The organism is Segatella baroniae DSM 16972 = JCM 13447, from assembly GCF_000426585.1.
Classification (GTDB): domain Bacteria; phylum Bacteroidota; class Bacteroidia; order Bacteroidales; family Bacteroidaceae; genus Prevotella; species Prevotella baroniae.
Genome location: NZ_AUFQ01000012.1, coordinates 1 through 57,671, shown reverse-complemented (window position 1 = coordinate 57,671; position 57,671 = coordinate 1). Strand labels below are relative to the sequence as shown.

The 57,671-nt window shown below is 53.9% G+C and carries 52 protein-coding genes, 1 tRNA gene, 1 rRNA gene and 2 pseudogenes (1 of these 56 running past the window's edge); 25 read left to right on the top strand and 31 right to left on the bottom strand.

What is annotated here, in order from left to right; all coding sequences use genetic code 11:
- A protein-coding gene (locus K334_RS0108590; RefSeq protein WP_025880634.1) for an OmpA/MotB family protein crosses the window boundary here: on the top strand, window positions 1-491 show its 3' portion. The gene continues 361 nt to the left of window position 1, outside the view; 491 of the gene's 852 nt are visible here — the last part of the coding sequence; its start codon lies beyond the left edge, outside the window; the stop codon is at window positions 489-491.
- Window positions 492-585: 94 nt separating this feature from the next.
- Here K334_RS0108590 and K334_RS0108585 read toward each other — a convergent pair whose 3' ends face one another.
- From K334_RS0108585 to K334_RS0108570, 4 genes are all read right to left on the bottom strand, one after another.
- Window positions 586-1,560 carry an SPFH domain-containing protein gene (locus tag K334_RS0108585; protein ID WP_025880633.1) on the bottom strand — a complete coding sequence of 325 codons (975 nt, stop codon included), beginning with the start codon at window positions 1,558-1,560 and terminating at the stop codon, window positions 586-588.
- Between the two features lie 87 nt (window positions 1,561-1,647).
- Entirely contained in the window at window positions 1,648-2,094 is a 447-nt protein-coding gene (locus K334_RS0108580) for an NfeD family protein (RefSeq protein ID WP_027444831.1), read from the bottom strand.
- A 22-nt stretch (window positions 2,095-2,116) separates the two neighbouring features.
- The gene (locus tag K334_RS13790; protein WP_036890200.1) at window positions 2,117-3,019 is read right to left on the bottom strand and encodes a M48 family metallopeptidase; all 903 of its coding nucleotides are present in this window, start codon (window positions 3,017-3,019) and stop codon (window positions 2,117-2,119) included.
- 530 nt (window positions 3,020-3,549) lie between these two features.
- Window positions 3,550-3,927, bottom strand: coding sequence for a hypothetical protein (locus K334_RS0108570; protein ID WP_027444830.1), 378 nt, complete (start codon window positions 3,925-3,927; stop codon window positions 3,550-3,552).
- Window positions 3,928-4,296: 369 nt separating this feature from the next.
- Between K334_RS0108570 and K334_RS0108560 the strand changes: the two genes are divergently transcribed.
- Window positions 4,297-4,887, top strand: a complete 591-nt coding sequence (locus tag K334_RS0108560) for an FKBP-type peptidyl-prolyl cis-trans isomerase (RefSeq protein WP_025880628.1) — start codon at window positions 4,297-4,299, stop codon at window positions 4,885-4,887.
- A 17-nt stretch (window positions 4,888-4,904) separates the two neighbouring features.
- A complete protein-coding gene (gene aroC / locus K334_RS0108555) occupies window positions 4,905-5,996 on the top strand; it encodes a chorismate synthase (RefSeq protein ID WP_027444829.1) in 1,092 nt (363 codons plus the stop codon).
- Between the two features lie 257 nt (window positions 5,997-6,253).
- Here aroC and K334_RS0108550 read toward each other — a convergent pair whose 3' ends face one another.
- From K334_RS0108550 to holA, 4 genes are all read right to left on the bottom strand, one after another.
- Complete coding sequence (locus tag K334_RS0108550; protein WP_025880627.1) at window positions 6,254-7,162, bottom strand: dihydroorotate dehydrogenase; 909 nt, start codon at window positions 7,160-7,162, stop codon at window positions 6,254-6,256.
- A complete protein-coding gene (locus K334_RS0108545; RefSeq protein WP_025880625.1) occupies window positions 7,150-7,926 on the bottom strand; it encodes a dihydroorotate dehydrogenase electron transfer subunit in 777 nt (258 codons plus the stop codon). Before K334_RS0108545 ends, K334_RS0108550 begins: the two co-directional genes overlap by 13 nt.
- Window positions 7,927-8,020: 94 nt before the next feature.
- On the bottom strand, window positions 8,021-8,494 hold the full coding sequence (locus K334_RS0108540) for a helix-turn-helix domain-containing protein (RefSeq protein WP_025880622.1): 474 nt from the start codon (window positions 8,492-8,494) through the stop codon (window positions 8,021-8,023).
- A 772-nt stretch (window positions 8,495-9,266) separates the two neighbouring features.
- Window positions 9,267-10,298: a DNA polymerase III subunit delta gene (holA, locus tag K334_RS0108535; RefSeq protein WP_025880621.1), complete on the bottom strand. Its 1,032-nt coding sequence runs from the start codon at window positions 10,296-10,298 to the stop codon at window positions 9,267-9,269.
- 121 nt (window positions 10,299-10,419) lie between these two features.
- Between holA and K334_RS0108530 the strand changes: the two genes are divergently transcribed.
- On the top strand, window positions 10,420-10,881 hold the full coding sequence (locus tag K334_RS0108530) for a type I restriction enzyme HsdR N-terminal domain-containing protein (protein WP_025880618.1): 462 nt from the start codon (window positions 10,420-10,422) through the stop codon (window positions 10,879-10,881).
- A gap of 179 nt (window positions 10,882-11,060) precedes the next feature.
- Here the strand turns inward: K334_RS0108530 and K334_RS13785 are convergent, their stop codons facing one another.
- The 8 genes from K334_RS13785 to nusB all read right to left on the bottom strand — a co-directional run bounded on the left by K334_RS13785 (window position 11,061) and on the right by nusB (window position 16,584).
- Window positions 11,061-11,618 carry a class I SAM-dependent methyltransferase gene (locus K334_RS13785; RefSeq protein ID WP_238318953.1) on the bottom strand — a complete coding sequence of 186 codons (558 nt, stop codon included), beginning with the start codon at window positions 11,616-11,618 and terminating at the stop codon, window positions 11,061-11,063.
- On the bottom strand, window positions 11,504-11,827 hold the full coding sequence (locus tag K334_RS15270) for a class I SAM-dependent methyltransferase (RefSeq protein WP_238318951.1): 324 nt from the start codon (window positions 11,825-11,827) through the stop codon (window positions 11,504-11,506). The genes K334_RS13785 and K334_RS15270 overlap by 115 nt, the downstream gene beginning before the upstream one ends.
- A gap of 217 nt (window positions 11,828-12,044) precedes the next feature.
- Window positions 12,045-12,947, bottom strand: coding sequence for a DUF6562 domain-containing protein (locus tag K334_RS13780; RefSeq protein WP_025880617.1), 903 nt, complete (start codon window positions 12,945-12,947; stop codon window positions 12,045-12,047).
- Between the two features lie 220 nt (window positions 12,948-13,167).
- Window positions 13,168-13,617 carry a DUF5606 family protein gene (locus K334_RS0108515; RefSeq protein ID WP_021590181.1) on the bottom strand — a complete coding sequence of 150 codons (450 nt, stop codon included), beginning with the start codon at window positions 13,615-13,617 and terminating at the stop codon, window positions 13,168-13,170.
- Between the two features lie 27 nt (window positions 13,618-13,644).
- The gene (gene coaE, locus K334_RS13775; RefSeq protein ID WP_025880616.1) at window positions 13,645-14,256 is read right to left on the bottom strand and encodes a dephospho-CoA kinase; all 612 of its coding nucleotides are present in this window, start codon (window positions 14,254-14,256) and stop codon (window positions 13,645-13,647) included.
- Window positions 14,253-15,236 (bottom strand): CdaR family protein, encoded by a 984-nt coding sequence (locus K334_RS0108505; protein WP_025880615.1) that lies wholly within the window; start codon window positions 15,234-15,236, stop codon window positions 14,253-14,255. The genes coaE and K334_RS0108505 overlap by 4 nt, the downstream gene beginning before the upstream one ends.
- Before the next feature lie 2 nt (window positions 15,237-15,238).
- Complete coding sequence (gene yajC / locus K334_RS0108500; protein WP_027444828.1) at window positions 15,239-15,559, bottom strand: preprotein translocase subunit YajC; 321 nt, start codon at window positions 15,557-15,559, stop codon at window positions 15,239-15,241.
- A 23-nt stretch (window positions 15,560-15,582) separates the two neighbouring features.
- On the bottom strand, window positions 15,583-16,584 hold the full coding sequence (gene nusB, locus K334_RS13770) for a transcription antitermination factor NusB (RefSeq protein ID WP_051218710.1): 1,002 nt from the start codon (window positions 16,582-16,584) through the stop codon (window positions 15,583-15,585).
- Between the two features lie 263 nt (window positions 16,585-16,847).
- On the opposite strand from nusB, the gene K334_RS0108490 reads away from it, so the two are divergent.
- The 6 genes and pseudogenes from K334_RS0108490 (at window position 16,848) to K334_RS0108460 (ending at window position 21,172) form a co-directional block, all read left to right on the top strand.
- The gene (locus tag K334_RS0108490) at window positions 16,848-17,456 is read left to right on the top strand and encodes a 50S ribosomal protein L25/general stress protein Ctc (RefSeq protein WP_021590231.1); all 609 of its coding nucleotides are present in this window, start codon (window positions 16,848-16,850) and stop codon (window positions 17,454-17,456) included.
- A 6-nt stretch (window positions 17,457-17,462) separates the two neighbouring features.
- Complete coding sequence (pth, locus tag K334_RS0108485; RefSeq protein WP_021590237.1) at window positions 17,463-18,038, top strand: aminoacyl-tRNA hydrolase; 576 nt, start codon at window positions 17,463-17,465, stop codon at window positions 18,036-18,038.
- A gap of 10 nt (window positions 18,039-18,048) precedes the next feature.
- Window positions 18,049-18,477, top strand: a complete 429-nt coding sequence (locus K334_RS0108480; RefSeq protein ID WP_025880610.1) for an RNA-binding S4 domain-containing protein — start codon at window positions 18,049-18,051, stop codon at window positions 18,475-18,477.
- A gap of 129 nt (window positions 18,478-18,606) precedes the next feature.
- The gene (locus tag K334_RS0108475) at window positions 18,607-19,728 is read left to right on the top strand and encodes a UDP-N-acetyl glucosamine 2-epimerase (RefSeq protein WP_025880608.1); all 1,122 of its coding nucleotides are present in this window, start codon (window positions 18,607-18,609) and stop codon (window positions 19,726-19,728) included.
- A 664-nt stretch (window positions 19,729-20,392) separates the two neighbouring features.
- Window positions 20,393-20,602, top strand: a pseudogene (locus tag K334_RS0108465) (MATE family efflux transporter); the annotation flags it as partial.
- 6 nt (window positions 20,603-20,608) lie between these two features.
- A complete protein-coding gene (locus tag K334_RS0108460) occupies window positions 20,609-21,172 on the top strand; it encodes a helix-turn-helix domain-containing protein (RefSeq protein ID WP_025880606.1) in 564 nt (187 codons plus the stop codon).
- A 72-nt stretch (window positions 21,173-21,244) separates the two neighbouring features.
- Here K334_RS0108460 and K334_RS0108455 read toward each other — a convergent pair whose 3' ends face one another.
- From K334_RS0108455 to K334_RS0108435, 4 genes and pseudogenes are all read right to left on the bottom strand, one after another.
- Window positions 21,245-21,865, bottom strand: a complete 621-nt coding sequence (locus K334_RS0108455) for a deoxynucleoside kinase (protein WP_021590250.1) — start codon at window positions 21,863-21,865, stop codon at window positions 21,245-21,247.
- 40 nt (window positions 21,866-21,905) lie between these two features.
- On the bottom strand, window positions 21,906-22,523 hold the full coding sequence (locus K334_RS0108450) for a deoxynucleoside kinase (RefSeq protein ID WP_021590253.1): 618 nt from the start codon (window positions 22,521-22,523) through the stop codon (window positions 21,906-21,908).
- Window positions 22,524-23,011: 488 nt separating this feature from the next.
- Window positions 23,012-23,413: pseudogene (locus tag K334_RS0108440) on the bottom strand (RagB/SusD family nutrient uptake outer membrane protein); the annotation flags it as partial.
- A gap of 15 nt (window positions 23,414-23,428) precedes the next feature.
- Window positions 23,429-23,866 carry a Spi family protease inhibitor gene (locus K334_RS0108435; protein ID WP_154655581.1) on the bottom strand — a complete coding sequence of 146 codons (438 nt, stop codon included), beginning with the start codon at window positions 23,864-23,866 and terminating at the stop codon, window positions 23,429-23,431.
- Window positions 23,867-24,200: 334 nt separating this feature from the next.
- Between K334_RS0108435 and K334_RS15265 the strand changes: the two genes are divergently transcribed.
- Together K334_RS15265 and K334_RS13765 are read left to right on the top strand one after the other, a co-directional pair.
- Window positions 24,201-24,572 carry a hypothetical protein gene (locus tag K334_RS15265; protein ID WP_025880596.1) on the top strand — a complete coding sequence of 124 codons (372 nt, stop codon included), beginning with the start codon at window positions 24,201-24,203 and terminating at the stop codon, window positions 24,570-24,572.
- Between the two features lie 70 nt (window positions 24,573-24,642).
- Window positions 24,643-25,071 (top strand): DUF2335 domain-containing protein, encoded by a 429-nt coding sequence (locus K334_RS13765; protein ID WP_248623512.1) that lies wholly within the window; start codon window positions 24,643-24,645, stop codon window positions 25,069-25,071.
- Window positions 25,072-25,268: 197 nt separating this feature from the next.
- On the opposite strand, the gene K334_RS0108420 is transcribed toward K334_RS13765, so the two are convergent.
- A tRNA-Met gene (locus K334_RS0108420) sits at window positions 25,269-25,341 on the bottom strand.
- A gap of 229 nt (window positions 25,342-25,570) precedes the next feature.
- Between K334_RS0108420 and K334_RS0108415 the strand changes: the two genes are divergently transcribed.
- The 7 genes from K334_RS0108415 to aroB all read left to right on the top strand — a co-directional run bounded on the left by K334_RS0108415 (window position 25,571) and on the right by aroB (window position 36,249).
- Window positions 25,571-26,164 (top strand): TetR/AcrR family transcriptional regulator, encoded by a 594-nt coding sequence (locus tag K334_RS0108415; protein ID WP_021590273.1) that lies wholly within the window; start codon window positions 25,571-25,573, stop codon window positions 26,162-26,164.
- Window positions 26,165-26,212: 48 nt separating this feature from the next.
- Entirely contained in the window at window positions 26,213-26,959 is a 747-nt protein-coding gene (fabG, locus tag K334_RS0108410; protein ID WP_025880593.1) for a 3-oxoacyl-[acyl-carrier-protein] reductase, read from the top strand.
- Window positions 26,960-26,974: 15 nt separating this feature from the next.
- Entirely contained in the window at window positions 26,975-27,643 is a 669-nt protein-coding gene (locus tag K334_RS0108405; RefSeq protein WP_027444824.1) for an RluA family pseudouridine synthase, read from the top strand.
- An 82-nt stretch (window positions 27,644-27,725) separates the two neighbouring features.
- The gene (locus K334_RS0108400; RefSeq protein WP_025880592.1) at window positions 27,726-32,348 is read left to right on the top strand and encodes a translocation/assembly module TamB domain-containing protein; all 4,623 of its coding nucleotides are present in this window, start codon (window positions 27,726-27,728) and stop codon (window positions 32,346-32,348) included.
- Between the two features lie 6 nt (window positions 32,349-32,354).
- A complete protein-coding gene (gene tamL / locus K334_RS0108395; RefSeq protein ID WP_051218708.1) occupies window positions 32,355-34,646 on the top strand; it encodes a translocation and assembly module lipoprotein TamL in 2,292 nt (763 codons plus the stop codon).
- Between the two features lie 17 nt (window positions 34,647-34,663).
- Window positions 34,664-35,164, top strand: a complete 501-nt coding sequence (locus tag K334_RS0108390) for a pyridoxamine 5'-phosphate oxidase family protein (RefSeq protein ID WP_025880588.1) — start codon at window positions 34,664-34,666, stop codon at window positions 35,162-35,164.
- Window positions 35,165-35,184: 20 nt separating this feature from the next.
- Window positions 35,185-36,249, top strand: a complete 1,065-nt coding sequence (gene aroB / locus K334_RS0108385; protein WP_027444822.1) for a 3-dehydroquinate synthase — start codon at window positions 35,185-35,187, stop codon at window positions 36,247-36,249.
- 71 nt (window positions 36,250-36,320) lie between these two features.
- Here aroB and K334_RS0108380 read toward each other — a convergent pair whose 3' ends face one another.
- The 6 genes from K334_RS0108380 to K334_RS0108355 form a co-directional block, all read right to left on the bottom strand.
- Window positions 36,321-37,010, bottom strand: a complete 690-nt coding sequence (locus tag K334_RS0108380; protein WP_027444821.1) for a GDSL-type esterase/lipase family protein — start codon at window positions 37,008-37,010, stop codon at window positions 36,321-36,323.
- A gap of 1 nt (window position 37,011) precedes the next feature.
- Entirely contained in the window at window positions 37,012-38,013 is a 1,002-nt protein-coding gene (locus K334_RS0108375) for a M48 family metallopeptidase (protein ID WP_027444820.1), read from the bottom strand.
- Between the two features lie 5 nt (window positions 38,014-38,018).
- A complete protein-coding gene (locus tag K334_RS0108370) occupies window positions 38,019-38,579 on the bottom strand; it encodes a LemA family protein (protein ID WP_025880582.1) in 561 nt (186 codons plus the stop codon).
- A gap of 278 nt (window positions 38,580-38,857) precedes the next feature.
- Window positions 38,858-39,298 carry a lytic transglycosylase domain-containing protein gene (locus tag K334_RS0108365; protein WP_025880581.1) on the bottom strand — a complete coding sequence of 147 codons (441 nt, stop codon included), beginning with the start codon at window positions 39,296-39,298 and terminating at the stop codon, window positions 38,858-38,860.
- A 328-nt stretch (window positions 39,299-39,626) separates the two neighbouring features.
- On the bottom strand, window positions 39,627-40,817 hold the full coding sequence (locus K334_RS0108360; protein WP_154655580.1) for a hypothetical protein: 1,191 nt from the start codon (window positions 40,815-40,817) through the stop codon (window positions 39,627-39,629).
- A 187-nt stretch (window positions 40,818-41,004) separates the two neighbouring features.
- Window positions 41,005-41,904 carry a helix-turn-helix domain-containing protein gene (locus tag K334_RS0108355; protein WP_025880579.1) on the bottom strand — a complete coding sequence of 300 codons (900 nt, stop codon included), beginning with the start codon at window positions 41,902-41,904 and terminating at the stop codon, window positions 41,005-41,007.
- Between the two features lie 162 nt (window positions 41,905-42,066).
- On the opposite strand from K334_RS0108355, the gene K334_RS0108350 reads away from it, so the two are divergent.
- From K334_RS0108350 to K334_RS14820, 6 genes are all read left to right on the top strand, one after another.
- Window positions 42,067-43,305, top strand: coding sequence for a TolC family protein (locus tag K334_RS0108350; RefSeq protein ID WP_025880578.1), 1,239 nt, complete (start codon window positions 42,067-42,069; stop codon window positions 43,303-43,305).
- Window positions 43,302-44,189: an HlyD family secretion protein gene (locus K334_RS0108345; RefSeq protein WP_025880576.1), complete on the top strand. Its 888-nt coding sequence runs from the start codon at window positions 43,302-43,304 to the stop codon at window positions 44,187-44,189. The genes K334_RS0108350 and K334_RS0108345 overlap by 4 nt, the downstream gene beginning before the upstream one ends.
- A gap of 1 nt (window position 44,190) precedes the next feature.
- Entirely contained in the window at window positions 44,191-45,660 is a 1,470-nt protein-coding gene (locus tag K334_RS0108340) for an ATP-binding cassette domain-containing protein (RefSeq protein ID WP_027444818.1), read from the top strand.
- On the top strand, window positions 45,657-46,754 hold the full coding sequence (locus tag K334_RS0108335; protein ID WP_025880574.1) for an ABC transporter permease: 1,098 nt from the start codon (window positions 45,657-45,659) through the stop codon (window positions 46,752-46,754). Before K334_RS0108340 ends, K334_RS0108335 begins: the two co-directional genes overlap by 4 nt.
- Before the next feature lies 1 nt (window position 46,755).
- Complete coding sequence (locus tag K334_RS0108330) at window positions 46,756-47,853, top strand: ABC transporter permease (RefSeq protein WP_027444817.1); 1,098 nt, start codon at window positions 46,756-46,758, stop codon at window positions 47,851-47,853.
- A 258-nt stretch (window positions 47,854-48,111) separates the two neighbouring features.
- On the top strand, window positions 48,112-48,354 hold the full coding sequence (locus K334_RS14820) for a hypothetical protein (RefSeq protein WP_154655579.1): 243 nt from the start codon (window positions 48,112-48,114) through the stop codon (window positions 48,352-48,354).
- 138 nt (window positions 48,355-48,492) lie between these two features.
- Here K334_RS14820 and K334_RS0108325 read toward each other — a convergent pair whose 3' ends face one another.
- From K334_RS0108325 to rrf, 4 genes are all read right to left on the bottom strand, one after another.
- Window positions 48,493-51,435 carry a TonB-dependent receptor gene (locus K334_RS0108325; protein WP_025880573.1) on the bottom strand — a complete coding sequence of 981 codons (2,943 nt, stop codon included), beginning with the start codon at window positions 51,433-51,435 and terminating at the stop codon, window positions 48,493-48,495.
- A 303-nt stretch (window positions 51,436-51,738) separates the two neighbouring features.
- On the bottom strand, window positions 51,739-56,400 hold the full coding sequence (locus tag K334_RS0108320; protein ID WP_027444816.1) for a C10 family peptidase: 4,662 nt from the start codon (window positions 56,398-56,400) through the stop codon (window positions 51,739-51,741).
- On the bottom strand, window positions 56,397-56,900 hold the full coding sequence (locus tag K334_RS0108315) for a hypothetical protein (protein ID WP_154655578.1): 504 nt from the start codon (window positions 56,898-56,900) through the stop codon (window positions 56,397-56,399). The genes K334_RS0108320 and K334_RS0108315 overlap by 4 nt, the downstream gene beginning before the upstream one ends.
- A gap of 532 nt (window positions 56,901-57,432) precedes the next feature.
- Window positions 57,433-57,545 (bottom strand): 5S ribosomal RNA (rrf, locus tag K334_RS0108305).
- Window positions 57,546-57,671 lie beyond the last annotated feature (126 nt).

The window sequence follows — 57,671 nt, the reverse complement described above, 5'->3', positions numbered from 1 at the left end:
CGAACAACCTGACCCGCTCGTTGAGCAAGGAAGAGTTGAAGGAAGTGGACGTACAAGTGCTGAAAGGAGTGGTCTACATCTCACTGGCAGACAACATGCTCTACAAGAGTGGCAGCTACGAAATCAACGACCGCGCCGAGGAAACACTGAGCAAGATTGCCAAAATCATCATGGACTACAAGGATTACGACGTTCTGATCGAGGGCAATACGGACAACGTGCCGGTGAACAGCACCGCCGCCAGCATGAAGAACATCCGCAACAACTGGGACTTGTCGGCCCTGCGCGCCTCAAGCGTGGTGCAGTATCTGCAAAACCGCTATGGCGTGAACCCGAAACGACTGACCGCCGGCGGCCGTGGAGAATACAACCCGGTGGCCAGCAACGACACGGAAGTGGGCAAACAGCGCAACCGCCGCACGCAAATCATCATCACGCCGAAGCTCGACCAGTTCATGGACTTGATCGACAAAGCACCCGAAGACAAATGAAACGAGGCTTTGTAAAAGTCTTGAATATACGGAAGAAGGTTCAGTCCGATGGCGAACTGAACCTTCTTTGTTTTGTTTAAAAACGCCCAACGGCCTACTTTACCTTCGGTTTGGCTTCGGAATCATGAAAGAGTTCCTTGATTCCGCCAATACTTCCGAGCAGGTTGGTGGCTTCATAAGGCAGGTAGACGACCTTCGTGCGGTCGCCTTCGGCCACCTCCTGCATCATCTGTATGTATTTCTGCGCCAAGAGATAGTTGGCCGGATTGGTGCTTGCGCCCACCGCATCGGTAATCTTTTGGATGGCAATCGCTTCAGCCTCGGCCTTGCGAATGCGTGCCGTGGCCTCGCCCTCGGCATAGAGAATGGCCTGCTGTTTGGTAGCTTCGGCACGGTTGATGGTGGATGTCTTCTCGCCTTCGGACTGAAGAATGACACTCTGCTTCTGGCCTTCGCTCGTCAGGATGGTGGCCCGCTTGTTGCGCTCGGCCTGCATTTGCTTCTCCATGGCGCTGAGCACACTCTCCGGAGGAGTGATGTCCTGCAGTTCAACACGGTTCACCTTGATTCCCCATTTGTTGGTGGCGTCATCGAGAACGGCCCGCAGTTTCGTGTTGATCACGTCGCGGCTGGTCAGCGTCTGGTCGAGTTCCATCTCGCCGATGATGTTTCGCAATGTCGTCTGCGTCAGTTTCTCGATGGCATTGGGCAAGTTGTTGATTTCATAGACGGCCTTGAATGGGTCTACAATCTGGAAGTAGAGCAGCGCGTTTATCTGCATTTGGATGTTATCCTTGGTGATGACATTCTGCCGATCGAAGTCGTACACTTGCTCACGCAGGTCGATGTTGCTCGTATAAACATAGCGGCCGCCGCGCATCGACACGATTTCCTTGGCACGGTCGATGAACGGAATGATCAGGTTGATACCCGGTGAGAGCGTGGCGTAATACTTTCCAAGACGTTCGATAATCTTCGTCTCACTCTGCGGGATGATAACGACGGTCTTCTTGACAAAGATGAGGGCCAAGAGAACCAGGGCGATAAGTACATAAGTTACGATATCCATAAGGGTTGGTTGGTGGATTAGAAGCCAAGTCTTCAACCGGAACGGCCACACGGGGCAGCCGCTGCGGGGCCGAAGACCCGACATGGGTTAAACATGGACGACAGTCATGACGATACTGTCGCGGGAAACAATTCTTACTTTTTCACCTTTGCCGATGGTGGGGCCGGCGGTGACGGCTTTCCAGACGTCGCCGTCCACCTGCACATAGCCGAATCCGCCGGCTTCGACAGGCTCGACGACGGTTCCTTCACGGCCTATCAGGGCGTCGGCGTTGCTGAGCCGCTCGTGACCGCCGGCATGCAGCCGCCCAAGAAGCCTGGGACGAATCAGCCAAATGCTCAAGACGGAGCACAAGGCCCATGCCAGCACCTGGACCCAGAACGGCAAACCGAAGGCAGCGGAGACAGCCGCGCCCACGGCACCGATGGCAAAACAGGTCACATAGAAGTCGCCCGAACTAAGTTCGAGAATCAGGCAGACAAACACGACGGCTGTCCACAAGAGCCAAAGATGGGAAATCAAATACGCTATCATAGTTTATGCTTGCTGTAAAAGGTTATCTCTTGGAAGTTCTTCCGCCGCTTTTTCCGACGGCTTTCCTTGTCGGTTTGGGCGCTGCCTTGATGGTTATGGACTGCGAAGCGTAGCCCGAAGCCCGGTAATACCGCTCCGCCGTGGGCATGAGCGCTTGAATGGCGGCGATGCGTTTGGCGTCCGACGGGTGGTCGCTGAACAAGTCGTTCTGGTTGCCTCCGCTCATGGCGGCCATGCGTTTCCAGAACGGAACGGCCACGGCGGGGTCGTAGCCGGCCATGGCGGCGAAGACAAGTCCCATGTGGTCGGCTTCGGTCTCGTCGTCACGGCTATACTTCAAGTTGGCAAAACTGAAGCCCTGCTGCGCGATGGCTGTGGCAATGGCGGCAGTGTTCCGCCCGGCCATCTGCCCCAAGACGGCTCCGCCGAGCTGCGTGGCATACTGTTGACGCATCTTCTTCGACATTTGCTCGGCACTGTGCTTGGCCACAGCATGCGCAATCTCATGCCCCAGGACGACAGCCAGCGAGCCTTCGTTCTGCGTGACGGGCAGCAATCCTTCGTAAACGACAATCTTGCCACCGGGCATACAGAAGGCGTTGACGTTGTTGTCGGCCACAAGATTGAACTCCCACTGGAAGTTCTGCACCTCCGAAGCCATGCCGTTGCTCTTCAAGTAGGCCTCGACGGCATTGGCCAGACGCCGCCCCACCCGCTGCACCATGGCCGTGTTGGCCGCATTGGCGGAGAGTCGGGCGCTCTTCATGTACTTGGCATACTCCTGTTTGCTCAGGCTCAGCACCTCGACGTCGGACACCAGCAGGGTGTGTTTGCGCCCCGTGATGGGAACGGTCGAAGTGGTGCCGCATGCCGACAGCATGATGGCGGCGGCAAACATCAACGAAATGAACTTGACTTTCTTCATCTTATATTTAAATAGGAATACTTATATTATATATTATCATAAGTTGAACGTGAGACAAAGTTAATAAATAATATGAACAACTTGTCCTTTTGACTGTTTTTTATGAGCAAATTAGGGCATAAAGGCCTGTTTTGCGCCTGCGGAACCGCACGGCGACGCTCCCATCCCCGGCATTTCAATCCTGCACGGGCACCGATATACGCCCGACACGCGAAGCCCTGACAACCGATTCCCGGCACGCTGCTTCGACCTCGCGCAGCGATGACCACCCCAAAGCACCGCTTTCAGAAGCCCAAAGCGCAGCGATGACAAGCCAAAAGCACTGCTTTCAGAAGCCAAAAGCACAGCGACGACAAGCCCAAAGCACTGCTTCTACACGCAGAAAAGGCTGTTGTTGAAATCAGATGTCTTCACCGCGGCGGTCGCCCGATGGCCGAAGCGGCCGCAGAGAGGGGGCAACGAAAAAGGCCGTGAGCCAAAATCAATGACTCACAGCCTTCAAAACATTCTCTCTCTTATCTAAATCTTCATTATTTCAAGCCGCGGTTGTTCATCGTCGCGTTGAGCAACATGACATACTTGCGGTACTGGTCGCTGTCCAAGACATAGTGCATGTACTTCAAATCCTTGATGACAGCCTTGTCGACCAGCTGTGCCTTCTCTTCCTTTGGAGCGTTGGCGGCGTTCATCATCTCCACGCAGAATGTCTTGTGGATGTCCTTCACGCTTTCCAACTGGTCTGCCGACAGGCTCAACGCGTATGCAAGGCTGTTGTAGTTGATGGTCATATCATAAGCCGCAGTTGCGCTGGCGTTGTTTGCATTCTCGTCGGCAGCGAAACTCATAGTCATCGACATCAACGCCACCAGTGTCATCATCATTTTCTTCTTCATCTTTTTACCTTTCATTTAAGGGACGGATTCTCGGCGAACACCTCCCGGTTGTCTATTGTCATTATCCTATAGCCTTCCTTTGAAGACATTGCAAAATTACAATCATCCCACGCTTGTTCCAAACATTTCGGCAGTTTGTTTACCGAAATACCCACAATTATTGACATAAATCAAAGCAAACGTAACGATTCGTAAGTTTTTCAGAGCACAATCGCATCATTATCCTTCCCATGCCGCCTGTTGCTTTCAGATTTGAATCCATCCTTTTGTTTTTGTAACGATTCGCTCCTACGCCGCAAAAAACGACAGGCAGACTTTTATATTCCACCCAATTGCACTACCTTTGCAGCAAACATGAAACCCAAAGAATCATAAATCATCGATATGGATAAGAAAAAAAACATGTATGTCGCAGCCTCATACCAGTTGTATGACGTGACCGACGGCAAGAACGAACTGTTGGAAGAAACATCCGAAGGCCAGCCCTTCGACTTCATCAGCGGCATGGGCATCGCCCTGGAGACATTCGAGAACGCGCTCGTCGACCTGCATGAAGGCGACAAGTTCGACTTCACGCTCGCGCCGGCGGAGGCTTACGGCGACTACAACCCCGAACACGTGACCGAGCTGGACAAAGCCGTCTTCACGCGCAACGGCAGGTTTGACGACGAATACATCTATGTGGGAGCCATCGTCCCCTTGCAGAACGAAGAGGGACAACGCTTCAACGGCCACGTATTGGCTATCACCGACAACGCCGTGAAGATGGACTTCAACCATCCGTTGGCTGGCAAGACGCTCAATTTCAAGGGCGAAATCAAGAACATCCATGAGGCTTCGGCCGAAGAGATGGCCGACTATGTGAACGCGTTCTCCAAGGGATGCGGCGGCGGTTGCGACGGCTGTGGAGGCGGTTGCCAGGACGGCGACGGCTGCGGAAGCGGTGGCTGCGGCGGCAATTGCGGCAACCATTAAGACCGGAGGGCGGCAACATGAGCAACACGTTTGGCCAAATATTCACGCTGACCTCCTTCGGCGAAAGCCACGGCAAAGCCTTGGGGGGTGTGGTGGACGGCATGCCGGCTGGAATCGACATCGACCTGGACTTCATCCAGCAGGAACTGGCCCGCAGACGCCCGGGCCAGAGCAAGCTCACCACGAGCCGGAAGGAAACCGACCAGGTGGAGATTCTCAGCGGAGTGTTCGACGGCAAGTCGACGGGAGCACCGATAGGATTCGTGGTCAGCAACACGAATCAGCACAGCAAGGACTATGACAACATGAGAAACCTGTTCAGACCATCGCATGCCGACTTCACTTATTTCAACAAATATGGAATCCGCGACCACCGTGGCGGCGGCCGCTCGTCGGCACGCATCACCGTGGCCAGGTGCGTGGGAGGGGCCTTGGCCAAACTGGCCTTGCGCCAATTGGGCGTGGAAATCAAGGCCTATACGTCGCAGGTGGGCCCCATCAGGCTTGAGAAAGACTACCGGCAATACGACCTCGGACAGACGGAAGCCACGCCCGTGAGGTGTCCCGACCCGGAAAAGGCACGCGAAATGGAGGCGCTCATCAAAGAGGTGAAGGACGCGGGGGACACCATCGGTGGAGTGATTACGGGCATCATCAAGGGTTGTCCCATCGGTTTGGGCCAACCGGAGTTCGGCAAACTGCACGCCCAACTGGGCGCGGCCATGCTCGGAATCAATGCGGCCAAGGGATTTGAATACGGCGAAGGCTTCGGCGGCGTCGACGCCCGGGGCAGTGAACAGAACGATCCGTTCGTCTGCAAGGGCGACGCGTCCGGCCATCGGGCCATCACGACGGCGTCCAACCACAGCGGAGGCATACAAGGGGGTATCAGCAACGGGCAGGACATCTATTTCCGGGTGGCCTTCAAGCCCGTGGCGACCATCCTCATGCCCCAGAGCACCGTGGACAAAGACGGCAAGGAGGTCGCTTTCAAAGCCCAGGGACGACACGACCCCTGCGTGCTGCCGCGGGCGGTGCCCATCGTCGAAGCCATGGCTGCCATGGTGATTTTGGACAATATCCTGTTGAACAAGGCCACAAAACTATAAAAAGAGCACAAAGAACTTAATTTTCTGTCGCCTTTTCTTTTAATAGTTAAAAAATCGTCGTATCTTTGCAATTGACGATTCGGTGTTTGTGAAAATACAGAATACGTTTAGTTAAGTCTAGTTTAGTTTTTGTGTTGGTTGAGGGAGGGCATTTGCTCTCCCTCACATTCTTATCTACAAGCCAACAAAAAACTATCTTTTGTTTTCCCAAAAGATAGTTGTCTGCTTCGAATCTCTTCCCCATCATGCTGTCGGGCCTAACGGATGGCCCCGATGATGTCCCGTATGTCGGCCACGCCATGCCTGTCGAGCCATTCGTCCATGCCACGAACGACTTTCGTGGTGACGGCCGGATCGATGAAGTTAGCCGTCCCTATCTCAATGGCGGTGGCCCCGCACATCATGAATTCCAGGGCGTCGGTCGCATTGGAAATGCCTCCCAGGCCTACGACCGGTATATTGACGGCATGCGCGACATCATACACCATGCGCAGCGCCACGGGCTTCACGGCAGGTCCGCTGAGGCCTCCCGTGCGTATGCTGAGCAGCGGTTTGCGCCGTTCGATGTCCACCGCCATGCCCATCAGCGTGTTGATGAGCGACAGGCTGTCGGCGCCTTCGGCCTCACAGGCCCTCGCGATGTCGGCAATGTTCGTCACATTGGGCGACAGCTTGACGATGAGTGTCTTGGGATAGCCCCGCCGCACGGCCTTCACCACACTGGCAGCTCCCGCGCAAGTGACGCCGAAGGCCATCCCGCCGTCGCTCACGTTCGGGCAACTGATGTTGAGTTCGATGGCAGGAATGGCGCGCAAGGCGGCTATTCGTTCCGCGCAGGCGGCGTAGTTCTCGGGACTATGGCCACTCACATTCACGATTACATGCGTCCCAAGGTCCTCGATTTGGGGATAAATGTGCGTGCAGAAGTGGTCTACACCCTTGTTCTGGAGTCCCACACAGTTGAGCATTCCCATCGGAGTCTCGGCCATGCGGGGATAGTCGTTGCCTTCTCGCGGTTCGAGCGTCGTCCCCTTGACGATGATACCGCCCAGGTCGCTGAGCGAAACGAAGTCGGCGAACTCCAAACCATAGCCGAACGTGCCGGAAGCTGTCATGACAGGATTCTTCAATTCCAAATCCTTGATCTTTACTTTCAGGCTTGCCATAATAAGTCTTTTACGTTAAACACAGGGCCTTCCTTGCACACGCACAGATTGCCCGCAACCGTTTTCTCCACACAGCACAGGCAGGCGCCGACACCACAGGCCATCAAGTTCTCAAGTGAAGCTTCGCAGAAGATGTCTCTCTCCATGGCGTAGCGGGCCACACTGACCATCATCGGCTTGGGCCCGCAGGTGCTTATCTGGTCGAAACGCTCACGCTGAAGGATGGAATGGGCCGTGACAAAGCCTTGCTCGCCCATCGTTCCGTCTTCCGTCGTTACGCAAACGCGCCCATAACGACCGAACAATTCCAGCTGCAACAAGTCCTTTGCGGAGCGTGCCCCCAGCAGGAATGTCACTTCGTGGCCCGCTTCCTGAAGCTGTTTGCCGAAATAAAGCAAGGGAGCCACGCCGACACCGCCACCTACCAACAGTACGCGTGCGCCTGCGGAAGTGGGCTTTGTGAAGCCGTTTCCCAACGGGAAAACGCAGTTGAGGACAGCACCGGGCGACAGATTGCACAGCGTCCGCGTGCCATCGCCTATGCCCGCGACGAGCAACCACAGTTCATTGCGCGCTACATCGACGAAATTGACAGAGATGGGACGGCGCAGAAAGGTGGATGGCGAGTGGTCGACCCGCACTTCGACGAACTGCCCCGGCACCATCGCCGGCAAAGCTTCACGATGCGTCAGCTTCAGGACAACGTGCGTGGGGCTCAACCGTTCGACTGCCGTCACCTCAAGATCGAGATTAAACTTTTTCATATACGATCTGCAATAGTAATAAAGATAGTTCCCATAATCGTAACAAAGATAACTCAAAAGCATGAGATGGCAAAAAAGAAAGAAGCCTTTCTGCCTATTTGGGGACAAACGTCTCCCAAGTCTGGTCGTCGTAGAAGACCCTTATCTCTGTGATTTTTCGCATCTTTTTGTCAATTTCTTTGACAATGATTTTCGGCGTTTGCGGAGGTGTCTGATGGACGTTCTGCGCTGAAGGCGCATCGAAGAGGGAGGGGGAGCTGAGCGATGGCTGACCTGCGTGGGCGTCCTCCGACGCAAACAGCACCGGGTGGGGTGAGGCGGGGGCGTCTGTTCCAGGCTCGCCGCTTTTCTTTTCTTTGGAGATATACATCTCACCGGTTCCGAACATCAGCCAGTCTGTCGAGATGGAAGGTATCTTGTTCTTGATCGCCTCAACGATATTGATCGTCGGTTTGGTCCTTCCTGTGAAGATGCTGCTGAGCGAAGCGGACGACATTCCGATGAACTGGGCGAAGGTCTGTTGGTTCATGTGAGAGCCTTCCATGATCTGTCTAATTCTATCTTTCATAAGCTAAAAGCGGTAAAATAGGGCTTTATAAGCCATTTATCATTGATTTTACAAAAGTAAAGAAAAGGAATTACATACACAAACCCTTTTTAAAATATTTACATCTGAATAATATTGAATTGTAATTTTAAATAAACAAAACAACAAAAGCAAAGCGGCGTTTTTGCGATATGGATTTGTAAATGTAAAAATCGTTTATCATTTACGGGCAAACTACAGATTTAAAGTGATTTGACAATCCTTTGATAATTATTCAGTTATTTGTCGTTTAAAAAACGCCTATGGGCCAACGAGAGGGCATAAAACCATCGTTTATACGCAAAAAGGTATACAATAGTTTACTATATCCATGTAAATCCATGGTTTTTAGTTATTTATTGCTATCAATAAAGCTTGGATATACATTCGTATAGGTATCTAAATCCATTATATTGAAACGTAAATACATTTTTACAAAAGGCAAATTAATCAACAAAACAATAACGAACGCGCGCTCATTGCTATCCTTTTGTTGATTTGTTATTGTAAAACAAAGCCACAATCAACATCTTTGAATGCAAAAGAAGCTTAACACTGAATTTCAACCGCTATGAAACCATGAAAAATGAAATGCTTGAAGAATTCTGAACGACGGAGCGAATCGTTTGAAATAATCAAATTCTGAGGGGGCTTTTTTACAGTTAACTACCCGAAAACATGGGTAATTAGCCAAAAAAAAGTGCCCTTTCGGAGCACTTCATCTAGGTAAAATAGGGGCTGAAACAAGGCTTTTTCAGTGCAAAATGAAGAAGATAAGCTCCTTCATCAGCTCGCCGGCGTCGGTATTGGGGTTGTCAATACCCTTGCTTCTGGCGTCAATCTCCCTGATTTTAGCAATTATCTGCATCGTCTTCACGCCCGAATAATTTCTCATTCCGGCCATGTAGTCTTTGGCAGACCAGGCCGATCGTAAATCCAGATATTGAGCGACGCTGTTTTCATTATTTCTTTCGGGGGCATAGTAGGCTATCATCAGATTTTCGAAATAGGCAAACAGCAGAGGAAGGAAAGAATAGATGGAACCAGCTTTGGGGTTCTTGTCAAAATATTTCATAATTTGATAGGCCTTGAAAACGTCCCGATGGATGACCGCGTTTCTGAACTCGAAGGCATTGAAGTCCTTGCTCACCCCCACTTCGCGTTCCACCACCTCGGGCGTGATGCGCCTGTCGTTTTCAGGAAGCGAAATCAACACCTTGTCCAACTCCGACGTCAGTCGATTCAAATCCGAACCGATATGGTCTGCCATCATCTGGGCGGCCTTGGGTTCGATGGTCGACTGCCGTCTCTTCAGGTAGGTGTTGATGAAGCCCGGCAGTTCCCTATCGTAGAGTTTCTTGCTTTCGAAGACAACGCCGCCGCCCTGTTCGGCCTTGGCCGGCAACTTCTTCCGGCGGTCGATGTTGCCGTTTTTATGGCAAAGCACAAGGATTGTGGATTTCACGGGGTGCTCCATGTATTTCTCCAGTGCCTCCGTAGATTTCAGATTTTGGAACTCTTTCACGACGACCACCCTGTATTCGGCCATCATGGGATAGCCTTTGGCCAGGTCGGCCACCTGCGCCGCCGTGACATCCGAGCCGAAAACGACCGACTGGTTGAAGTCGCGCTCCTCGGGATTCAAGACGTTTTCCTCGATGAAATCCGATATTTTGTCGATAAAATAAGCCTCCTCGCCCATCAATATATAAATAGGTGAGAAATTGCGTGCCGTCAAGTCCTTCATAATCTGTTCGAACGAAGGACTCGTTTTCTTCTCTGCCATGCGATGATGATATTACAATTTGGTCCGTGGCGCAAACTCCGTGTTTTTTCGTATCTTTGCACACGACGCCACGTTATGCAAAGATAGCGTAAAAAAATGAATGGAAAGAGAAAATAAAGAAATGAATCGACTGAACCTGCCGGGCTTCGACTACAAACTGTCGGGTACGAAAGACAAACCTCAGATACTGGACATTCTGAGGCAACGGTTTGTCGCGCTCACGCCGGAAGAATGGGTGCGGCAGCATTTCGTCCACTTTCTAATCAACCACAAGGGCTATCCCAAGGCGCTCATGGGCAACGAAGTGAAAATTAAAATCAACGGGAAACAGCTGCGGGCCGACAGCGTTTTATACGACAAGGAGCTTCGGCCGCGCATGATCATCGAATACAAGGCTTCGTCGATACCCATCACCCAACAGGTTTTCGACCAGATTTTTGCCTACAACACACAGCTGCACGTCGACTATCTGGTTGTTTCAAACGGCTTGAACCACTATTGCTGCAAGCTCGACTACGCCACCAACAGCTATACTTTCCTGAAAGAAATCCCCGACTACGACGAGTTGGAAAGAGGGAAATGAGGAAAGGGAAATGCGGAAGCAGCTCTTTCGCTTTCTAAAAGCAGCCCTTTTAGCCGGTAAAAGGGCTGCTTTTACACGCCAAAAGGATAGCTTTTACAAGCTAAAAGCTGCCCTTTGAGAAAACAGGAAACCTCAACAGAAAACACAATCCACCGGTGTTCGTCCCAAGCCGACGGAGATCATTTCCCCGCATGCGCCATGTTGTCTGCTTCGTGCGCAATCCAATCCTTTTTCAGCAGATAAAAGCAAGATGTTGAAAAAAGATTCCTGACATACGGGATGGCCGACAATAGTCGGCAGAGCTTCCGAGGGCGAAGTCCAAACTTCTGTAAATAATGAGGATTGACAAGCCACAACCGCCTGTCGAGTATCTTGAAACCACTCTTCCGTGCAGCAGATTCAAACAACTCAATTGATGTGGCGCATTGCTTGATGAATAAAAGTTCGTCCACCGTATTCCCATCTTCACGTGCCACCCGACGCAATAGAAGACGATAGGCAGGCTTCGGCAACAAATGAAAGAAGGGAACCTTTGACCAAAAAGGATGATGGCAAATCTGTTGATGACCACCAAATGGCATGTGCCATGCGGGGAACGCGACAAACAGGACACCGTCACTTTTTAGAAACATCGATATGCTACGAACAAAAGTTTGCTTGTCGGGCACGTGCTCAATGACATCATGCAGAAGTATGATATCAAATAAATCGGCTTTGCCCCCGCAGGCTTGGGCCAACACAAGAAGTCTACACAGTCAAAATGGCCATCCACTCCTTGCTTCTGAAAATAATCCTGTGCCTGCCGAATACGTTCTTCACATAAGTCTATGCCCCAGACTTCACAGCCTTGCCGTGCAAATGGTAGCAAGTTTCCTCCCTCACCGCAACCGATTTCCAACACTCTGGCGTTGCAATGGATGGCATGAAACCGGGCTATATAGGGCATGTAATACCGTTGCGAAGTGGCAGCAGACTCTTTAAAATATTGCACTCGATCGGAATGTCGCTTTTGCATGTCAGTATATATTGAATCATTTGAAGAGGGAAGCACTATCTCTGTTGTGCTTCCCTCTCTATAGAGATATACTGACGAGCAAAAGACTGCTCAAAAAACGGGTGATTTTTACATAAAAGGTGTATGGCCCCCTGCTATGTGATAAGCGTCAGAAGGTTCCCGCAAACCCTTCGCTGCTCCAAGCATCATCGGCCTGCAGCGTGAAAGAGGCGCCACGGCTGGGCTCCACCGATTGAAAGAGGTTGCCGGAATAGGTCGTTATCTTGTTGACGCCGACCGGCACATCTTCCAACACGCGCGACGATATGGCATTCTTGTCCCCGTCCTGCGCGGTTATCGTAATCTTGAGTTTCTTTCCGTCGGCATGAGGAAAGGTGAATATCTCATAACGCGACGCAGCCTGTCGGGCCTCGGCGCCCACGACACGGACTTCCGTCTGCCGCGAATTGACCGAGCCGTAGCCTGTTTCCGCATTGAAAGTGCTGCTGCCCCCGGTGTAGGCAAACTGGAGTTGCTTCACTTCCGCAGGCACGCGGTCGCCCACCTGCAGCACGAACTTGGCGACAGCCCGCTTCAACATCACGTCATATTTGGCTTCGCCGCCTATCTTCAGTTCCTCACAATAGTAGAAAGTGTCCGTCACTTTATTGTCGGGAAACTTGATTTCGCGTGGTGAAGCCATCGTAGCTTTGCCTTTGCAGTTGTGCGCTATGATGACAACGCGGTAGGTTCCTTCGGGAATCTTGGTCGAAACGACACCGAAATCCTTGTCGCCGGAGCTTTGGCTGACGGCCCGCAGCTTGCTGCCGCCATCGAAAACGGCCAAGTCGATGTGGCTGCAAAGCTCGGTCACCGGGCGTGAAGCACGTACCTGCACGCCCGACACGGCGTCGAAATCGGACATCTGGTAAGGCGATATGGAAAAGACGACCCTGTTGCCGGTCTCTTCTGCGCCTCCCCGCTCCAGGTATTTGTCAATGTCGACATGCTCGCAGGCCCACGACAGGCCCGCCACTAAAAGAAAAGAGAAATAGATGAACAGCTTTTTCATGTGGTTTGATAGATTTAAAGTTGGAAAGGTTGGTATGGAATTGCTTCCAAGAGGCTGTGGAAACAAGGCTAAAGAGCCACGCCGACAGGGCGAAATAGGTTCGGACAGGCTACGGAAAGGGGCGTAGGCCGCCGGAAAGAGGGCGCAAAGGAAAGGCCGTCGACGGCGAAACGGAACGAAGCAGAAAAGGGTGGACGCGCAGTCCACCCTTTGTCTCATCTTATTCCTCGGCCTTGTCATTCCGGTCGTCGACGTTGTCGCCTTCCGTCGGAGCCAGCGTTTCCTTGAAATTGGTGATTCCGTTATCGACAAGGATGTTATACCACTGCAGCAGTTTCTTGATGTCGCTGTCGTGGACACGGTCTTGGTCGAAGTTCGGCAACACCTCGGCAAAGTAGGCACGCAGCTCTTTGCTGGAGCACTTCCTGTAGTCCAGAGACGCAATCTTGCCCTCTTCCTTCTTGCAAACGTTCTCCAAGACCTGCCACAAGGCAACGTCTTCCTCGTCGGTGTACATGGCGATGTCGCCCAAACTCGTCACACGGTCGGAAGCGAAAGCAGGCATGCGGCGATGGTTTTCATCCAACGTTTCTACGATAAGGTTCATTTTTCCACGAGAAACCAGCTTGTAAAGCCCTGGTTTTCCGGCTATAGATAGAATTGTTTCCATTTCTTTTGCTTGTAATTTAACGCTTGATTACTTGATGTTTCTATTGTTTCGTATGATTCGGAATCTTCTCTTGCGCTCGTCCTCCAGGGTTCTGAGGAGCAAATCCACCTGCGGAGCCAGGTCGTTCCGCCCGTCGTTGACGATTTCAAAGTCGCTCCGCCGACGGATTTCGTCCTGTGACATCTGACAGCGAATCCACTCCATGGCCTTGTCCCGCCCTATATGGTCGCGCTGCATGATGCGGGCCACGCGCACGTCGTCGGGCGCCGTCACGCAAACGACGTAGTCCAAGGCCACCCTCTCGTCAAAACGGGCCTCGAAAAGGATGGCGGATTCCATCCAATCCATGCCGCTCCGCTCAAAGTCGCGGGCCACATAGGGGTGTACAATCGACTCTATCTGACGCTTGTTGGCTTCGGACGACAGGATGAAGCGGGCCAGCAGTCCTTTCTGCAATACATTATTTATATACAGCTCCTCGCCGACGGCAGCCTGAAGTTCGCTGCGCAGGGGGGCATCGGTGGCCATCAGCCGTTTGGCGGCATGGTCGCAGTCGTACACTTGGACGCCGCGGTCGTGCAGCAAGCGGCAGACAAAGGACTTGCCGACGCCGATTCCACCTGTTATCGCAACCTTCATTGCTGCTCGATCAAGTAGTCCACGGTCGCCATTTCCACCCTTGCGCCCCGCACGATGTTGGGGAATGCACGCAGATGGAGCTGGCACTTGTCCGAGGAATGGCGTTCCAGGTCGCTGTAATCCACGACGACCGTGAACATTTCGGGCTTGACCATCCTGAACTTGCTGGCCCCCACCGTGAATTTCACCTTGACTTTCGACGGGAACGTGCGCAACACCTTGCCTTCGGGCATATTGATGGCTTGAATCGGAACCTCGACTTCCTCTTCCGTAAGGATGTCGGGGTAGAACGAAACCTTGACGGTCGCGGGAATCAACTTGACTCCCGGAATCCTCTTCAGCCCCACGTTGCGCACCACCGTGTCTTCGATGTTCGTCAAGTTCAGCTCGTCGGTGTACACGTAGCGAATGCTGTCCAACGTCTGCTTGCTTGCGTAGACCAAGACGCTCTGCGGTGAAATGCGCGTGTCAGCAAGATAATAGCTCCTGCTCGGCACCACAACCCCGCGCAACCTGACCGGCACGCGCTTCGAAAGGCCGTAGTTGAAGTAGAAGACAAACCTGTCGGGCTTGACGGCGCTCACCTTTGACGACGTGAACAGCTGTGGCGAAATCAGCCGCAGCAGGTCGGCGGTCGACACGACGCCCTTCTCCGTCGACTTGTTGGCAAACTGATTGAAATTGACCAGCGCAGGCCTTATCTTGTCGCTGTAAAGATAGGTGACTATCGTGAAGCCCTTGTCTCTGACCGTCACGTGGAAGGTATCGGCCGGTTCGGTCGTCAGGACGACATTCTTGGGCACGTTGGCGATGCGGACCGGTATGGGAATTTCGGTCTCATACGTTTCGTTCAGCGTCATCAAGAGCCAGAACAGTCCGCTCAAACCAAGGAAAAACAAAAAAATCAGAAACTCTCTGTTCAACCAACTGAACAGAAAGTTCCTGACAATCTTATATATGTGTGCCAAGCCACGGAGCATTGTCAAGCTTTAGTTGGCTGCGAGGTTGCGTCGGCAAAGACGTACCCTTTCGCAACGGTAACGACCACGCCACGGGCTATTTCCACATCCACCGTGTTCTTCTCGATGTCGATGCGCTTGACGGTTCCATAGACACCGCCACCCGTTACGACCTTGGATCCCTCTGCCAAAGAGTTCTGGAAGTTGCGAATCTCTTTCTGCTTCTTCTGCTGGGGACGAATCATGAAGAGCCACATGATGGCAAAGATCGCCACCATCATGATGAGCATGCCCATGCCCCCACCACCTTGTGCTGCCTGGGCAGCTAAAAACATTGTATTCATTGTATGAAGATAAAAAAATAATATTACGACTGCAAAGGCGCCACATCAGGGCTTTTCCGGGCGGGTTGCCCGTTGTTGAGCCGCCGTTCCGCGCGTGGAGGCATGGTCTTCATCAGTATTCCCTCCTGAATCAGGTAGCGGGCTATCGAGTCCAGCATGCCGTTGATGTAATTGCCGCTGCGCGAGGTGCTGTAGAGCTTGGCCAAATCGACGTATTCGTTGATCGTCACCGTCACCGGAATGTTGGGAAACGTCAGCATTTCGGCCAAAGCGATCTGCATGATGACGACATCCATGTAAGCCAAACGTGAGAAATCCCAGTTCCGACTGGCGTCGCTCATATACTTCTGGTACTGCTCCGCGTTCAGAATCGTGCTGCGGAAGAGCCTTCGGGCGAACTCTTTGTCCTCCTCGTCCTTGTACTCCGGCAGCAGTTTCTGCTCGCTTTTCTCTTCCGGATTGAAGCGTTTTATGGTCTTCAAGACGAACGTGTCGACCACTTCCTTGTCGTCGTTCCAGTACAGACTCTTCTCTTCGAGCAGAGCGTCGAGGTCCTTGTTGTCCTGAATCAGCTGCTTGTAGAGCTTGCGCCACACCTCCCGGTCAGCCTCGTAAGCGTCTTCTTCGGAAGCCATGTAGGCCTGGTAGGTCTCGCTTTGTTCTATTTGATTGCACAACTTCCTCACCGTTTCGATGTCGTCGGTCCATGTCTGCTTTTGTGTTTCCACAAATTCATTGAGCATTTTGTTCTCCTCCAACTGCACGGCGAACCTGTTGTAGGCGAATTTCTGTGAAGGGATTTCAGTCTCTTCGCGCTGCGCCCGCTGCGTCGCCACTTCGACACGAAGCCTCTCCTCCTTGGTGATGGCGACGACAAGTCCCAGCAGATAATTGTATAAATCGTATGCTTTCGACAAACTGAAAAAGAGCTCTTTCTCAGCCACATCCATGTTTTTGTTTCCGTTCTGATAGTATGCGTAGGTTAACTGAACTATCTTTATGCGAATAAGTTCCCTATTAATCATTCTCCAACAATTATATGGTTTCCTTTATGAAATAATGTAATTACATTGCAAATGTAGGCAAAAATCCACAAACGCACAAGCAATCAGCCACTATTTTCACCCAATCAGCCTGTTTTTAGCGGCCAATCTTGGGCCGTTCGGATAAAAAACGCTATCTTTGCACCGCTTTTCGAATTGAGAACCGATGACGAACCGACGGTTTCGTCCCCAATCTCAGTGTGATGGCGAATTAACAACCATTTAATTTAGAGTAACACAAAGTTATGAAAGAGATTAACGTAACAGGTCAGAAGCGTGAGAACCTTGGCAAGAAAGCTTCAAAAGAATTGCGCAAGCAGGGGCTGATTCCCTGCAACATCTATGGTGAGAAGAAAGGCGAGAACGGACTTCCCGAAGCCTACGCCTTCGCCATTCCTTTCACGGAACTGCGCAAAATCATCTACACTCCCCACATCTATGTCATCGACATCGACATCGAAGGTGTTCATCGCACGGCCATTTTGAAGGAAATTCAGTTCCATCCTGTGACGGACGCGCCTCTGCACGTCGACTTCTATGAAGTGAACGACCAGAAACCGATCACCATTGGCATTCCCGTCAAGCTTGTAGGTTTGGCACAGGGTGTGCGCGATGGCGGCCGAATGAACATCTCCATCCGCAAGATCAACGTGACAGCTCCTTACCAACAGATACCGGAGCACCTCGACGTGGACGTCACCAAGTTGAGAATCGGCAAGAGTATCAAGGTGGGTCAGCTCTCTTACGAAGGCATAGAGATAGCCACCGGCAAGGAAGTTATCGTCTGCTCCATCAAGATGACCCGCAATGCAGTCGCTTCAGCAGCCAGCGACAGCGACGAAACCGAGGAATAACATTTAATGGACAAATATTTGATTTGTGGATTGGGGAACCCCGGCGACGAATACGCCGGCACCCGACACAATACAGGTTTCATGGTATTGGACGCTTTTGCAAAAGCGTCCAATATTCATTTTGAGGACAAGCGTTATGGATTCGTGGCCGAAACGTCCATCAAAGGAAGGAAAGTATTTCTTCTCAAGCCCACCACTTTCATGAATCTCAGCGGCAATGCCGTCAGATACTGGCTCAACAAGGAGAACATCGACCAAAGCCGGCTGCTCGTCATCAGCGACGACGTCGCCCTTCCGCTCGGCGCGTTCCGCCTGAAAGGCAACGGCAGCAACGGAGGACACAACGGCCTGGGCCACATCCAGCAAATGATCGGACAGAACTACGCCCGCCTCCGCATGGGTGTCGGCAACGACTATCCACGCGGCAGGCAGGTGGACTGGGTGCTGGGACACTACAATGAGGACGAACTGAACGCCCTTCGGCCCAGCATCGACGTGGCCGGCGAGATGATCAAGAGCTTCGTTTTGGCCGGAATCGACATCACGATGAACCAATACAACAAGTTAGGCAAGAAACCATAAACCCACTCCAATGGCGGAATCTGCAAGAATTGACAAATGGCTATGGGCCGCGCGCATCTTCAAGACGCGCTCCATTGCCGCCGACGCCTGCAAGAACGGCAGGATAACGATAAACGGCTGCAACGTAAAACCGTCGCACATGATAAGAAGCGGCGAGGTTGTCTGCGTGAAAAAGCCCCCTGTCACCTATTCGTTCAAGGTGCTGGAGTGCGTCGAACGGCGCGTCGGCGCCAAGCTGCTTGCCGGCATTTACGAGAACGTGACCGACCCCAAGCAATACGAGTTGCTCGAAATGAGCCGCATCAGCGGCTTCATCGACCGCGCACGGGGCACCGGACGCCCCACAAAGAAAGACCGGCGGGCGATAGACGAGTTTGTCGACCCCGCCATGTTCGGCTTCGACGACGACTTCGACGATGACTTCGACGACGCCGAGTGAGCCGCCACCATCCACATCCACCGAATCCCGCACGCCACGAAGGCCGGCCGGAATCGGTGTTCATTGCACAACAAACCACAACAACAGAGGTTTTCCCATCAGAACACTTCGCATAGCATTAGAAAAAAGATGAAGGAAATTTGCATTTTCTGCGGCGCACGCCCCAACTTCATGAAAGTGGCGCCGCTCATCAGGGCCATCGAGAACTACAACCGCGAAGGACATGACGTCCCATACTCGCTCGTTTACGCCGGACCAGAGGGCGACCTCACGCTTGAGCCGACCCTCTTTGCCGACTTGCAGATAGCCAAACCCGGCACGTTTCTGGGCGTAGACTGCGAGAATCTGAACGAACTCACGGGACAAGTCATGACCAAATTCGAGCGTTATCTCCAACTCCATCCCACGCAGACGGTCGTCGTCGTCGACGATTTGGCCAGCACCATGGCGGCAGCCATCGTCACCAAGAAGCAAGGTGTCACCTTGGCACACATCGCAGCAGGCACCCGCAGCTTCGATATCAACATGCCCAAGGAGATCAACCGACTGGTCATCGACGGCCTCAGCGACATCCTCTTCACGGCAGGTATCAGCAACAACAACATCGCCAACAAGGCCGGAACCGAACTTTCCAAGGTCTATATGGTCGGAAACATCCTGATGGACAACCTGCGCTTCAACCATCAGCGCATCGCGGCCATGCCGTTGCCCGAAGAAGCGGCCGCCTTCATCGCGCCGCCGACGGCAGGTTCACGCCCCACCCCCTATCTGGTCTTCACGCTCAACCGCAAGGCACTCCTGGCCAACGTGCACAATCTCCGGCTGATGGTCAATGCCATCGAAGACGTCGCAGGCCGGTTTGGCACTCCGGTCTTGGCCCCGCTGCGCAAGGAGGCCCGCCAGACAATCCTCCCCATGCTCTCGCCCGACTCCCCCATCCATCCGATACAGCCACAACCCTACCTGACTTTCAGCAAACTGACGGCCCAAGCCGCGGGCATCATCACCGACAGCGGCAACGTCGCCGAAGAGGCCAGCTTCAACGGGGTGCCCTGCATCACGCTCAACAGCTATACAGAACACGTCGAAACCGTCACCGTCGGCACCAACGTGCTTGTCGGCGAAGCCCCCGAAACACTCAAACTTTCTTTGCAGAACATGCTTTCAGGACAATGGAAGGACGGCAGCATTCCCGACCGCTGGGACGGCAGAAGCGGCGAAAGGGTGCTCCATATTCTGCTGGAAGCATGACCTGTCGAAATTGTGTGCGACAACAATCTTAAAAAAACTTTATTTTTGAACCGCGTATCACTATTTTTATTATGTTTGCAATGGTAAGGGGAGGCTGCAAAAGCCAAGCGCCTTGCCCGTCAAAGACGGCAACCGCCTTCTCATCCAAGATGTGACCGCAGCCTCATCCCCATCGCTCTCAAAACCCTTAATCACAATATGTTGTTATAAGTATGGACAATACATCATAGAGACACATGCAAACATAGTTTTTTTTAGTTTCAGATGGAGTCGACAGGCTTGTGACAAGCGGCAATCGTTCTCCCTTTCTGCTCATAACAAGTAAAAGTTTTTCTTTCAAAGTTTGTTAGAAGTTAGCTTTCAAGCAATCAATAGGGTTCTTAAGACAGGTAAAGAAGATATTCAGGAGATTCCACAGGTTTACCAAACCTGAACGTCAGGGCGCCAAAGAGTGGCGCCCGTTTTCATGGGGGCAGCCGTCGTCGCGCCACGAGGGCCGGCCACTTTCCCGCCATGTTTCTTTGCACTTGTTTCAAATAAGCGTAACTTTGCACACGAAATGAAACGACGAGACAACTACACATTCCTTACGACCGCACCCGTCACCAGGGTGATTCTCACGATGGCCGTGCCGACGATCATTTCCATGACCGGCAGCATGCCGACGCAGGTCTGCCGCAAGCCATGGCGCGCCAACATCCTCGCGTCGGCACGCTGCGGACTTGTTCTTCATCCCACTCATCATCATCCTTCCCAACGTGTGGGAATCGTGGGCGTCGAGGCTTGCCAGGCCCTGAGCGACGCCTGCTCGTTCCTGCTGACCATCCCCATCATGGCCTACACGTTCAAGGAGTTCAACACCGTCAAACGATAAACGCCTATGGACACCTTATACATCAAGAACATGGTATGCGACCGCTGCAAGACGGCGGTCGAGAAAGTGCTGACCGAGGCCGGACTGCCCCCACAGAGCGTAGAGTTGGGCGAAGTGGACATCGACCGGAAGCCCACTCCAGAGCAGCTCCTGCGCATCAGGCGGCAACTCGAAGCCCTGGGATTCGAGCTGCTCGACGACCGCCGACAGCGCACCATCGAGCAAATCAAGAGCGTCATCATCCGGCTGGTGCACTACAGCGACGGCCACGCCACGCTCAACTTGAGCGACCACATAGCCTCCGAGCTCCATCAGGACTACTCCGCCTTGAGCAAACTCTTCAGCGAAGTGACCGGCATGACCATAGAAAGATTCTACATCGCGCAACGCATCGAACGCGTCAAAGAGCTGATTCGATACAACGAACGCTCACTGACGCAGATTGCGCTGCAAATGGATTATTCCAGCGTGGCCCATCTGTCGGCGCAGTTCAAGAGCGTCACGGGCATGACTCCATCGGCTTTCAAGGCCCTGAAACAGAACACCCGCCTGCCGCTCGACAAGGTATGAGCGGCAGGCGGGCTTTTTCCAAAGTCAGGCGGCATGCCGACCGGCCGGAATGCCGCCTGCGTTCAACGCGATCTAATCCATCGGGAAGAGACCATACAGGTCGCCGTCGATTTGGTCGGTTATGCGGTTGAAGTCGGCCGGATTGCTTTCAAACTTCGTCGTGTCGCCGTCCACGATCAGCAGATGGCCCTTGTAGCCGCCTATCCAGTCTTCATAGCGTTTGTTCAAGCCGTTGAGATAGTCGATACGGATGGATTTCTCGAAGTCGCGGCCACGCTTCTGAATCTGCGAAACCAGGTTGGGTATCGTCGAACGGATGTAAATCATCAGGTCGGGGAGTTTCACCAGCGACATCATCAGGTTGAAAAGGTCGGTGTAATTGGCGAAATCCCGGTCGCTCATCATGCCCATGTCGTGCAGGTTGGGGGCGAAGATGCAGGCATCCTCAAAGATGGTGCGGTCCTGGATGATGGTGTCCTCATGCTTGGATATCTCCACGACCTCCTTGAACCGCTTGTTCAGGAAATACACTTGCAGATTGAACGACCACCGGGACATGTCGGCATAGAAGTCGTCGAGGTAGGGATTGTTGTCGACGGGCTCGAAGCGGGGAGTCCATCCGTATCTTTTGGCCAGCATTTTCGTGAGCGTCGTCTTGCCGCTGCCTATGTTTCCTGCGATTGCGATGTGCATGATTCTTTATAAAAAATAAATTCGTTAGCTGAAATAATGGTCATTTGAAGAGGCTGAAGAGGTTCTGGTCTATCCGGTCCACGATGTAGGCGAAGTCCTTCGGCTCGTGTTGGAAGTCCATGTCGTCGACGTCGATGACGAGCTTCGGCCCCTCATACTTGTCATAAATGAACTCATTGTAGCGGGTGTTCAGGTTTTCGAGATAGTCGATGGGCATGGTCTGCTCGTAGTCGCGACCTCGCCGCTGGATGTTCTGCACCAGATGGGGCACCTCGGCCTTGAGATATATCATCAAGTCGGGGTACTTCACGATCGTCATCATCTGCTCGAACAGTTCCATGTAGGTGTCGAAGTCGCGGTCGGAGAGGTTGCCCATGGCCTTGTTGTTGGCCGTGAAGACGTAGACGCCCTCATAGATGGTGCGGTCCTGGATGACCGTATTCCCGGCATGCGCTATCTCCAGCAAGTCGCGAAAGCGCTGTTTGAGGAAATACACTTCCAGATTGAACGACCACCGTGGAATGTCCTTGTAATAGTCTTCGAGATAGGGATTATAGTCTACGGGCTCGAAGCGGGCCTCCCAGCCGTAGTGTTTGGCCAGCATGGTGGTGAGTGTCGTCTTGCCGCTGCCTATATTCCCCGCTATTGCAATATGCATTTCGTTAGGGTATTATTCTTTTCCTGACAAAGGTAATGCAAAAGCACGAGACACGCAAGCCTTCCATTGCCTTTTTTCCATGCTCCGGCTCCGCAGAAGCGCGACGGCTCCGGAACCGGAGCTATGCCTTCTGCTTTCAAAAGCTGGCCTTTCAGCCTGCAAAAGCTGCCTTTCCTGCACGCAAGAGCTGGCCTTTTACAACGCGAAAAGGCTGCTTTTGTCGGCTGAAAGCACTGCTTTTGAAAAACATCATGTAGGGGATGTCAAAGAAGGGAATGAGAAATGAGGAGTGGAAAGTGGGAAGTTGGGAGTGACTTCACAATAAATTCCCCGCGGAAGACGCCTGCCAATGAATGTGGAAGGACGTCCGCCACGGGGAAACAACATTAAATTCGATAGTAAGTTTTTGTGTCGATCTATGTCGTGAGCCTGTCGATTCCGAATCTCCGACAGGCAGGGCGAGGACTTCCGTCCCGCCAAGCGGACAATCAATTCTGCTTGTATCCGTCCGTCTGCACCAGCTTGTCGTTGGTGGAGAGCGTCGTCTCGTCGATGGGCCACAGCAATCGGCTCGCGCTTGCCGTGGAATACTTGGTGGCTTTGTCGAACAGGCGGATGTCATACCAGCGCTTTCCCTCGAACAGGAACTCGCGGAAACGCTCTTTCTGCACGGCTTCCTCCGCGTCCTCGTCACCTCCTACAAACGGATTGTCGGTGTAGAAGCCGTTGGTCTTGCCCCCGCTGTCGGTGCTGACTTCGTTGGGATACTGCACGTTGGGATGGCTGTCGAAGTAATCCTTTCCATAATACATGATCTGCGTGAGCGCGATGGGTTCGCAACCCGCCGTCGCGTTCTGCCCGTCTTCCATCTTTGGGCAGTAATAGTTGAAAGGCTTGTACTGGCTCTACTTCGATTTCATCAGCGGACCGATGGCTTCCGTCACCGCGCGCGTGCGGTTCTTCAGCTGCGCAACGGCCTTGATGACGGCGTCGTTGCCGTCCTGCAGCTCCTCGACGATCTTGGCGTATGCCTCAAGCATAAACTTGAAACCGTCAGGCAGATTGGCGGCGTCGAAGCTGCCGCTGTCCGTGTAGCCCAGCACGTCGGGCATGCGGTCGTCGCCCGACACGATGATGAATCCCCGATTGTCCACCTTATTAAATATATAATAAGGCTGGTCGTCGGTTTGCGTCTGGCCGTTGGCTCTTGTTCGGGCCGCCTGCCTGTCGGCAATGGACGCCCCCTGCTGCTTGGCCGCGTTGCCGGCAATCAGCTTCGCTTGCTTCAAGTTTCTCGGACTGCCCATGGCACCCAACGTCACTAAACATAAGGTAAGTGTCAAAAGTAGATTTCTATTTATAAAATGAAAGGTTGATATGATTGTTTCTTGTAACGGCCGCAAATACACGAAACTTTTTTATAAAGCTAACCGAATAACGGAAAATATTTTAAAAATACGTTATTATTTGAAAATACATGACAAAACACATTCATATTGCACGATTATTTTAAAGAATCCAGCCATCGACACCAAAACACTTGAGCCTCTCCAACACGACAAGAGCATGCCAAATTCAAAACGAACAATGCGCAAGTGCTTCACAACCGCTGCCCTTTCACCTTCCAAGAGCTACCCTTTCAGCCGCTGAAAGCAGCCCTTTCGCCTTGTCAAAGCTATGCTTTCAGCGACTGAAAGGGCAGCGGTTGGAAAACAAACATTCAGAGAGCGATTGGCGAGAAAACGAAAATTAATATCCAATATGCTTGCGAAACTTATAAGTTTGGAGTATATTTGCATCGGGTTACAAATGAAATACAATAAAGTTGGTATCATGTACATCAATAAAAGAAGCATTTTGAGTGGCTTTTCCATGCAGATAGCAGAGAATCGGCCAAGCAGAAGGAGTGGTGTCATGTCGCTTGCCAACATCAAAGGTCACATGCGGTTTGGCCATTATGTCTTCGGTGACAATGTCGAAGATATGCGCAATGACTGGAAAACGATAGGAAACGATATTAGGAAAGCCATGAATTGCTATGGAAAATAAGGACTCCAAGAAAGACATCTCTGTAGAAAATGAGTAGAAAACCGTTGACCTGAACGAAGTACTCCAGTCTTTGGACCCTGAAAAACGGGAGATTGTATCAAAGGCCATATATGCCATTGAAGAACAAAAGGCCTTTAGCGGCCCGCTCCCTGCCCCGGAAGACTTCATGGCTTACAAGCAAGTTTTGCCCAATGCGCCAGAAAGAATCATCTCAATGGCCGAGCGACAGCTTAATCATAGAATAGAGACTGAGACTAAAATCGTAGAAGCAGGTATTTCAGAAAGCAAGCATGGTCAATACCTCGGTGCGCTTATTGTCATGCTATGTCTTGCCGGAAGTGTTTTTCTTGGGATGAATGGACACGATTGGTTAGCTGTATCAATGGTGGCAATCATTGCTACAGTCGGCACCATCTTCGTGCTGCATAAAGAACCGGCAAAGAAAACGGACACAGCAGAGAGCAAAACAGGACTTTCCCAACCTACAGATGATGACTGAAACAACAAACGACATTCAAGCGGAGATTCTCTCTCCGCTTTTTCTTTGCCGCTTCAATTCTCCTCTCTGCGTATCATTCGCCTTCCACGAGCCGACATCAAGTAGCGTCATCTCCGAATAGCGGCCGACCATAGAGCCTGGACAAAACGCGAAAACGCCCGGAAGTCAGCGTCAACTGCACTTTCGGGCGTCTGTTGTTGCGGAGGCAGGACTCGAACATGCGACCTCCAGGTTATGAGCCTGGCGAGCTACCAACTGCTCCACTCCGCGATATTAACCAGTCAAACAAGGCTTTCGGCAATGCGTTTCCTTATTTGCGAGTGCAAAGGTACACACTTTTATGGAATAAACAAAACATTTCCAAAGTTTTTTCAAATAAAGTTCTTGCCGATGGTTTTATAGCCTTTTTAGCTTTAATAATTTGGTAGTATAAAACAAAACTTTTACTTTTGCACAACCAAATACACTATGTGCAATTCTTACTGAGGAGGTTTTTTGTATGTCAATATCGAAAACAAGACAGAAATTAGTCGATGTAGCACGCCAGTTGTTTGCCAAGAAAGGCGTGGCCAATACAACAATGAATGATATTGCAGTAGCCTCGGGCAAGGGAAGACGCACGCTCTACACCTATTTTAATAGAAAGGAAGACGTCTACTACGCCGTCATCGAGTCGGAACTGGAACGTTTGTCCGACCGACTGGACGAGGTGGCCGCCAAGAACATACGTCCCCAGGACAAGATCATCGAACTGATCTACACCCACTTGAGCCTGATCAAGGAGACGGTGGTCAGGAACGGCAACCTGAGAGCTGAATTTTTCAGAAACATCTGGATGGTGGAGAAGGTGAGAAAGAATTTCGATGAGGACGAAATAGAGCTGTTCCGAAAAGTATATGCTGACGGAAAGGCCGACGGCGAGTTCGACATTGACAACGTGGAACTCGTGGCCGACATCACCCACTACTGCATCAAGGGGCTGGAAGTGCCCTTCATCTACGGGCGGTTGGGGCACGGCATGACCGAAGAGGCCAGCAAGCCACTCGTGGCCAAGGTGGTGTATGGCGCCCTGGGCAAGACGAATGCCAAATGAGAATCATCAATCATAAAAGAAACACTATTCACTAAATAAATATTAAAGATGAAATTGTTAGAAGGTAAGACCGCCCTGATCACAGGGGCTGCACGCGGTATCGGCAAAGCCATCGCCCTGAAGTTTGCCGAAGAGGGCGCCAACGTGGCTTTCACGGACCTCGTAATCGACGAAAACGGCAAGGCCACGGAAGCGGAGATTGCCGCCAAGGGTGTGAAAGCAAAGGGTTATGCCAGCAACGCCGCCGACTTCACACAGACAGAAGAGGTCGTCAAGGCTGTAAAGGAAGAGTTTGGTGCCATTGATATTCTGGTGAACAATGCCGGAATCACAAAGGACGGGCTGATGCTCCGCATGACCGAACAGCAGTGGGACGCCGTGATTGCCGTCAATCTGAAGAGCGCGTTCAACTTCATCCATGCCTGCGTGCCTCTCATGATGCGCCAGCGTGGCGGTTCCATCATCAACATGGCTTCCGTAGTGGGCGTTCACGGCAATGCCGGCCAGGCCAACTACGCCGCTTCAAAGGCAGGACTGATAGCCCTGGCCAAGAGCGTTGCCCAGGAAATGGGCCCCAAAGGCATACGCGCCAACGCCATTGCGCCGGGCTTCATCGACACGGCCATGACCCAAGCGCTGCCCGACGACATCCGAAAGGAATGGACGAGCAAGATACCATTGCGCCGCGGCGGTACGGTGGAAGACATCGCCAACACGGCCGTTTACCTGGGTTCGGAACTCTCCAGCTATGTTTCGGGCCAGGTGATACAGGTGGACGGCGGCATGAACATGTAATGCCGACAGCAAGAAATGCAAGTCGTCTACGAAGACAACCACGTCATCATCGTCTTTAAGGAGAGCGGCGAGATCGTCCAAGGTGACAAAACGGGCGACACGCCGCTTTCGGAGACGGTGAAAGCGTATATCAAGGAGAAGCACCACAAGCCAGGAAATGTCTTCCTGGGCGTGGTGCATCGTCTTGACCGACCTGTCGCCGGCCTTGTCGTCTTTGCCAAAACATCCAAGGCTTTGTCGCGACTGAACGACATGTTCCGTGACGGCGACATCCACAAAACTTATTGGGCCATCACCAAGAACAGGCCCACAGAGCCGGAAGCCACGCTCGTCAATTGGCTGGTGCGCAACGAAAAACAAAACAAAAGCTACGTCTACGACCATGAAGTGCCAGGCTCCAAGAAGTCGGTTCTGGAGTATCGGGTGGCAGGACAGACCGAAAACTACAACTTGTTGGAGGTCAAGCTGCTCACAGGTCGGCACCACCAGATACGTTGTCAGCTGGCCGCTATCGGGTGCCCCATCAAGGGTGACTTGAAATATGGTGCCAGACGAAGCAATCCCGACGGCAGTATCAGCCTGCTTTCGCGCCACGTGGCGTTTGTACATCCTGTCTCGCAAGAGCTCATTTCGGTCGATTCACCGCTGCCGAAAGACAATCTTTGGCAAAGCATTGCAAAATAAGCAGTTGACCGAAAAACTTTAATCGTTTATTCCTTATTGTCAAAATAATTTGCTTCCTTTGCACAAGTAAGCATAATTTTCGATGAAGAATAAACTCGTCAAGTACATAGGAATCGGCATTCTGCTTCCTATTCTGCTCTTTTCCATTTGCTTTTTACTGTTTTACTTTCCTCCATTCCAGAATTGGGCGGTAAGGCAAGTTGCCGATTATGCTTCCACAAAAACGGGAATGCACATCCATGTCAGGCACGTCAGCCTGGAATTTCCCTTTGATTTGGGCATGGAAGGGGTGGAAGTCATCCGTCCCAACGACTCGCTTCCACAAGTGAAGGACACCGTGGCAGCTATCCGCAAGGCTGTCGCCGACATAGAACTGCTGCCGCTTTTGGGAAAACGGGTCGTCATCAACCGACTTGATTTCGAGCAGTTGCGGTTCAACACCACCAACTTCATTCATTCCGCCCGCGTAAAAGGGCAGGCCGACCTACTCCACCTGAAAGCCCGGAACATCGACTTGGGCCGGCAGACGGTGAAGATTAACGAAGTCCTGCTGCGAGACGCGGCCGTGGACGTAGCCTTAAGCGACACCGTACCCGAGGACACCACGCACACGGACAACTTCTGGAAGATTGCCGTTGGGCTGCTGCATATAGACCGTTCGGCCGTAACGGTACACATGCCGGGCGATTCTCTTCGGCTACAAGCCTATCTGGGAAAGGCCATCGCCCGCCAAGGCCACTTCGACTTGTACAGCAACAGCTACCGCCTGTCTTCTTTCGACTGGCAACAGGGACGTCTCAAATACGACAACCCCTACGAAGCCGCCGTCAAGGGGCTGGACTACAACCATCTGTCGTTCACGAACATCAACATAGGTGTCGACTCTTTCAACTACGCCAAGACCCAATTGGCTTTGCGGCTCCGCTCCTGTTCGCTCTCGGAAAGAAGCGGCTTGAGGGTTAGTTCGCTCACAGGCCTCGTCCATCTGGACTCCGTAAGGCTTCAACTGCCTCACCTGACCTTGACCACGCCCGAGTCGAAACTGGAGGCCAAGGTCGACTTCGACCTGAACACGTTCGACAACCAACGCCCCGGACAACTCCATGCGTCCATACACGGCAGCCTGGGCAAGCGCGACCTGACCCGATGGATGGGTGGTTTGCCCGCACGTTTCAGGGCCCAATGGCCCAACTATCCTTTACAGATAGACGGCGTCGTGCGTGGAAACATGCAGCGGATGAGGCTTGTCGGGCTTCTGTTGAAACTTCCGACGGCGGCGCGAGTGCGCATCGACGGTCACATGGAACATCTGGACCGGCCCAGCGCATTGCGTGGAGACTTGGACTTGAACCTCAGAACCTACCGACTGGACTTCGTTTCCGCTCTCTTTGACGGCCGGCAACCTGCCGCCGTCCACATACCTCAAGACATCGGCGTGGCCGGCAACCTGCGCTTCACGGCCAACACCTACGCCGCACGCTTCACTGCCCGACAAGGCAAGGGCAGTCTGGCAGGAACCATGGCCCTCAACACCGACCGGATGGCCTACAAGGCACGGCTGTCGGCCAACCGGCTGCCGCTGCAAAACTTCTTTCCGTCCATGAAAATGCGGCCGCTCACCGGCGTCGTAGAAGTGGAGGGAGAAGGAACGGACTTCATGTCGCCGCGCACCCGACTGCAAGCGAACGCCCGCATTGCCGACTTCGGCTACGAAAACTATCGACTGGACCACATCGTGGCCCACGCCTCCCTGCGCAACGGAAAAGCGACGGCGGCAATCAAGAGCAGCAACCCCTTGCTGACCGGGCAGCTTGACCTGACCGCCCAAACGCGAAACCGCCGCATGAAGGCTACGGTGCAAGGACAAGTGGCCGACATCGACTTCTACGGACTGCACCTTACGGAAAAGCCTTTCAACGCTTCGGCCGCCGCATCCCTGTCTCTGGAGAGCGACTTCAAGGACGTGTATCGGGTGCAAGGCTCCTTGCACAACCTCGTCATCAACGACAATCACCGGCAATACCACCCCGAGGACGTGACAATCGACATCCTTACCCGTCCCGACACGACCCATGTCATCGTGAACTGCGGCGACTTCAGACTCCACGTCAACGGACACGGAGGCTACAAGAAGCTGATGGCGCAAGGCAACCGGCTCGGCGACGAGGTGGCCCGCCTGTTCAAGAACCGGACAATCGACCAGACGGCGCTGCGCGAGAGGCTGCCTGCAGTTTCGTTTTACTTGCAAAGTGGCAGGAACAACTTCTTCAGCCACCTGCTGGCACGCTACGGCTATCAGTTCGCCCGCGCCCGAATCAACATGGATTCGTCCCCCATATCAGGATTGAACGGCAACCTTCAGGTCGACTCGCTCGTCCTGAGCGACATCAGACTGGACACCATCAGGTTCAACATCCAGTCCGACCACGACAACTTCGTCTATCGGGCACAGGTCGTCAACAACAAGAAGAACCCGCAATACACGTTCAGAGCCGAGGCCAACGGCGCGCTCAACGAACATGGTTCCTTCCTGAAGACCAAGCTGTATGACGCCAACAACAAGTTGGGTGTCGACCTGGGAATTTCCGCCGCAATGGAAGCCAACGGCATTCGCTTCAACATCATGGACGACAATCCCGTTCTGGGCTACAAGAAGTTCAAGGTGAACGAGGGCAATTATGTCTTCCTGGGCGACGACCGACGCCTGGCCGCCAACATGGAACTTGTCGCGAGCGACGGCATGGGCGTCCATGTGTATTCCAATGACGAGAACACAGAGGCGTTGCAAGACGTCACGGTCAGCCTGAACAAATTCAACTTGGCGGACGTTTTGTCGGTTCTGCCCTACACCCCCAATATAAAAGGTGTGTTGAACGGCGACTATCACGTCACACAGACACAGGGCGAGCTGTCCGTGTCGTCTGACATGACCATCGACAACTTGTTCTACGAGAACAGTCCCATGGGCAACATCGGCACGGAGTTCGTCTATATGCCGAAGTCGGACGGCTCCCATCACCTGGAAGGCATTCTGTCGCAGAACGGGAAGGAAATCGCAACGCTGAAAGGAACCTACCTTTCGGAGGGCGAAGAGGCTCTTCAGGCCCAATTGCAGATGGAGCGGTTGCCGCTCAGCCTCATCAACGGCTTCATTCCCGACCAGATCATAGGCTTTGAAGGCTATGCGGAAGGAACCCTGGACGTGACGGGAACGCCCACCAAACCTAACATCAACGGCGAGGCTTACCTTGATTCGGCCTATATGGTGAGCGTGCCTTACGGCGTGAAGCTGCGCTTCGACAACGACCCCGTGGCCATCCACAACAGCCATCTGCTCTTCGAGAACTTCGAGATGTATGCCAACAACGACAGTCCGTTGAACGTTTCGGGCTATCTCGACTTCTCGGACGTGAGCCAAATGACGATGGACGTGAAGATGCGCGCCCGCAACTTCGAGCTAATCAACGCGAAAGAGAACTTCAGGTCAGAGGCCTTCGGCAAGGCTTTCGTCAACTTCTTCGCACGCATGAACGGCCCCGTCGACAACCTGCAGATGCGTGGCAAGCTGGATGTCCTGGGCTCTACGGACATGACCTACATCCTGCGCGACAGCCCACTGACGACGGACAACCAGCTGGACGAGCTCGTGAAGTTCACCAACTTTGCCGATTCAAGCTCGCAAACGGTTCACCGTCCTCCCCTATCGGGCTTCGGCATGGACCTGACCATGAGTATCAACGAGAGCGCCCACATCCTCTGCGCGCTGAATGCCGACAAATCGAACTACGTAGACCTGATTGGCGGCGGCGACCTGCGCATGCAGTACAATACGGTCGACGACCTGCGACTCACGGGACGCTATACGCTGAGCAACGGAGAGATGAAATATTCGCTGCCCGTCATACCCTTGAAGACCTTCAACATCCAGGACGGCAGCTACATCGACTTCACGGGCGACCCCATGAACCCGCGTCTCCACATCACGGCGTTGGAGCAGAACAAGGCTACGGTGGCCACGGCGGGCAGCGCGGGACGAACGGTGACGTTCGAGACCGGCGTCGTCATCACCAAGACGCTGAAAGACATGGGACTGGAGTTTGTCATCGACGCGCCCGAAGACATGACCATCAGCAACCAGCTCAACACGATGAGCAAGGAAGAGCGTGGCAAGATAGCGGTCACCATGCTGACCACGGGCATGTATCTGGCCGACGGCAACACGAACGGATTCTCCATGAACTCCGCATTGAACGCTTTCTTGCAGAGCCAGATCAACAGTATCGCCGGCAAGGCCCTGCGCACACTCGACCTGAGCTTCGGCATGGACAATTCAACCGACGTGAGCGGCAATACGCACACGGACTATTCCTTCAAGTTCGCCAAGCGGTTCTGGAACAACCGATTGCGAATCATCGTCGGGGGCAAGCTGTCCACCGGGCCGGACGTGACCAACCAGAACAAGTCGTTCTTCGACAATATTTCTTTTGAATACCGCCTGAACGAGAGTTCCACGCAATACATGAAGCTCTTCTACGACCGCGACAGCTACGACTGGCTTGAGGGCGACGTGGGGCAGTATGGCGCCGGCTTCATTTGGAGGCGCAAGCTGCGTCACTTGAAAGACTTGTTGAGGTTCAAAGACAACGACGTGATCATATTGCCCGCCCCACAAGATTCCATCAAAAGTCAAAACAAGAGAAATTAGCAGAAGATGAAACTGAAACACTTTATCGGATTGTTGCTGGGAACCTATGGATTCATGACTTCCTGCTCATCGACGTCGGGCGTTCCGGATGGAGACCAACTCTACACGGGACTGTCCAAGATCGAATACACGCACTATGAGAAAGGCAGCCACTTCACGGCCACCCGTGAAGAAGTGGAAGCCGCCTTGGCCTGCAAGCCCAACGGTTCGTTCCTCGGCAGCTCGTTCCACCGCATTCCGCCCTATCGCCTGTGGATATGGAACGCCTTCCACGACGGAGACGACAACTTGTCGCGCTGGATAAGCAAGTCTTTCGGCCAGCCACCCGTGCTGATCAGTTGGGTCAATCCAGCTTTGAGAGCCGGCGTGGCACGGTCGGTGCTCCGCAATCACGGCTACTTCCAGAGCGAAGTGGCCTACCAGACAAGCACGGGCAAGAATCCCAAGAAGGCCAAACTGGGCTACACCGTCAGCATGGGTCCGCTCTCCACCATCGACACGCTGGTCTATGCAGGCTTTCCCCACGAGGCCGACAGCCTGATCCGTGCCACCAAACAGGAGGCGAAAGTCAAGCCGGGAGACCCCTTCGAGGTGGCCACGCTCGACGCGGAACGCTCCCGCATCAGCCAACTCTTCCGCAACAACGGCTACTTCTATTACCAACCGGGCTACGCTTCCTATCTTGCCGACACCCTGTCAGACGGCAACAAAATCGACATGAAGATGAAACTGACGGAAGACCTGCCCGAAAAGGCCAGGCACAAATGGTATATAGGAAACGTAGACCTTGAGTTTCGCAAACAGTTCATGGAGACATTGAACGACACGATACGCAGGCGCAGACTGACAGTGCACTTCAACGGCCGCAAGTCCCCCATCCGGCCACGCGTCGTCCTTCGCGACATGAAGCTGTTTCCAGGCCGTCTCTACAGTTACGACAGCTATCTGGAATCCTACAACAGGATTGTCAGCGGCGGCATGTTCAGCTCCGTCGACTTCCAGTTCACGCCACAGGACTCCTCACTTACTTGCGACACACTGAATCTGCGGTTGAGCTGTGTCTTCGACAAACCTTACGACTTCTACGTCGAAACCAACTACACGGGGCGCACGAGCGGCCGCATGGGGCCGGGACTGATTGTCGGCCTGACCAAGCGCAACGCCTTCCACGGCGGCGAGAAGCTCGACATCAACCTCAAAGGGTCTTTCGAGTGGCAGACAGGGAACAATCTCTCGGGCTCGGGCGACAAGATCAATTCATACGAATATGGCGGCGACGTCTCCCTGGAGCTGCCCCGTCTGGTCTTTCCGCTGCTGCGCCGCCACCGCTTCCCCACCACGCCGACCACGCTCCTCAAGGCTTCCACCAGCGTAATCAACCGTGCCAGCTATTTCAAGAGGCATGTGGTGTCGGGCGAATTGTCCTACACTTTCCAGGTCTCCAACACCTCCATGCACCAGTTCACGCCCCTCGTTCTGCAATACGACTACATGTCGAGTCGCACGGCCAAGTTCGATTCGATCATGCAGACCAGCCCTTATCTGCAAGTGACCATGGCCGACCACTTCATTCCCAAAATGCGTTACAGCTACATCTATTCGAGTCCGGCGAACTACCGCAGCCCCGTCTGGTGGCAGACCACCGTGAGCGAGGCCGCCAACATCCTGTCGTTGGGCTACGTGGCGGCAGGAAAGAAATGGGGAACGAAGGACAAACAGATGTTCAAAAACCCCTACGCGCAGTTCTTCAAGATTGAAACGGAGTTCCGCAAGACATGGCAACTGTCCACATATGACCAGCTGGTGGCCCATGTCAGCAGCGGCGCCATCTGGTCGTATGGCAACTCCAGCGCGGCTCCCTGGAGCGAACAGTTCTACGTGGGCGGCGCCAACAGCATTCGCGCGTTCACCGTCAGGAGCATCGGCCCGGGCAGTTATCAGGCACACCAGAACACGACTTCCTATCTGGACCAGACCGGTGACATCAAGCTCTTGTGCAATCTGGAATATCGCCCCCGCCTTTTCGGCAATCTCTACGGGGCCTTGTTCCTCGACGCGGGCAACGTATGGACGATGCACAAGGACGAAAACCGGCCCAACGGCAGCCTCCGGGCAAAGAACCTGTTGAAGGAGATGGCCGTCGGCACGGGCATAGGCCTGCGCTACAACCTTGACTTCTTCGTGCTCCGGGTGGACTGGGGCATAGGTCTGCACGTGCCCTACGGCAACGGTTTCTACAATGTACCCAATTTCAAGGACAGCCAAAGCCTGCATCTGGCCATCGGCTATCCTTTCTAAAGTGCGAAATGATGAAAATGAAATGTATCAATGACACCGTCAGACGCCAGGACCGGCTGATGGACGAAGCCAGGGCCTTGGAACTGTTGGCCCATGGCGAGCATGGTGTCATGTCCATGGTATCGGACAACGGCGGCTACGGCATTCCGGTCAACTTCGTCTGGGACGGCGACAGCAGCGTCTACATACACTGCGCCCCCGAAGGCCGCAAGCTCGAAGCGATAGCCGACAACCCCAATGTTTCGCTCTGCATCATCGGCCGTGTCAACCTCTTGCCGAGCCGGTTCACCACCGAATACGAGAGTGTCGTACTGTTCGGCAAGGCCCGAACAGGCCTGACGGACGAAGAGAAGATGCACGCGCTGCACCTGCTCATCGACAAGTTGTCGCCCGACTTCAAGGCCGTCGGCGACAAATATGCCCATGGCAGTTTCCACCGGGTGGAGGTCATCCGCATCGATTTCACCGCTTTTTCGGGCAAACGGAAGAAGGTTCCCCATGCCGACAGCCCCTTGTAACCCCCATTACGACTGACAATATGCCACAGCGAATCATTATTTCAGAAAACATTCAGGCTGAGTTGCCGAAGGCGATTGCGGCCTGCGAGCACGACCGCGTATTCTTCCTGACCGACGAGGTGACCCGAAGGGCGTGCCTGCCCCTGCTCCGTGATTGCGGAGTCCTGCACGAGGCCCACGTCATCACGATTCCGGACAGCGACACCCACAAGTCGCTGGAGTCGCTGGCGCATGTCTGGCACGAACTGGCCACGCACGGGGCCACCCGCCATTCCTGCCTGGTGAATCTGGGCGGGGGCATGGTCACCGACCTGGGGGGCTTCGCCGCGTCCACGTTCAAGCGGGGAATCGACTTCATCAACATCCCCACCACGCTGCTGGCGATGGTGGATGCGTCGGTCGGCGGCAAGACAGGCATCAACTTCAACGGGCTGAAGAACGAGATAGGCGTCTTCTCCGACAGCCGTTTCGTCATTCTCGACACGCAGTTCCTCCACACGCTCGACGCGGCCAACCTTTGCTCGGGCTATGCCGAAATGCTGAAACACGGGCTCATCCACACCGAAGCGATGTGGGCGCAGCTTGTCGGTTTCGACCTCGAAGCGGCCACCCGGCACGACACGACGGCCATTGCCGCGTTGCGACAGATGGTGGCCGACTCCGTGGCGGTCAAGGAGCAGATTGTCAAACAAGACCCCCACGAGGCCGGAATCCGCAAGGCGCTCAACCTGGGACACACCTTCGGCCACGCCTTTGAGAGCTGGTCGCTCCGCCGCAAGCCCGTGCTGCACGGCTACGCCGTGGCGTGGGGCTTGATACCCGAACTGTATCTGAGCGCCGTCAAGCGGCAATTCCCCAGCCGACAACTGCACCAGACCGTCGGTTTCATCCATCAAAACTATGGCCGTCTGCCTGTCGCCTGCGCCGATTATGCCGAGCTCATCGAACTGATGTACCACGACAAGAAGAGCCGGGGGCACGAAATCAACGTCACGCTGCTGGGCAATATCGGCGAGATACACATAGACCAAACCGTCACGGAAGAAGAGGTGAAGGAAGCACTCGACTTCTTTCGCGAAGCCTGAGCAAAGCCACTCCATACACGCGGAATGGGAATCCGACGCCCGGATTCCCATTCCTCATGCCCGCCTGCCGACTATGGATTGAGCAAGCGCATGTATTTCTTGAGTTGGAAGGCCCACAGCTTATACCCCAAAGGCGTGAGATGCAGGCCGTCCGTGGTCAGTTCGGTCCGCATCTCGTTGGTTCCGTGCCGGTTGAAGTAGCGGAAGAGGTTGACATATTCCACCCGCTGGGCCTGGCAATATTGCCTGATGAGCCGCGTGACGGCTGCCACCGTCTCCGTCTTTCCTTCCAATGTCTTCCACCTGCCGAACGATTCATTGATGGGCAACAGGCTCTGCACATACAACTTGGTGGCGGGAGCCTCCTTTCTGATTCTGTCTATCACGCTGCGGCACTGCTCGAACACCTGCGCGGCCGTCAGGTCATGGCTGATGTCGTTGACGCCCACCATCAGAAAGATGGCCTTGGGACGGCCGGGAAGTATCTGCGAGAGCCGATGGTAAATGCCTGTGGCGTCGTCGCCGGCTATGCCCCGGTTGCGGATGTGCCTACCTCCGAGCAGTTTGTTCCAGTCGCCGGCAAGCTCGGTGAGGCTGTTTCCCAGCATGACGACATCGGTGCTGTCGACGGGACGCATCTTTTCAAACTCCTCCACCCGCTCGTTATAGTGGTCGAACGACCGATAGGTGACCTTCTGGGCCGACATTTCCGAAGGGAGCAAGGCCGCCATCATCCCTAAAACAAGATATGATCGTTTCATTTCAGAACTGCTCCAATATCCTGATTCGCTTTTCAATGTCGGGATGGGTGCTGAAAAGGGAGTTCATGAAGCCCATCAGTCCCTGATCCATCTCGTCGGGCTGGCAGATGAAGAGCTGCGCCACGTCGGCGCGGTTCACGCTGTCAAGCCCCGGATTGCCCGAGATTTTGCGCAGCGCCGAGGCCAGCGCCAGCGGATTGCCGCAAAGTTCCGCGCCCCCCGCATCGGCCATATACTCGCGCTTCCGTGAGATGGCGAACCGCGTCAGCAGCGTGAACAAATAGGCGATAGCACAACAGACGACGCCTATCAGCAGGATGACGACGACGGACAGGCCGCCCTTTTCGCCGTCACGGTCGCGCCGGCCGCCGCCATACCACAGCGAATGATACATCATGCGGACGGTCAACGACATGACCGTCGATATGATACCGACGAAGACAATGCTGGTGACGAGCAGACGGGTGTCACGGTTTCTGATGTGCGTCAGCTCATGGCCGATGACGCCGGCCAGCTCTTCGTCGTCCAAGAGGTCGAGCAGTCCCCGCGTCACCGTCACCGCATAGCTGCCCTTGCCAATGCCGCTGGCATAGGCGTTGAGCTGCGGATCTTCGACGACATTGACTTTCGGCATGTCCATGCCGCAAGTCATGCAGAGATTCTCCACGATGTTGTAGACCCGGGGATTGTCTTTTCGGCTCAAAGACACGGCCCCCGTGGCATGGTTGATCATCGAGGCGTTCGCAAAATAGGCGATGGCGAACCAGACACCCACGCCCAGTATCACCCATGGAATGGTCGTCACGAAATAATAATTGACCGTGGCCACGTCCAATTCGTGCACTACATTGCCCACCTCATCATAATAACCGCCGCCCAGGAAATTGAGAAGCGCGAGAAACACCCAGACCATTCCCAGGATGATGACAGGAAACAGCAGCAGCAACAGCATGCTCCTCATGTTGTTGTTGCGTATCTGGGTATAGATGCCTACATACTTCATGCCGCCTAAAACTTCACTTCCGGCGCCTTGTCGAGCGTGGCGCGGTCTTCCTGCGCAATCTCGAACATCGGCTCCTTGTGGAATCCGAACATGCCGGCTATCAGGTTGGAGGGGAACGCCTGCACGGCGGTGTTCAGCTCTCGCGTCGTGGAATTGAAGAAACGACGCGTCGCCGCCAACTTGTTCTCTATGTCGGCTATCTCCGTCTGCAGTTGCAGGAAGTTCTGGTTGGCCTTCAAGTCGGGATAGGCTTCCAACGAAACCTTCAATCCGGCCAGTGCGCTGGTCAACGCGTTGTCGGCCATGATCTTGTCGTTGACGGATTGCGCGCCCATGGCGGCGGCGCGGGCAGCCGTCACCCGCTCAAGCACCTCACGCTCGTGGGTGGCATACCCCTTGACCGTGGCCACGAGTTGCGGCACCAGGTCGTAGCGCTGCTTCAGCTGCACGTCGATGTTGGCAAACGCGTTTTCACGATTATTACGCAAACTAACCAAGCGGTTATACAAACTCACCAGCCAAAGGGCTATCAAAGCCACGGCCACCAGTACGATAATCAGTGTCATATTCCTTTACTTTTGTTGAATTGTTGAATTGTAAAACAGGGCCGACGGGCGCGTCAAAGGACTGCTTTCAGATTGCTGAACGCAGCCTATCTTATTGCAAAGATAGTGCAAGTGAACGCAATGAAAGCTTGCTTTCGGATTGCTGAACGCAGCCTATCTTATGCAAAGATAGTGCAAAACTTGCCAGAACGGCTCTTAATTAAGGATTATTAAAAAGAAAAGAAGCCGATTGTAAGATGAAAACATAACTTACAATCGGCTTCCTCCATATCTGGGAGCTAATTCATAGCCCGTAAAACTTTCTCGAAATAACGCTGCGTCTTTCGACCGCTGAAATGAATTCCGCCATTCCACGAACGTATAGCTCTCTCCAAATTGTTCAGAGGATTGTGCTTCGACTGGATTAAAAGAAACATTTCCTTGGACTTCGCAACACTAAAACGGTCTTTCAAACTGTACCTTTTCTTGACCTTTCGAGCCTTCAATATCTTATTGCACTCGGCAACCAATATTGGAGTTATCTGCATGGCACCCACAGAATTGCCGCTCACGGCCTTGGGATTTCCATTGCTTTCTACCTGGATTATCGCATCCATCACCGGACCCCAATCCACTACATGTTCTGAATTTGTGCGCGATGCGCCACCGGCAAACGCTGACACAACTTCAATGGATAAAAAAGTTAAAATTAAAATTAAAACTCTTGCTATTCTCTTCATTCGCAATTGATTTGTGGAACCTGACTATCAGAAATACAACATCCGTATAATCGCGACCGCAGAGTATGAGAAAAAGTTATCCGCACAATCTCAGTTCCGTTAATATCAACGAGATTTGACGCCTAACCAATAGGACTCAATCTCTTGTAAATCGGCGCAAAGGTACACAAAAAATATGAAATGAGCAAGAATATTCCGTCTTTTGACCATCCAACAAGCGGCCAACCTACAGATAACACATTGAAAACCAATAATTATTCAATATCCCAACACCATCGGACGCACGCATGAAAATACACCTGTCTGCATAAAAATACCATGCAATGGCTCATGGATGACGGACAAACTTCCGGCCGTTTTGGATGTAGATGTGCCCTGGCGTGGGATGCGGCACGGGCCTGCCTTGCAGGTCATGAACACCCGTGGCGTCGGACAAGGCAGGGCGAACAGGCGCAATGGCCGTCGTTCCTTCATGCTTCCGACCGTCATCCGGCGTTTGCAAACGAATGGCAAGGCGGTTCTGTCTGGCTGCTTGTCCCCCTTCCGTGGCGACATACCACCGATAGGCGCCCACTTTCACGTTCCGACTGCCGCCCGTTGCATGGAAACCGTCATGATAAAGCACGTAAACATTGGTCGTCTTCGGCTTTCCTTCCACATTCTTACCACTCACGTCAACCTCCTCTTTATACACAAAATGGACTGTCGTTCCATCCAGCTTCATGCTTTCATCCCGCGCTTCATAAGCCACCTGCGTGGCTTTCGCCACATACATGCCCTGCATGTCAGGCTCGAAAGTTCCTATTAATATATAAGGTGTATTGGCCTTCAGGTCGTTTTCCACCTCCATGAAAGTCATCTGTCCCTCCGACAACGCCGTCAATTCATAGGCTTTCACCGCCTTTCCGAACACCGTCTTGTAGTCATAGACATGGAATGGAGCCGCAAATGTATTGTAAATGCCATCGGTCAGCTTGCAAGTAAAATGAATGTTGGCCACCGTATGATAGTAGTTGCCTCCCCATCCGTCCGCTTTTTGAAGATATTTGTCACCATATTTTATATGAAGAAGGCTTACATCTTCCATCCCTTCCCCTTTTAAACGGTTGAGTCGATAATCGTTCGCCCCCGTTGCGAACCAAATCGTTTTCCCATCTATCGTCATCGATAAGCCTTTCCCTTTACCAAAAGCGACCTTGCAAGCGTCCGTATATTCCTCGGAAAGCGAGAACCGGCCGCTGACGTTCCTCGGGTTGGCCAGATAGGCATGATGTTTCTTATCGATCAAAGCCGAAATGTCTCCATTTCTCCTATATCTGAAAAGGTTGCTGTAGCTTGTCACCTTGTATATTTCTTCCAGAGGGCTGCTCAATTTATCATTATTTACCTTGCAACTATAAGTAAATTCCACTGGACTGTCGGTTCCCATGCCGTTTTCTACAAATGCGAAATACTTCTTTTGGTGCTCATAAGTGATGAAATAGTCTTCTCCATCCACCATCTCTTCTGGGCTTTTCACGACTTCATACTGAGTGGGCGTATTAACATTCGCGTTTTGTGCCAAGCCATCCAGGCCCAACCAACACAGGCATAGACCCAAAAGAATTTTGTGTTTCATGCGTAAAATAGATTTGATATTGGATGAAATAATATTGATTCAGTCCTCAAAGATAGCACTTTCTCATGGTTGTACCAAGAAAACAGCCCTAAAATCCATTTCTGAATGCCAGCGGCGTGCAGCCTTGCAAACGCTTGAAATACTTGTTGAAGAAGCTGGGATTGGGAAAACTCAGCTGCATCGCGATTTCATTGATGGACAAGTCGCTGTATTTCAGCATGACCTGAGCCGCCGAAATGACGGAGCGGTCGATCCATTTCTTGGCCGTCAAGCCGCTGACATTCCTGACAATCGTTCCCAGATAGCGTTCCGTCAGACAGAGTTTGTCGGCATAAAAGGCCAGCTGATGCTCGTGTTTCCCGTGCAGATTCACCAAATGAATGAAACGTTCGAACAGCATTCTGTCCCGTGTCTTGGTGACATTGCTCACCGAACACTGTTTCACGAACAAATCGTCATAGTCCTCCAGGATGGTCTTTATCAACGCATAGACCACCTTCATAGAAGCCTTCTCCTGCAACAAAGCCTTTAAAAGCAACGAAAAAAGATTGTCCACAAAGGCCTTCTGCCCCCGTGTCACCTCCATGAAGCCGTCCATCTGCTCTCCATTCAGGAAGCCGGGCAATTGATTTCCCGTGGCCAGATGCAGCGTCTCGGTCGAAAACACCATGCCTTTCAGCGTAAAGTCGGGGCTTGCAAAGAATGGTTGCACGATGGTGCCGGGCGTCAGAAAGACGAACATGTCAGCCTTGAGCTCATGCTCCATCAAGTTGATGTTGGCCCGGCCGGTCCCCGACGTCACCATGCCGATTCTGTAGTCATTCAGCAGCATCAGCCTTTGAGCGGCGATGGTCTGTCTCAATATTGTTGAAACGTTGTCCACCACGGTCAAATGCTTGCTGATGAAAACGCCATCCGGGTGCTTTTCCCGTCCCGAAGAGAGCATTTCCCGAAACAAATCGAACGTAAGGCTTTCCGGTTTTCTCATGATTCACATGCTTTAATCCCACACAAAGATAATGTTTTTCACCCATTTACACCCCAAAAACGACACTTTTATACAAATAGGACATTATTGCGTCTATATGGATAACGGCCTTATGTTGCCAAAGGCCTACCTTTGCCCACGTCTATTCATGTATTGTAGATTATGAAATCATTCATCCTTCTATTCTTAGGATGGGCCTGTCCCATCGCGCTCGCGGCCCAGCCCCTGACACTGGACGCGTGCAAGCAGCTGGCCCACGCCCACTATCCCGCCATCAAGCAGTATCAGTTGCTTGCGCAAACACGCGATTTCACGATGGACAATGCCGCCAAGGCATGGCTGCCCCAGGTGAGTGTCCAGGTCACGGGCCTTGTCTTTACGGACATCCTCAAGTCCAATATCCCGGCAAAACAACTCGGAGTCGACATGAAACAGCAGCTGGCAGCCGGCAACGTGATGGTTCGGCAACAGCTGTACGACGGTGGCAAGACGGCGGCGCAGCGACAGTCAATCGCCGCCGAGGCCATGGTGCAGACCCGCCAACTCGACGTTACGCTCCACGAACTCAACCATCGCATCGAACAGTTGTTCTTCGGCATTCTGGTTCACGACACGCAAATCCGTCAGCTGCGGCTCTTGCAGGAAGACCTGGACCTCAGCCGCAAGACCGTGGCGTCGCTCCAGCAGGGCGGCATGGCCAACCGGAGCGATCTGGACGCCGTGGCGGTGGAACAGGTCAAGGCTTGCCAGTCGATGGAAGCAGTGCAGGCTTCCCGTGAAGCCTATCTCCAAATGCTGGGGCTTTTTGTCGGCAAAGACCTGCACGCAGACTCGCTGGCCTGTCCCGACATGGTTGTGCCCGCACAGGAGAACCGCCATCCCCGGCTGACCTACTACCAGGCACAACTCAACGGGCTGTCGGCCGAGCGCAAACAGCTCGACGCACGGCTCCTCCCCACGCTGTCGGCTTTCGGACTGGGGCTGTATCATACGCAACTGACGGACATGGCCCGGCCGGGCATGCTGGCCGCCGGACTCTCCTTCAGCTGGAACATCGGCGCGCTCTATACCCGCAAGAACGACCTGCGCAACCTGGAACTCAAACGTCGAAAGATAGAAAACCAGCGCGAAACGTTCCTGTTCGACAATCGACTGAAAGACGAACAGACGAACGGAAACATCGCAAGCCTGCGCCGCCAGCTCACCTTGGACGAACAACTGGTCGCCTTGCGGCAACGACTTCGCACGGCGAGCGAAAAGAAGGTGAGGTTCGGCACCGAGAGTGTCAACGAACTGCTGCGCCAGGTCAATGCGCTCAACGAGGCCCGCCTTCAACAGGCGCTCCATCAAATTCAGCTCTTGAGCGAAATCCATTCACTGAAAACAAACCGAGGACAATGAAATATCACTTCCTATTGGTTGCATGCCTGCTGTTGGCGGGCTGCGCCACCGACGACAAAGAGTTTGACGCCACGGGCACATTCGAGGCCACCGAAGTTACCGTTTCGGCCGAACAGACCGGACGCCTGTTGCGATTCACGGCCGAGGAAGGCCGTAAAGTAGAAGCCGGAAGCCTGCTGGGACTGGTCGACACGGTGCAGTTGTACCTGCGGGCGCGCCAGATCGGGGCCACCCGACTGGTCTATGCGACCCAACGTCCCGACATCCACAAGCAGATAGCGGCCACCCGACAACAAATCGCCAAGGCCCGACAAGACGTCGAACGCTTCGCGCAGCTGGTCGGCGACGGCGCGGCCAACCGCAAACAGCTCGACGACGCCACCCACCAGCTGGCCTTCCTGCGGCGTCAGCTCGAAGCGCAGATCGCCACCTTGCAGAACTCCGCCAACAGCCTGTCGGCCCAGATGAACACGGCCGACGTAGAAAAGCTGCAAGTGGCCGACCAACTGGCCAAATGCCGCATTCACACCCCCATCGGCGGAACCATCCTTGAGACCTATGTGGATTCCGGCGAGTTTGTCACCACGGGCAAGCCGCTCTTCACGGTGGCCGACATCGACCGCATGTATCTGCGCGCCTATCTGACGAGCAACCAGCTCCGCAATGTCAAGTTGGGGCAACGTGTCAACGTGTTGAGCGACTACGGCGACGGACGGCGCAAGTCCTATCCCGGCACCGTCACCTGGATAAGCAGCAAGAGCGAGTTCACGCCCAAGACCATCCTGACCGACGACGAGCGGGCCAACCTGGTCTATGCGGTCAAGATAGCCGTCAGGAACGACGGCCATCTGAAGATAGGCATGTATGGAGAAGTGAAATTATAAGATGGAAGCAATCCGTGTTCAACATGTTTCGAAGCGTTATGGCACCGTCGAGGCCCTTGCCGACGTGTCGCTGTCGGTCAAGTCGGGCGAAATCTTCGGCCTGATAGGGCCCGACGGGGCGGGCAAGACGTCCTTGTTCCGCATCCTTGCCACACTGTTGCTGGCCGACGGGGGCACGGCCACGGTCGACGGCTTCGACGTCGTGGCGGGGTTGAAGTCGATTCGCGGCCGCATCGGCTACATGCCGGGCCGCTTTTCGCTCTACCAAGACCTCTCGGTCGAGGAAAACCTGACGTTCTTCGCCACGCTCTTCGGCACCACCGTCGCCGAAGGCTACGACCTTGTGGCCCCCATCTATTCGCAGTTGGAGCGGTTCAGGCACCGCCGGGCCGGCCAACTGTCGGGCGGCATGAAGCAGAAGCTGGCCCTCTCCTGCGCGCTGATCCACCGTCCGCGCGTGTTGCTGCTCGACGAGCCCACCACAGGCGTCGACCCCGTGAGCCGCAAGGAGTTCTGGCAAATGCTGCAATCGCTGCGCCGCCACGAGATAACGATAGTCGTGGCCACGCCCTATCTCGACGAGATTCGCTGCTGCGACCGCGTCGCTTTCCTCCACCAAGGGCGGGTGATGGGTGTGGACACGCCCGCCGTCGTCCTCGACAGGTTCCATGACATCTTCACGCCCGATGGCTTCGCCGCCCGGCACGATGCGCCGACGGAGCCGACGGAGCATGAAAATGCCATCGAAGTGGACCATCTGGTCAAGGCCTTCGGCACGTTCCGGGCCGTCGACGACATCTCGTTCCACGTCAGGCGGGGCGAGATCTTCGGCTTTCTCGGGGCCAACGGAGCCGGCAAGACCACGGCCATGCACATGCTGACAGGGCTCAGCCAGCCCACAAGCGGCCATGGACGTGTGGCCGGTTACGACATCAGTACAGAGTATGAACAGGTGAAACGCCACATCGGTTACATGAGTCAGAAGTTCGCCTTGTACGAAGACCTCACCGTCAGTGAGAACATCCGGCTGTTCGGCGGAATCTACGGCATACCACAAAAGCGCATCAAACAGAAGACGCAGGAACTGCTGCAACGCCTGAACATGGAAGACCGACGGAACGATCTGGTGGCTTCGCTGCCCCTGGGATGGAAGCAGAAGCTGGCCTTTGCGGTCAGTATCTTCCATGAACCCGACGTGGTGTTTCTCGACGAGCCTACAGGAGGCGTCGACCCGGCCACCCGACGGCAGTTCTGGCAGCTCATCTACGAGGCCGCCGGCCGTGGGCTCACCGTCTTCGTGACCACCCACTACATGGACGAGGCCGAATATTGCGACCGCATCTCCATCATGGTGGACGGGAAAATCAGCGCCATGGGCACGCCCGACCAGCTGAAACAAATGTACAACCAGCCCGACATGGACCACGTCTTCACGCTCCTGGCCCGTCGGGCACAACGCAACGACGCATGAAAACGTTCTTCGCCTTTGTCGAAAAAGAGAGCCGACACATCCTGCGCGACGTGCGCACCATGCTCATCCTCTTCGTCATGCCCATCGTGCTCATGCTGATCTTCGGCTTCGCGATACGGACAGACGTGAGCCACGTGCGCACCGTCATCGTCACGGCTTCGCAAGACCGGCTGACGGAGCAGCTGACCGTGGCGTTGGGACAGTCGGAGTATTTCGACATCTGCCACACCGTGGCCACGCCGCAAGACGCCGAGCGGCTCATCCGCCGGCAACAGGCCGACCTGGCCGTGGTCTTCGCGCCCCATTTCGCCTCGCGCCGGGGCGACATACAACTGCTGACCGACGGCGCCGACCCGATGATGGCCCAGCAATATGCCAACTACGCCCGGCAAATCATCGGACAGCAGCTTGCCGACCGGGCGGCACCCGCACGGCCCGGGGTGGCCGGCAGTACGCAGATTCTCATGTCGCTGCTCTACAACCCGCAGATGAAGAGCAGCTACAACTTCGTACCCGGCATCATGGGCATGCTCCTGCTGCTCATCTGCGCCATGATGACTTCCGTCAGCATTGTCCGCGAGAAGGAGCAGGGCACGATGGAAGTGCTGCTCGCCTCGCCCGTCAGACCGCTGCTGGTCATCATCGCCAAGGCCGTGCCCTACATGCTGCTGTCGGTCGTGGTGCTGGTCGTCATCCTGCTGATGGCGCGTTTTGTGCTGTCGGTGCCGCTCTCGGGCAACGTGCCGGCCATCCTGCTGGTCTCCGCCCTCTACATCCTGCTGGCCCTCGCGCTGGGCTTGCTCATCAGCACCATGGCCCGACGGCAGCTGGTGGCGCTGATCGCGTCGGGCGTCATGCTGCTCCTGCCCAGCGTCATGCTCAGCGGCATGATGTTTCCCGTGGAGAGCATGCCGGCTCCCTTGCAATGGATTTCGGCCCTGCTGCCGCCCTCCTACTACATCAGAGCCATGCGCAAGCTGATGATCATGGGCGTCGGCCTGCGCCAGGTGCAGACCGAAGCGGCGGTGCTCGGCGGCATGCTGGCCCTGATTCTCTCGACAGCGCTGCTCAAATTCAACAAAAGACTGGAATGACATGCCACTGAGTTATCTCATACAAAAGGAGTTCTTGCAGATACGCCGCAACAGCTTTCTGCCCAAACTGATTGTCGTCTTCCCCATCGTCATCATGTGCGTCATGCCTTGGGTGATGAACATGGAGGTGAAAAACGTGCGCGTCGACGTGGTCGACCTGGACCGTTCGACCGACTCCCACCGCCTGACCAACCGGATTGCGTCCGGCAAATACTTCGTGCTGAACGGCTGTCCCGCTTCCTACGGCGAAGCCCTGCACGACGTGGAGCAGTGGAAGGCCGACGTCATCGTGGAGATTCCGCGCCACTACCACCGCTCGCAGGTGGAGGCAAAGGCACCGCAACTGCGGGTGTCGGCCAACGCCACCAACAGCACCAAGGGCACGCTGGGCATGGCCTACGTGAGCCAAGTCATCCAACAACATGTACAGGAGGGCGACCCCATGCCATCCGGCATGCGGCAACAGCAGGCCTCGGTGAGCCATCTCTACAACCCGCATCAGGACTACAAGCTGTTCATGATTCCCTCGCTGATGGGCATTCTCATCATGCTCATGTGCTGCACGCTGCCCACGCTCAACATCGTGGGCGAGAAGGAGGCGGGCACCATCGAGGCCATCAACGTGACACCCGTGAGCCGGCTCACCTTCATCCTGGCCAAACTCATCCCCTATTGGCTGATCGCCTTTGTCGTCATGACGATATGCTTCGTGCTCTCGTGGCTGCTCTACGGCCTTACGCCGGCGGGCGACCTGGGCCTCTGCTACCTGCTGGCCATGCTCCTGGCCTTCGTCTTCAGCGGTTTGGGACTGGTCGTGTCCAACTATAACGACACGATGCAGCAGGCCATGTTCGTCATATGGTTCTGCATGGTGACGATGATGCTCATGAGCGGCCTGTTCACGCCGGTGCGTTCCATGCCCCACTGGGCCTATCTGACGACCTACATCAACCCGATGCACTATTTCATCGACGCCATCCGCACGGTCTTCGTGCGTGGAGGCGACTTCCGAAGCGTGTCCCATCAGGTCGTGGCGCTGTCGCTGATCGCCCTCGTCATGGACGGTTGGGCCATCGCCAGTTATCGGAAGAATCGCTGAAGCACGCCCGTCGTTTTGCAAGAGAATCGCTGTGCTTTCAACGGCCGAAAGGGCGAGTGTGTAAAGTCGGTTGGCGATTTGTTGAAACGCCATTTCCCTCACGCCCCTGCGGCTCACGCCATTTGCAGAGACGGAAAATCGTGGCTCGGAAGACGCCAAAGCAAGACAGGTGTTAAATGCTCAACTTGGGCAAACGCCAAAGCAAGACAGGTGTCAAATGCTCAACTTGAGCAAACGTCAAAACAAAACAGATGTTAAATGCTCAACTTGAGCAAACGCCAAAGCAAAACATTTGTTAAATGCCCAACTTGGGCAAACGTCAAAGCAAAACATTTGTTAAATGCCCAACTTGGGCAAACGCCAAAGCAAAACAGATGTCAAATGCCCAACGTGGGCAAACGCCAAAGCAAAACAGGTGTCAAATGCCCAACGTGGGCAAACGTCAAAGCAAACGACGGCGGACTTTCCGATACCCGGGCAAAACGAGAGCGTGTAAAGTAAACAGAAGGGCCACCGATTGGAAACAAAACGCGCGACGATCGAAAAGCGACTCGGCCAACCGCGTGGTTGGAGGAGCCGCCTTTCTCTTTTTGATAGTTTTGATTTTGTGTTGTGCGTCTGTGTACTTGAATTTACAACTTAGAAAGGTCTTCTGCCGACACCGCCGCCACCAAAGGGCGGACGGCCCGGGCCGATGACATGCGGACGCATCCCCGGGCCGCCGCGGCGCATGCCTTCGCGGGCCTGCTTACCGCCGAAGATGTTGAGCCGATAGACCAAGTGGAGCATGACATAGCTGTTGATGCTGTTGTATTGGGTGTCGCTGCTCTGCATCGCGTTGATGGTGCGGCTCACGTTGCTCTGGTTGCGCAGCAGGTCGTAGAACTGCAGCATGACCGTGAGCGCGTTGCCCCGCAGGAATCCCTGCGAGAGCTGGGCGTTCCAGATGAGTTCGTTGGTGTTCATGCCCTTGCTGCTGTAGCCTCGGCGGCTGTTCTCGTGCAGGTCGGTGGACAGGCTTGTGCCCCATGGAGCGGTCACGCCGAGCGTCGCGCCATAGGAATATTGCCAGGTGTCGAGGTTGCTTTGGCTCAACAGTTTGTTGCGGCTGTGGGTGTAATTGAGCGTCCCGTCGAGTTCAAACTCCAGCCAACCGTTGCGGTAACTGGCCGACAGACGTTCCATGATGGTCGCAGAACGTGTCGTGTTCTTGACCGAACCGGACTGTGCGTTCTGGCTCAGATAACCCACATAATTGTTGTATCGCAGGTGCGAGAACGTGTTGATGTTGAAATATCCGGCTGAGTCGACGGCCGTGTTGAACATGAATCCCATGTTCGCGTCCCAGTTGCCGTTGATGTTCTCCGGGCGTGTGGTGCGCCCGCCGGTCTGCTCGTCGTAGGTCACCATGTTGCTGATACTGTTGCGGGTGTTGCTATAGTTGGCAAAAGTCATGATGGCCCGCTGCCGATTCTCCATGTACGTGTTGTAGAAGAGATTGAAACTGTTGGTGAAGGAAGGCTTCAGGCCGGGGTTTCCCTTGGTGATGTTGAGCGGATTGCTGTCGTCGGTGATGTCGAGCAGGTCGGTCAGGCTGGGCTGCGACGTCGTGCCGCGATAGTTGATGCGCAGGTTGCTCACCTTGTTGAAACGATATCGGAAGTCGAGTGTAGGGCTGAAATTGACCACGGAGCGGGTCGTGTCGACGTGGATTCCCTGATAGTTTTGGACATATTTGCTGTTCTGTGGCTGCAACATCACGCCCACATTGAAATTGTATTTCTCACGAATCACGCGCAACATCACCTCCAGTTCGTGGATATGGTTGCTGTATTCGGAGAAACGGCTCAGCTTCCGGTCCAAGTAGGTGTCCAGCGGATCGGCCAGTCTGTCGAGGAATGGACGCCAACCGCCATACGTCAAGGGCAGGCCCGCGAAGTAGTCTTCGCCCAGATTGCTGAAATCGTAGGTGGAACGGTCGCTCTTGCTGTACTTGTATTGATACTGATAACTGAATTGCAGGAAAGCCGCACGGAAGACCGGCTCGCTGTATGTGAGCTTCAGGCTGTAGCCCCAGTTCTTTGTCGGGGCGAGATTCCAGCGGTTGGTCTGGTAGGTGGAGTCTGTTCCGAGGGCGTTCAGGACTTGATAAAGGTGCACGTTGCTCAATGAAAGGCTCTTGGCGGCGCTGCTGCCGGCATTGAACTCCGTTCTGAACGTGACGTTGCGGCCACGACTTCCGAACTTGCGGTTGAATTGGGCCACGGCTCTGAAACTCTTGTTGTTGCCGTAAGTCAGGTCGGAACTGCTTCGACTGTTGACCAACTGGTCGGCGGCCTTGAGTTGCGACAGGCCTTCCACGCTCAACGGGTCGGCCGTGGTGAGATAGGGGTCGGCTTTGAACGTCGCCGAAGTGCCGAAAGCACGGCTGTCATTGGCGGAATAGGAGAATGACGGACGGAACAAGATGTTGGTCATCGAGTCGGGCGTCCACTCCAACCGCAGCCGGCCGTCGAAGCTGTTGCTGCGGCTGAAGTTCTGACTGACGCTGTTGGAGAACGCGCCCGCCTTGTTCACAAAGCTCTGTACGGAGCTGACGGAACGGCGGTCGCCGTCGGAATGGTTCCATCGGGCACTGGCGTCGAACTTCAGTTTGTTCTTTTTCTCATAGTTGTAGTTCACTCCCAACATCTTCGTTGCGTTCAGACCATTCTGTCCTCCGCCCCAACGCCCGCCGCCACGGCCGAAGCCCATGTCGTTGGTGTTGTTGGCATTGGCAAACGCCATCAGCTGGTTCTCATCATTGAAATAGGCCCCCATGCCCCGGACTGCATAGCGGTCTTTCGTACCCGTGGAAAGGTCGAGATTCGCAAACATGCCCTTGTTCATGCCGGGCTTCACGCCAAAGTCGAGAACGGTGGACTCGTCGCCGTCGTCAATGCCCGTGATGCGCGCCAAATCGCTCTTCTCGTCGTATGCCTTGATGTTGTTGATGATCGAAGTGGGTATATTCTTCAAGGCCGTCTTGGTGTCGCCGGTCATGAACTCCTTGCCGTCCACCTTGATTTTCTTCACCGTCTTTCCGTTGATGGTGATGGAACCGTCGTCAGAAACCTGCGCGCCGGGAATGCGTTTCACCAGCTCTTCCGCCACCGAACCTTCCGGCGTGCGATAGGCCGAGACGTTGTAGATGAAGGTGTCTTCCTTCAATGTCACCTTGCGGGCCTGCCCCGAAACCATCGCACCTTTCAACATGATGGCGTCGGAACCCATGATGACGTCGCCCAAAGCCAGGTCTTGACCTTTCGTCACCGTTATTTTCTTACCATACTGCTTATATCCCACACTGGTTATCCTGATGATAAAACTTCCATTGTGGGGCGACTTCATGTTGAAATTGCCTTCCGCATCCGTCAGCACCCCTGCCGCAAACGTGCTGTCCTTCGCGTTGAGCAACTGCACGGTGGCCTGCGGCAGCCCCTCCTTGGTGTCACGATCGAGCACACGACCCCTAATCGCCGCCTGTCCATAGGCTGACAGCACGATCATCGTCGTCAAAAATAGTAGTGAAAAACGTTTCATTGAGTTTGGTGACATTTTATCTTGATTCCAACTTTTGACGTAATGTGGCCGATTTCGTTTAACAACGGATATAAAAATATACACATATCGACATCACAAAAGCAAGACGCCATCGCCCAACATCCACCACCTGTCACCCGCCAACGAACAAGCCCCGGCCATTCGTGTGACCGGGGCTTGTTATGAAAAGGAGATGGCGACCCGCTCTCCACATTGCATTGCGGTAGCCGCCTTTTATATATATCAGATGATTGTTCTGTGGTTGTCCAAACTATTGTCTGGAACGCCATCCACGCAGGCAGCCTATCTCAACTTCGTCTTGTAGCTCAGCTTCACCGTGCCCTCCGTCTCCATTTGTCGAGTCGTAATGTCATCAAGTTGGGTTTCCGAGAAGTCAACATCTGTATTATACCAACCTACATGATATACGCCGTTTACGACTTCGGCATTGAGCTTGTAGCTACCTATGCCCGTATAATTTACGAAGTATTCCTCTCCATCTGTGCTGCGGCTGACAGTGAAATCACAGTCTATCTTATGCTGGATAGTACCGTTCAAAAGATTGATATAAGCAGAAGAAGATGTATCCAGGATGGACTTGACCTTTTTGTTTTGATTGAGAAATTCCATTTTGGTTTTCTCTACGAATGGATAAGATACATTTATAGTAAACTTTCCCCGACCCTGCAATTTGTTTGCATCGAATTTTCCTACGATGTCATCGCCGATGCGTATGTTGCCGGCGTAGTCAACGATAATGAAGTCATGCTTCTTGAAGAACTTCGCTATCTCTGTCTGGAAGCGAGTTTCGATATGACCGGTTAGATTGTCAAGGTAAAGCATTGCTCCTATCTCTTTTTCTTCATTGGGATCCGATACTATATCGTTAATACCTTTTCTATACAACGTATACTCTGAAAGTAAGGCATTCGGTTTATATTCCAATTCCAGGTCTTTCAGCTTAGGCACAATCGTGGTGCTTTCGCCCGTTGCAAGGTCGATGTTGCAAATGAGCTTTCCCGTGCCGGCAGGAATGTGGAACTCATAGAAGGCCTTCTCCTCGTCGTCGGCATTGAAAAGCGTGAGCCGACACTTCATCTTGTTCTTGATGAGGGAGTAGACCGTGAAGTAGCCAATGTTGGCCTTGCCCTGCTCGCTGATGGTGCGCTCGTAGCGCTGGGGGTCCTCCACCGTCTCGGGAATCTCGGACAGGCGTATCCGATAACCCGCGTACTTGGACTTCCCGCCTTCCTTCCACGAAGAGTCGAAGATGCGCAGCCCCACGTTGGCGTTCATCACGGCCATGTAGTTGCGCACGGCACTCTGGTAGCGTTTCATGCCCTGCACCTCAAGGTTCTTCTTGATGGCCTGAAACACGCTGGTCAGCGTGCCGTTCATCAGCTCGGCGAAGTGTTCGTCGGACATCTGCTGCATCATAGACTCGTCGGGGCGCATGTAGGTGGAGAGGCTGTGCACGTCCTTCTCCGCCATGCAGAAGGTGAACACCTCGTCGCTCTCCTCCCAGAAGCGGTCGCAGTAGCGGCGCACCGACTGCTCGATGTAGGCGCGCAGGCGGTCGTCGGTCATGCCAGGCTTCGTGAAGGCTGGGTAGAAATACTCGTACCAGTCCTTCTCCGTGCGGTAGTACTTGGCGCCGAACTTCGACTGTCCGCCGACCACACGCTTGCTGTCCTTGCTGTAGTAGAAACGGTAGGCGCGGTGGAAGAGGTCGTGCTTGGCCTCCTGGACCTTGGTGCCGAACTTCTCAAGTGCAACGCCGATGAACGCCGCCACACCCATCGAGGCCTGCATGATGCTCGTGCCCACGGCCGACACCAGCTGGCCGGAGGCGAAGCCCATGATGGTCTTCAGCGTGTTGGACGCTGTGCCGACGGCGTCGCCCTTCAGGTCGGAGGCGATCACGTCGAGCACCGTGGCGGCGGTGCCCACATACCCCACGGCGTCGATGGCGTTGCCCACCGCCTCGTTCGAGAACCCGAGCGCGCTGAGCATGCTGTAGCCGCCGTCGAGACCTACGCTCTGCCAGAAGTCGAAGTCGTCCCTCCACGCCTCCACCGCAGCCGCGTCGGGGGCCCCGTCGGACACGATGGCCAACATCTTGCCCAAGGCCTCGTTCAGGTCGAAGAACATCGGGCACTCGTCGTAGAGCAGGTTCAGGCGCGCCCGTGAGGTGTTGTCGTCCTGGATGACAAACGCGCTGAAGGTGGACAGGTGGTCGGTGGTGATGACCACGGCCTGCCTGGCGTTGTCGTACCTGAACATCACCGGCTCCCACCTGCCGCTTTCCGCATTGTAGTAGGCGGCCTGCACCTTCTCCTTCTCGCCGCGCTGCATCGGAATGACAATCTCCGCCGTGCCGCTCAGCTCGTGCACGTCGTTAGACAGGCTGACGTCCACGGCCAGGCCGCGCACGCAGTTCTCGGCCGCGTCCGGGGTGAGCACCGAGTTGCGTATGCACAGCTGCACATTGTCGTCCACCGTCGTGGGCGACAGGCTGACGGAGCACTTCTGAGCCACGGCGGTGCGCACGGAGTCGTTCAGTTCGAACACTTCGGCGCTCTCGTAGACGAAGCCGCGCATCCACGTAATGCTGTCGACCTGCGCCACGCCCGTGGTGATGGACTCGCCGCCCTTCCGGCTCACGACGACCGACGGAGTGTCGCCACCGGAGATCTCCAGCCTGTCGACGCCGCTCACCGGCATGCTCACCCGCCTGCCCTGCTCGTCGCTGCCGTGCATCACCATGTAGTATTCACGGTCTTGATCGGGAGCGGGGACGTATTTTAAATCACCAATGATATGGGTAAACCTATTCCATCCTGGGGCGTTACGATAGAGTTCTTCGCAACCCTTTGGAACATAGAGCCAAGTCTCTTCGTTAAACATGTTTTTATGGAAAGAAGAATCGGTGATTATCGGTGGAACCACAGAATTACATTTTAGAGTGTGTAAAGTGTAATTAACCAATGCTCCCTCCATTTCGACAACAGTATTTGGAATGGTAATTGAGAAACTTGAATTCATTATACTTCCAGGTCCCATCCTTATCATTGTTGATGGAAAATCGATAAGTGAAGGCCATTTTGCAGCAGTCATGATGAGGCAAGTTTGGTTCTTGTTTAACAACAGAGGCCACTCAGACGAAGAGAAATAAGGATTGCCCCCGTCAACAGTGAATTTACCGAGGTTTGACCTGTCGAATGCGTCAGGTTCAATGTGTCTAAGCTTTTTTGAAACAACGAACTCTGGCCACATTGTTGAGGCTTTGGCAAACGCACTGCCATAAAAACCTTTAGAACCTACGCTTTCAAGATTGGTAAACGTTGGCACCTTCTTGAATGTCGCAGCATAAAAAGCCTTGCTTCCAATAGACCTGATACAGTCAAGCCATTCCACATTTTCAAATTTGCAATTGAGGAAAGCCTCTTCTCCTACAAATTCAATCTCGGGACTTTTACATTTCACATCAAACAAAAGGCACCTGCAGAAAGCCTGTTTCTCTATGCGTGTTACAGAAGCACCTATAGTAAGGCTTTTAATCTTGGCATTAATGAAAGCTGCTTCTGGAATTACTTTTATCTTATCATTGAGTATCAATGTGTCAATGGTAGTGGATGCAAAAGAAAAGAGTTCTATGGATTCTATATTCTTGCCAAATGTCACTTTGCTAAAATGTTTGGAACCTGTAAATGCTGTAGCCTTGACATTCGTCACTTTGTATGAGTTTCCGTCATCGGTAACACTGTCGGGAATGACAAGGTGTGTGTGTTCTCCCGGCTTGTTGTAGCGTAATATTTCTGCAGTTCCATTTTGGTGCAGCCCGTACTCTATATTGTCTATGGTCTTATACACTGCATCGTATGGACGCACGCCGGTAATTATCATACAGTTTGCTGGGAAAAGAGCTATCAGAGCATGCTTATAGTAGCCGTCGCAAGCTCCTCCCCAGCCGTAGTTGAAATGGAAATAGCCGTTTGAGGTGTAGCCGTCGCAGACCATCGCGTGGCCATCGCCTTGGCCGCTTGCAGGATTCCCGGCATACAGAATCGGACGTCGTAAATCAAGTTCCGCCTTCATCACGTTCTGAAGTTCGGCGGCTGTAGCACCTGTATGAATTTTAGTCTCTTGATTATAGCCGAAATTCGCAGAAAGAGCTAAATCACTGAAGGGTGTGGGACTTCCACCAGGAAGATACCTTGTTCCAAAGGCTTTGCCGACGTCCGCCATGAGCTTTGCCACGGCAGCGGCTTGAACACTGTTGTAAGGTATGTTTTCATGGGTTTCGTTGTCGAGACCGTAGATGTCGAGCATGTTGTCCCAATCGTAAACGTGTCCCGAAAAGTCGGTGCCGTCGACTTCGCCCTTGCTCTGCTTCGGCCACTTCCAGTAGTTCATCAGCTGTGCCACGGCCGTGGGCACGCAACCTGTGTAGGCACCATCGGGACACATGTTGTTGTAAGGTGCCGTCTGGTTCCAGCGCGTGGTGAGCAGCGGGCCCACGATGACGCTGCCCACACCATAAGGCGCCTTGGAAGCCTTGGAGGCCAGCGAGCGGTCGTTGCGGATGAGGTCGATGCTGGCGGAATAGTTGCCGAGAAGAGTCTTGAACTGCACGGGGGCGTCCGAGTAGGAGAATGAGCCGTGGTCACAATAGCCCAGAATCTCGTCCCCGGTGCCGCTCTCGCCGGACACCACGACGAAGCCCTGTCCACCGCCAAGGTCAACCACATAGACGTTGGACTTGTCGGCGACCTCAGACTTCACCGTATGGGCGAGTCTGGGGGCGACCTTGGCAGGGGCGCGACGGGCTCCCCGACTTGGCACAACATGGCGCACGGCAAAGTCCGAAGCGATGGTGAGCGCCTGTCCTTCGCTCACGTCGTCGGCAAAGACGCCGGCCGACGTAAAGATGGCGAGGAACAGAAGGAGGAATGTCTTCTTCATGACTTTCTGAATTTAAAGGTGAACATGTTTGTCTTCACAATGTAAATGCCGCTGCCCAATCCCTGTAGGGGAATGGAGGCGTTGCCGGAGGCGTCCAACCGGTGACGGCCGACCGTCAGGCCCAAGACGGTGTGAATCTGTACAGGAGAGCCGGGCTGCCCGCCGGAGATGAGGAGGCAGCCGTCGCTGAAACGGAAGCGCGCGTCGGCCTTCACCTCCTCGATGGCGTTGACGAGCTGCGACCCCGTGTCGAAATAGAGCTTCTTCAACCGATAGAGTGGATACTCCACCATCGTCTTGGCGGTGGAGACCACCAGGGTGTTGCCCGAATAGGTGACGACGGGCTTTTCGGAAAAGGCGAATTTGACGACCTTTCCGTCAACCTCCTGGATGGCGACGGCGTTCTGAGCGCACGACGCGGAAGGAACGAGCGTGAGCAAGAGTGGGCAGAGAAGTCTTGCCCACATGGCGGTAGCCTTGTTTTTTAGGAATCTTTTCATGGGACTCATTTTCAATTTGACACTTAAGATTAGTGAAACACATCTTCATTTGTTACATCGTAGACTGTAAAGTTACAACATAAAACGAAAAAGTGTTTCCCAAATTCGGAAAATGTTTTCCCAAATTCACAATTTCATCCCTGCACCTCCAAAAGCGTCTAAACTCTAAAAGGGCGAAAATCTCGATGAAATCGTGGAATATTGCACCTCGGCGCGAAAACACGGGCATGACATTGCCGATTCTGTTCAACAATGAATAAAACATACACGTATCCGGCATCACAAAATCCAGCCGCCATCATCCCTCAACAATCCAATAACCCAAGCCCCCAAAACAACCAAACACCCCCATCCCCCATGCCGTCCCGTGTAGACAGCCGCATTGCGGCTGTCCCCGCCTCCACCCCCTTTCCTTCCCTCAAGGGGCCGCCCTCTCTCCCCCGTCTCCGCCCCTCCCTCTCCCCCTCTCCTTCCTCCCCCAAAAACGCAAAGAGCCCCGGCCACTGTGAAGTGACCGGGGCTCGGCTCTGAAAGAAGGCGGCGACCTACTCTCCCGCATTGCATTGCAGTACCATCGGCGCAGGCAGGCTTAACTTCTCTGTTCGGAATGGGAAGAGGTGGGGCCCTGCCGCAAGAACCACCTGATTTTATGGTTTGACATCGGGACACAGGCAAGGACGGAAGGAAGAACGAAAGACCATAGACCGCACGACAGCCAAAAGGATGGAGCGCAAGGAAAGTTTCGGGCAATTAGTAGCGCTCGGCTGTGAC

Excerpts from the sequence above, each read along its gene's own strand:
- K334_RS0108505 (WP_025880615.1), bottom strand. The coding sequence starts at position 15,236 with ATGCTCCGTGGCTTGGCACACATATATAAGATTGTCAGGAACTTTCTG.
- K334_RS0108340 (WP_027444818.1), top strand. The coding sequence starts at position 44,191 with ATGGAAGCAATCCGTGTTCAACATGTTTCGAAGCGTTATGGCACCGTC.
- K334_RS0108570 (WP_027444830.1), bottom strand. The coding sequence starts at position 3,927 with ATGAAAGGTAAAAAGATGAAGAAGAAAATGATGATGACACTGGTGGCG.
- K334_RS0108390 (WP_025880588.1), top strand. The coding sequence starts at position 34,664 with ATGAAATGTATCAATGACACCGTCAGACGCCAGGACCGGCTGATGGAC.
- K334_RS0108320 (WP_027444816.1), bottom strand. The coding sequence starts at position 56,400 with ATGAAGAAGACATTCCTCCTTCTGTTCCTCGCCATCTTTACGTCGGCC.
- K334_RS13790 (WP_036890200.1), bottom strand. The coding sequence starts at position 3,019 with ATGAAGAAAGTCAAGTTCATTTCGTTGATGTTTGCCGCCGCCATCATG.
- K334_RS0108475 (WP_025880608.1), top strand. The coding sequence starts at position 18,607 with ATGAAGGAAATTTGCATTTTCTGCGGCGCACGCCCCAACTTCATGAAA.
- K334_RS0108325 (WP_025880573.1), bottom strand. The coding sequence starts at position 51,435 with ATGAAACGTTTTTCACTACTATTTTTGACGACGATGATCGTGCTGTCA.
- K334_RS0108580 (WP_027444831.1), bottom strand. The coding sequence starts at position 2,094 with ATGATAGCGTATTTGATTTCCCATCTTTGGCTCTTGTGGACAGCCGTC.
- K334_RS0108405 (WP_027444824.1), top strand. The coding sequence starts at position 26,975 with ATGCAAGTCGTCTACGAAGACAACCACGTCATCATCGTCTTTAAGGAG.
- K334_RS0108480 (WP_025880610.1), top strand. The coding sequence starts at position 18,049 with ATGGCGGAATCTGCAAGAATTGACAAATGGCTATGGGCCGCGCGCATC.
- tamL (WP_051218708.1), top strand. The coding sequence starts at position 32,355 with ATGAAACTGAAACACTTTATCGGATTGTTGCTGGGAACCTATGGATTC.
- K334_RS0108330 (WP_027444817.1), top strand. The coding sequence starts at position 46,756 with ATGCCACTGAGTTATCTCATACAAAAGGAGTTCTTGCAGATACGCCGC.
- K334_RS15265 (WP_025880596.1), top strand. The coding sequence starts at position 24,201 with ATGCTTTCAGCGACTGAAAGGGCAGCGGTTGGAAAACAAACATTCAGA.
- K334_RS0108450 (WP_021590253.1), bottom strand. The coding sequence starts at position 22,523 with ATGCATATTGCAATAGCGGGGAATATAGGCAGCGGCAAGACGACACTC.
- holA (WP_025880621.1), bottom strand. The coding sequence starts at position 10,298 with ATGGCAGAGAAGAAAACGAGTCCTTCGTTCGAACAGATTATGAAGGAC.
- K334_RS0108380 (WP_027444821.1), bottom strand. The coding sequence starts at position 37,010 with ATGAAACGATCATATCTTGTTTTAGGGATGATGGCGGCCTTGCTCCCT.
- K334_RS0108315 (WP_154655578.1), bottom strand. The coding sequence starts at position 56,900 with ATGAAAAGATTCCTAAAAAACAAGGCTACCGCCATGTGGGCAAGACTT.
- K334_RS0108370 (WP_025880582.1), bottom strand. The coding sequence starts at position 38,579 with ATGACACTGATTATCGTACTGGTGGCCGTGGCTTTGATAGCCCTTTGG.
- aroC (WP_027444829.1), top strand. The coding sequence starts at position 4,905 with ATGAGCAACACGTTTGGCCAAATATTCACGCTGACCTCCTTCGGCGAA.
- K334_RS14820 (WP_154655579.1), top strand. The coding sequence starts at position 48,112 with ATGCTCAACTTGAGCAAACGCCAAAGCAAAACATTTGTTAAATGCCCA.
- K334_RS0108560 (WP_025880628.1), top strand. The coding sequence starts at position 4,297 with ATGGATAAGAAAAAAAACATGTATGTCGCAGCCTCATACCAGTTGTAT.
- nusB (WP_051218710.1), bottom strand. The coding sequence starts at position 16,584 with ATGATTAATAGGGAACTTATTCGCATAAAGATAGTTCAGTTAACCTAC.
- K334_RS0108350 (WP_025880578.1), top strand. The coding sequence starts at position 42,067 with ATGAAATCATTCATCCTTCTATTCTTAGGATGGGCCTGTCCCATCGCG.
- coaE (WP_025880616.1), bottom strand. The coding sequence starts at position 14,256 with ATGAAGGTTGCGATAACAGGTGGAATCGGCGTCGGCAAGTCCTTTGTC.
- K334_RS0108530 (WP_025880618.1), top strand. The coding sequence starts at position 10,420 with ATGAATCGACTGAACCTGCCGGGCTTCGACTACAAACTGTCGGGTACG.
- fabG (WP_025880593.1), top strand. The coding sequence starts at position 26,213 with ATGAAATTGTTAGAAGGTAAGACCGCCCTGATCACAGGGGCTGCACGC.
- K334_RS0108550 (WP_025880627.1), bottom strand. The coding sequence starts at position 7,162 with ATGGCAAGCCTGAAAGTAAAGATCAAGGATTTGGAATTGAAGAATCCT.
- K334_RS0108515 (WP_021590181.1), bottom strand. The coding sequence starts at position 13,617 with ATGGAAACAATTCTATCTATAGCCGGAAAACCAGGGCTTTACAAGCTG.
- aroB (WP_027444822.1), top strand. The coding sequence starts at position 35,185 with ATGCCACAGCGAATCATTATTTCAGAAAACATTCAGGCTGAGTTGCCG.
- K334_RS13780 (WP_025880617.1), bottom strand. The coding sequence starts at position 12,947 with ATGAAAAAGCTGTTCATCTATTTCTCTTTTCTTTTAGTGGCGGGCCTG.
- K334_RS0108400 (WP_025880592.1), top strand. The coding sequence starts at position 27,726 with ATGAAGAATAAACTCGTCAAGTACATAGGAATCGGCATTCTGCTTCCT.
- K334_RS0108335 (WP_025880574.1), top strand. The coding sequence starts at position 45,657 with ATGAAAACGTTCTTCGCCTTTGTCGAAAAAGAGAGCCGACACATCCTG.
- K334_RS0108415 (WP_021590273.1), top strand. The coding sequence starts at position 25,571 with ATGTCAATATCGAAAACAAGACAGAAATTAGTCGATGTAGCACGCCAG.
- K334_RS0108345 (WP_025880576.1), top strand. The coding sequence starts at position 43,302 with ATGAAATATCACTTCCTATTGGTTGCATGCCTGCTGTTGGCGGGCTGC.
- pth (WP_021590237.1), top strand. The coding sequence starts at position 17,463 with ATGGACAAATATTTGATTTGTGGATTGGGGAACCCCGGCGACGAATAC.
- K334_RS0108540 (WP_025880622.1), bottom strand. The coding sequence starts at position 8,494 with ATGAAAGATAGAATTAGACAGATCATGGAAGGCTCTCACATGAACCAA.
- K334_RS0108545 (WP_025880625.1), bottom strand. The coding sequence starts at position 7,926 with ATGAAAAAGTTTAATCTCGATCTTGAGGTGACGGCAGTCGAACGGTTG.
- K334_RS15270 (WP_238318951.1), bottom strand. The coding sequence starts at position 11,827 with ATGCCCTATATAGCCCGGTTTCATGCCATCCATTGCAACGCCAGAGTG.
- K334_RS0108365 (WP_025880581.1), bottom strand. The coding sequence starts at position 39,298 with ATGAAGAGAATAGCAAGAGTTTTAATTTTAATTTTAACTTTTTTATCC.
- K334_RS0108460 (WP_025880606.1), top strand. The coding sequence starts at position 20,609 with ATGGACACCTTATACATCAAGAACATGGTATGCGACCGCTGCAAGACG.
- K334_RS0108455 (WP_021590250.1), bottom strand. The coding sequence starts at position 21,865 with ATGCACATCGCAATCGCAGGAAACATAGGCAGCGGCAAGACGACGCTC.
- K334_RS0108585 (WP_025880633.1), bottom strand. The coding sequence starts at position 1,560 with ATGGATATCGTAACTTATGTACTTATCGCCCTGGTTCTCTTGGCCCTC.
- K334_RS0108355 (WP_025880579.1), bottom strand. The coding sequence starts at position 41,904 with ATGAGAAAACCGGAAAGCCTTACGTTCGATTTGTTTCGGGAAATGCTC.
- K334_RS0108375 (WP_027444820.1), bottom strand. The coding sequence starts at position 38,013 with ATGAAGTATGTAGGCATCTATACCCAGATACGCAACAACAACATGAGG.
- yajC (WP_027444828.1), bottom strand. The coding sequence starts at position 15,559 with ATGAATACAATGTTTTTAGCTGCCCAGGCAGCACAAGGTGGTGGGGGC.
- K334_RS0108490 (WP_021590231.1), top strand. The coding sequence starts at position 16,848 with ATGAAAGAGATTAACGTAACAGGTCAGAAGCGTGAGAACCTTGGCAAG.